This window comes from Cryobacterium sp. TMT1-62, assembly GCF_004403145.1.
Lineage (GTDB): Bacteria > Actinomycetota > Actinomycetes > Actinomycetales > Microbacteriaceae > Cryobacterium > Cryobacterium sandaracinum.
Genome location: NZ_SOGZ01000048.1, coordinates 1 through 56,851, shown reverse-complemented (window position 1 = coordinate 56,851; position 56,851 = coordinate 1). Strand labels below are relative to the sequence as shown.

The following is a 56,851-nucleotide window of genomic DNA, read 5'->3' as shown; positions in this document are numbered from 1 at the left end:
CCGGGAACCCGGCCATGACCCGGGATCGGGCAGCCGCCGGCACTTTGGCGCAGGTGAGTGTGCATCGCGCACGGAGGACGGTGTCCTGGCTGGGAGTGGCCGCGACCAGCCCGAGAATCGTGCAGGCGGTCAAGGCCGCCATCGCCGTCGCCATCGCCTGGTCGATCGCGCCGTTGCTGCCTGGTGTGGCGGATGACTACCCCTACTACGCCCCGCTGGGCGCGCTAGTGAGCATGTACCCGACGCTGATGAGTTCGGTGCGGAACGCCCTGCAGACCCTGGGCGGCCTCACCGTCGGAATCCTGCTCGCGGGGGCGGTCATCGTTTTGAGCGAGCCGAACGTTCTCACAATCTCGCTCGCGGTCGGCGTCGGCGCCGCGATCTCGGCCACCGGCTGGTTCGGCGCCAGCCGGGAGTACATTCCGGTGACGGCGCTGTTCGTGCTGATCGTCGGCGGGCCGAATGCCGACGGTTATTCCATCGGGTATCTGGTGCAGATGACGCTGGGAATCGCGATCGGCCTCGCCGTGAACCTCCTCTTCTTTCCGCCGTTGGCCTTCGAAGCCGTCGGCCAGCAGCTGATCCGCTTTCGCCGCACGCTGGCCGATCAGCTCTCGGAGGTGGCCGACGCCCTGGCCGACAGCTGGCCGCCTGAACGGGACGGTTGGGCCTTCCGCAGTCAGGAACTCGTGGCGGTCGGCCGCGCGGTGCGCGTGGCGGTCAGTCACGCCGATGACAGTCGCAAGGGCAACCCGCGCGCCCGCGTGCATCAGCGGGATCTTCGCTCGGACTACGACGAGCTGTCGGCCCTTGAGGACGTGACCTTCCACGTGCGCGACTTGACGGAGGTGCTGGCCGCGGCGGTCTGGGGGCAGCCGGTCCAGCTCGAGTTGCACCCCGAGTTGCGGCCGGCGCTCGGCCGGACCTTACACGCCGCGGCCGCCGTGCTGCGGGACTGGGACACGGATGATGACGAGCAGGCGGCATTCGCCGAGGCGGGTGCCGCTCTGACGGACCTGATGACCGAGCTGGACGAGCGGCGAAACTCTGCCCCGGTGATGTCGCTGGGGGTCGCGGCGACGGTCGCGATGGACGTCACCCGCATTCTCACCGCCCTTCGGCCGCATATCCTGCCGGAGGCCGACGAGGGCGACCAGGCCGACGAGGCAAACGCCGCCCCGGACCCGACGCCGACGCGCTAATCCAGGCGAGGACGCCCCGCCCCGTTCCCGGACGGGATTCGGTGCGGCGCGAGAAACGAATTAGTCTCGTTGCACTACCCCGCAGCTCGGAGCACACGTGAACACCGGCCCACGCCATCCCCGATTCGGCTCGCATCGCATCCGTTTTCTGACGATTGCCGGCGCGGTGAGCATCGCCGTGGCTGCGACGGCCCTCCTCGGCGGCTTCCGCCCCCAGCTGTATTCCGTGACGCCCGACGAACCCGGCGACCAGCGCAGCGAGCTCGTCACGACCCAGATCGTCGGCATCCGAACATTCGAGCGGCCAGGTGGCATCACGGTCGACGAAAATGTTGAGTACGGCACCCAGGCGGACGGTGCCGTGCTCACTCTCGACGTGTGCTCGCCGGCGATCACCCCCGCTGCGGAAACGACCCTCGAGGCGGCGCCGCCGGTCGTGCTGTCCTCGGAGGACGCGGCGGCCGCGCTGCGTCCGGCCGTCATCTCCATCCACGGCGGCAGTTGGGCTCGAGGCGACAAGGGCAACAGCGACTGGCGCGCAGTCTGCGCCTGGCTCGCCTCCGAGGGATTCGTCGCCTACTCGGTGAACTACCGGATGGTACCGGATGCCGTGTTCCCCGCCGCGCTCGACGACGTCGCCCTGGCCGTGGAGTGGGTCCGCGACCCCGTCAATGCGCAGACCCACGGCATCGACCCGGACCGGATCGGCGTGTTCGGCGGCTCGGCCGGCGGCAACCTCGCCGCACTGCTCGGCACCCGCGGTTCCGGGTCGCTGACCACGGGGGCCCGGGTCGCCGCGGTCGCCGAACTCTCCGCGCCGCTCGACCTCAGCCACAAGGCGCTCGTCACGGGCCGGGCCCCCGCGGGGCTGCAGAACATTGTGCGCGACTACGTCGGCTGCGAAACCCTGCGCGACTGCGCCAATGCCACAGCCGCGTCGCCGGCGAGCACCCTTGACCGCAGCGATCCGCCCGTATTCCTCGGCTCGTCGACCGACGAGTACATTCCGCTGTCGCAGGCCACCGGGTATGCGGCGGCACTCGAACGCTCGGGCGTCGCCCACGAGCTCGTGACGGTGCCGGGAACGCTGCACTCGATCGGCATCCTCGACGCAACCATGCGCGAGAAGGTGGCTGCCTTCCTGCACACGACGCTCGGTGAGTAGCCGCGAGGCCGTCTGGCGGCGGCGGGCCGGCGATGCGGCGCGTCCTCGCGGCGCAGGGTAGGGAAGCGGGCACATGTTCTAACGTGCGCCCGCCTCCACAGGGTGCGCCGCGAGCGTTGTGGAGGCCGCGAGCCACGGCAGGCAGCGCGGAGGCGGGGAGCCGAGGGCAGGCAACACATGTGCCGCAGGACTACGTGCCGCGGATGCGCCGGGAGAGCTGCGCGGCGGTGCCGCCGAGCTGCGCGGCGAGCGCCGGCCAGTCCACCTCGGCGATGCGCTCGCGTGGGAAGGTGACGGCGATGCCCGCGGCGGGCCAGCCCGCGTGGTCGCGCACGGCGACGGCGACGGATGCCATCCCCTCCGTGATCTCCCCGTCCTCCAGGGCATACCCGTCTCGGCGCACCTGTTCAAGCAGGGTGCGCAGCTCCGCCGTGGTGCGTGGTCCCCGGCCGTGGCGCGTGGCGAAGGCGGCGGCGTTGGGGTACAGCGCCCGCAGCTGGGCTGCCGGCAGCGCGGCGAGGAGCGCACGCCCGCTCGCGGTGAGGTGGCTCGGGAGGCGCACGCCGACATCCGTCACCAGCGACGGGCGACGGGGGGCGCGCTCCTCGACGAGGTAGATCACGTCGCGCCCGTGCAGCACGACGAGGTGGGCGCTCTCACCGAGCCGGTCGACCAGCGCAGCGACGAGCGGACGGCCAAGGTGTGAGAGGGGCTGCTGCCGGGAGAAGCCCGAGCTCAGCTCGAAGGCGGCCAGGCCGAGGCCGTATCGCTGTTCCTCGGGCAGGTGCACCACGAAGCCCTGATCGGCGAGCACCGCGAGCAGGTCGTAAACGCTCGAGCGGGGCAGGCCGAGGGCCGTGGCGATCTGGGACGCCGGCACCGGGCCACGCTGCGTGGCCAGATGGGAGAGGATGCGCAGCGTGCTTTGCGCCGCCGGAACCTTCGACGGGGTCATGCGCCTGCCTCCCGTGAACGGTGTGCGTGAACGGCACCGCTGAATGTCCGGTATCCCGGACAGCATCCACTCTAATCCCGTCGTGCAGGCGGTCCGGCTGGTGTCGAATCGGAGTATGAACCTCGCTAGCGCATCCGTCACCGTGGGTACCGGCCCGATCTCGTTCGCCGACGTCACCGCGGTGGCCCGCCACGATGCGCCCGTCCTGCTGCCCGCGGCGGCGCGTGAGGGCGTCGCCTCGACCCGCCGCATCATCGAGGGACTCGCGCAGGACGTGCACCCGCACTACGGGATTTCTACCGGCTTCGGGGCTCTTGCGACGACGTTCATCGAGAGCGACCGCCGCGCCCAGCTGCAGGCGAGCCTGGTGCGCTCGCACGCCGCGGGCAGCGGTCCCGAAGTCGAGCGCGAGGTCGTGCGCGCGCTGATGCTGCTACGCCTGTCGACTCTGATGACCGGGCGCACCGGCGTGCGGCCCGTGGTCGCCGAGACCTACGCGGCCCTGCTCAACGCCGGGATCACCCCCGTCGTACACGAATACGGCTCGCTCGGCTGCTCGGGCGACCTCGCACCGCTCGCGCACTGCGCGCTCGCGGTGATGGGCGAGGGGCTGGTGCGGGATGCGTCCGGCACCCTGATGGACGGCGGTCTGGCCCTGGCCGCGGCCGGCATCACCCCGGTCGTGCTGGCCGAGAAGGAGGGGCTCGCCCTGATCAACGGCACCGACGGCATGCTCGGGATGCTCGTGCTCGCCCTCGCCGACCTGTCCCGCCTGCTCACGACCGCCGACATCGCTGCGGCCATGAGTGTCGAGGCCCTCCTCGGCACGGATGCCGCCTTCGCCGCCGACCTGCAGGCCCTCCGCCCCCAGCTCGGCCAGGCCACGAGCGCGGCCAATCTGCGCGCGCTGCTGGCCGGTTCCCCGCTGCTCGCCAGCCACTCCGGTCCCGACGACCCCACCGTGCAGGACGCCTACTCCATCCGCTGCGCCCCGCAGGTGCACGGCGCCGCCCGGGACACGATGGACCACGCCGCCCTGATCGCCGGCCGCGAGTTGGCCAGCGCGGTTGACAATCCCGTGGTCACCCTTGACGGCCGGGTGCAGTCCAACGGCAACTTCCACGGCGCCCCGGTGGGCTACGTGCTCGACTTCCTCGCGATCGCCGCCGCGGACGTCGCGAGCATGAGTGAGCGGCGCACCGACCGCCACCTCGACGCGAACCGCAACAAGGGACTGCCGCCGTTCCTGGCGCACGAGGTCGGCGTCGACTCGGGGCTGATGATCGCCCAGTACACCGCCGCCGGGATCGTGTCGGTTTTGAAGCGGCTGGCGGTGCCGGCATCCGTCGACTCGATCCCGTCGTCGGCCATGCAGGAGGACCATGTGTCGATGGGCTGGGCGGCCGCCCGCAAGCTGCGGCACTCGATCGACGGCCTCGGCCGGGTGCTCGCGATCGAGGTGATGACGGCGTCGCGGTCGCTCGACCTGCGCGCGCCGCTCACTCCCGGCGCGGCCACCGGCGCGGTGCGGGCCCTCGTACGCACGGTGGCCGACGGCCCCGGCCACGACCGGTTTCTCTCCCCCGAGATCGAGGCGATCGTGGGCCTCGTGGCGTCGGGCGCGGTGCGGGATGCCGCGGCGGGCGTGGTCGGGCCGCTGGCCTGAGGCCCCGCAGGCGTCGCAGGGCAGCACGGCATCCGGGCTGCGTCAATCGCTTGTCGGCCCCTCGGGCCCATGTCATGATGTGACCCGCTAACCCGTTGCAACCGCCCCGGGATTGCCCGTCGATACCCTGAATCGATGCCCTGAAACAGTGAACTGCGGAGACTCATGAACCTCTCCCCCCGATTTCGTCTCCGCCTTTCCCTGCCCCCGGTCCCGCCGCGGTACCTGGCGACGCCGCTCGCCGCCGCCGTCATCGTCGCCCTCGCGATTTTCGGGACACCCACACGGTCCCTCGCCGACGACGCCCCTATTGCTGCAACGGAGGATCCGGCTGCCGCGGTGCCCGCTGTCCCTGAGACATGTCCCACGCTGCTCTCGACGAATGCCCCGCCGGCCGCGGATCCGGTCGACTCGGTCGCCGCGCCCTGCCCCATCAATGCGCCGACTTCTTCCTCGGTGCCGACGCTCACCCCGACACCCGTCCCCGAGCCCGAGCCCGAGCCCGAGCCCGAGCCCAAGCCCAAACCAACAATCACCCCTACCCCCACGCTCGAACCGGCACCGGCTCCAGCCCCCACCACGGAGCCGACGGGTGAGCCGACCCCGACACCAACACCCACCACTCCCCCAGCGTCCGGCGAAGAGCCGTCCGCACCCACGAAGCCTGAACCGTCCGCCGAGCCGACTGCACAGGTACCGGCACCGGCAGAGCTGACCGCGGATGCCGGATCCGCCTCAGCCGATCGAGCTGCAGCAGCAGTAGAAGTAGCGCAGGCCGCCGCCTTCTCAGCCCAGCAAGCGGCCGCGGCCGCCCGCACGGCCGAGGCCCAGGCATCCGCCGCCCGGGCAGCAGCAGCAGACGCCCGAACGGCCGCCGCCGCCACTCAGGCCGCCTACGACGCAGCGAAACTGGCCTACGCCGGGGCAAAGGCCGACTATGACGCCACTGTCGTTCAGGCCGATCTGGTGCGCGACCACGGCGCCGACGCCGCCGCCAGGGCCGAGGCATCCCGGCGGGCGCTGGCGACGCTCGTTCGCGCCACCCTGCAGCGATCGGGGCCCGAGGCCGTGGACGTGCTGCTCGCGGGCAGCAGCGACGGTAATGATTTGCTCACCCGGCTCGCCACGCTCGAAAGCCTGGACCGGCTCACGAACAGCCTCGAAGAGGTGCAGGCCCAGGTCGACGCCGACACGAAACGTGAGAATGCGCTGCAGGACCAGGACGCCGCACTTCGGGCAGCGATCGAGGCCATCCCGCTCGCCGACACCCGCCTCGCTATGGAGGGCGCCCAGCAGGAGCTCGATGCGGCCTCCGCTAGGGTGGCCGATCTCGCGGCGAGCACGCCGGTCGCCCTGGTTCTGACACCGCTGCCCAACCTGGTTCCCGCGGCCGGCACCGACGACTTCGGCGGCCGGCTCCGAGGCCAGCCGAGCAGTGCGGGCTGGGCCGCGCCGGCGGTCGGCTCCCTGACGGATGCCTTCGGTCCCCGGCACGATAAACCGCTGCCTGAGGTGAACGACTTCCACGGCGGCACCGACATCGGCACGGCGTGCGGGGCGGCCGTCTATGCGGCGAGCGCGGGGGTCGTGGCCACGGCAGCACCTCTGGGCACCTACGGCAACTGGATCCTGATCAACCACAGCAACGGTATCGCCACCGGCTACGCGCATCTTGCCGAAGGCCAGACCCTCGTGAGCGTCGGCGAGACGGTCATCGCCGGGCAGGTCATCGCGAGCGTCGGCAGCACCGGGGCCTCCACCGGCTGCCACCTGCACTTCGAGGTGCGAACGGACGGCACCGCCGTCGACCCGCAGCCGTTCCTGGTGCAGCGCGGCGTGCAGTTCGGCTGAGTGCCTCGTGAGCGCGCCAAACTGGGGTCGTTTACGCCCGACGCGGCCGCGCGTGCCGTGCAGATAAACGCCGACCCAAACCACTACATGATCAACTTGGCAGCACATGGCGGAGCACGACGACTGCGACTCGACCGAGCATTGACGAGGCCATGGTCGACGTCCGCCAAATGTTCCTCGACTGGCTCACCAGCCACCTCGCCACTGTCGAGGTCGTCGGAACTAAACCCATACCGTGGTGCGCCCATTGGTGGCTCCACCCGGGAGAAGTCGCCCGGTTCAAGGCCCTCTGGCACGCCATCATTCAAGCCGACGCCAGCGTCATGGACGGCGACCCTGAGCAAGGACACCTCTACCGCCGCAAGGGCACAACCGCCAGGATCGTGCCCGCGTTGATGCCGCCTAAGGCGTGGAATTCTAGCGGGACGCACCGCAGCGACAGTCTCGATACTTAGGTTGTTGCACCCCTGAGATTCCGGGCCAGGTGCCCGATCATTTGTCGACGAGGGTGTTTTCGAAGCTATAGAAGTCGGGCGCGTAGCAGTGCTGCCCGAACTCGCCTGCACGGCCGGAGTTCTCAAACGCTGTCCGCGTCATGGTCAACACCACTGCGCCCTTGGGCAGGAAAAGGAGCAGCGCGCTCTCGGATGCGTTCGCTGCGATGCGCTGCTTCGCGACTGACATAGTCACGCCGCGCGAGCCGGGCGAATGCCTGGCCGACCCGTCCAGGTCCCGCAGGGAACCGCGGTCGTGGCTCGTGCGCCAGCGACCGAAAGGCCTGGGAGCTAATGGCCCCATCGATCCTTCGCGCATGCACCCCGGGCCGTGAAATCAAATTCAGGGGCATCAGTTCCCCAGCACTGGCATCTGCCGTGTAAGTCGCAGCCCTTAGGATTCTTGACACAGAGGTGCACAGCACCCGCACCACCGATCAGAGACGAAATATGAAACTCCTTGCTCCTTCACTTCGCCTGACCATCGTGCTCCTCGGCATAGCGGCGATCGTGTCGACATTCTTCGACACAGCCACCCACGCCACGATCAACCCCTTCAACTTTTTTGGGTTTTTCACGATGCAGAGCAACATCATTGTGGTCATTGTGCTGGCAGTCTCCGCCTTCGTTTCCTTCTCCGGGAGACACCAATCCCTACGTTTGGTATTAGCGCGCGGGTGTGCCACAACCTACATAGTTATCACCGGATTCGTTTACAACTTGCTGCTCGCCGGGCTCGAAGGAGGCGTCTCTCTGGCCTGGGCCAACACCGTGCTGCACGTCGTCCTGCCCCTCTACGCAGCCCTCGATTGGCTGATCTTCAACGACCGCAGCCCACTCCGATGGAACGAACTATGGATTGCCCTCATCTACCCCATCGTGTGGATCATGGTCGTGCTCCTCCGCGGGGCAACCGACGGATGGGTGCCTTACCCCTTCTTGAACCCGGCACAGGGATACGGCATCGTCGCGCTCTATGCCCTTGCTATCGCTGTTGCCACCGTCATTTTCGCCGCCGTCATCTGGACCGTAAGTCGGTTGAACCCCCTTCGCAGCCCCGCGCTGGCAGAGATACGGTAGCCGAACCCCTTACGGTGTTCGGAACCGAGGCGTCCGGTGGCATGACCAATAGCCGTGCATCGTAGGCTCCCCAACCGCTGATTTCGCCGAGGAGGAGGACCACTTCCTCTTGGGTGAGGCTGGGTGAGGCCACTGATCGGCCAGTCGTCGTCGGCCGAGAGGAGTTGGCCAATATGGCCTGCGACTTCTGCGGTAGTCAGCAGAAATGTGGAAAGTCCGTGTTCGCTTCCACCGGCGTTGTAAATTCCGGTGAGGCGTCGGTGTCCGGCACTGATATCTTCTCGAATCACGACTCAACCGTTCAGGAGACAGCCCCAGACCGGCAGCGAGTGCTAGTGTCGCGATGACCTCAACCTGTATCGCACGTAGATCACTTGGTCATAATCAAGTTTCACCACGTGTCACGAGCCTCGGCATTTCAGCAGTGGAGATCCTATGTGCAGCACAATGTCAACGGACGCGAGCTATCGAAGCGGACCAGTGCAGTGACGCCGAAGTCTGAGGCATCTGATCAGCAGACGCTGATGCTCAGCATGGCTTCCGGTAATCAGGCCGCGTTCGGCCTGATCTACGACCACTTGAGCGTCACGACGTTTGCGATCTGCAACCACCATCTAAAGACCCCGGCCGCGGTCGACGAGGCCATGCTCGGCCTGTGGCTGTACGTCTGGCAAAATGCGACGAAGTTGTCGGGACTGGACGGGTCGCCTTGGTCCATCATTATTAGGACAGCGGAACACCACGCCGAGTTTCACGCTCAGACCGAGTGCCTGGCCCGAGAAACGGATACCACTCTGCTCGGATGAGTCCCGGTCCCCGGATGGCTCATCAGCACATCAGTGATGAGGACAACGTCGCATGTAAGTTCGATAATTTCGTCCCCGTCACTGCCATTGACCGAGTCGTAGGCGCCGGGTACACACCGGTCAGATCAGACGGACGTCACCCCGGAAAGATCGTATTCGGGATCTTCGCGGCCTGGCCGAATCAGAGCGACCACTCATTTCGGAGCACACCGTTACCGGGCTCGCAGTGGCGCGAGCGAGAGGCAGGTCCGGTGGGTACCATTTCAAGTTCAAGATGACGCCGGGCCAAGATTCTCCAGGCCATAGCTGCGACGGGGCAGAGAAACGAAGGTGGGCTCACCCGGGGAATACGGGCAGCGTCGAAGCGCACTTCGGAGTGTCGCTCAAGTCAAATACTGGCCGCGTCCTGAGTTAACGAGACATTTGCATCGCCGCCTGGTTTCGCTGGCTCCTATTGGCATCCAAAAAAATTTGCCGCCGCGTGCCGCTACTTAGTCACGGTCACTTGCTTGAGAAATCATTCGGGTGCAGTCCGGCAATACGACGTGCATGGTCCTGGAGAGCTGCCTCGCTCAGGGTGTAACCAGTATTTGCGAATCGTTCACGCAACGCGTCGAGAACTTGGGGCTCGCTGTGGCCAGCGAGGTCTGCCTCCTCCTGTGCGAGAATCCCCGCGACCTTGTAGTCATCCGATTGAGAGTGCTGGGCCTCAATCGGTTCATTCTGGGTGCTGCCATTGCCATTCATGCTGATCCTCTAATCTCCGAGTTTTGTCGGTAGCGGCGAACGATAAGCATGACGGCGCGCCGCGCGATCCTCCGAGGAGTCTCTCGGTCCTGGCGCTGCCGTTCGGACGCGATGATGATCAACCTCGAAAGGCGTCTTTGATGTCTTCGCCGGCCTGCTTCAGGTCGGCTTTTGTTTGATCGGCCCTGCCTTCGGCTTGGAGTTTGCCGTTGTCCGTGGCATCACCCGCCGCTTCTTTAGCCATACCGATGACTTTTTCTCCGTCATTCTTGAATTTGTCAGTGCCGCTCAAGTTTTCATTCCTTTCGTTTCCGCAATGATCATATGCATCAACTCGTATGTACACACCTGCGGGAGTGCACCCGGGGGGCTAGCATGCGAAGCGCATTTTCAGGAAAGCCATCTAGACCGCCAACGCCTGCGTTACCAAGGGCGGAACACGAATGGATACCGCCGATGTGTTGTGGATCGTCGCCGTGATCGTTGTTGTTTTGATGGTCGTCAGCTTGGTTTTCTACGTCGTGCGCCGTTGTGATCAGGAGCTCCGCAAGCGTGACAAGTTGGATCTGCGCCGCGCAAATGCGATAGAAGGCAGACGTGGTCGAACTTGAAGCCCGTGAACACGCAGCACCTGCACCCCGCGCCCGCGCCCGGACAGCCCTCGGCGTGAACGCGGCTCTGAGGTCTATCGGGCGTGGGGGCCGCTGACTCCTAGCCTCAATCCACCGGTGTGCCCCTGAGCGAGTCCTGATTTCGGTTTGGCGGGCTTGGGGAGATTCAAGTGCGGGTGAGGTCTGGGTCTCGCGGCCCGGGGTGATCCCTGGCACTCCAGTTGATGCCGATGCTGGCTGGTTGGTTGGTTGGTTGGTCCGATTAGGCGGGTTGTCGTGGGCGGAAGTTCTGGTCGAACAGGGCCGTCCAGGGTTTCTCACAGTGCCAGTGCTCGGGCAGGTGCAGCGTAGTGCCCCGCGGGGAGGAGGAGATCCAGGCGGGGACGTTGACCAGCTTCCGGGGGATCGGTGCGGTGGTGCTCGTGCGAGACCCTTTTCAGCGATCGTTGCGTCGGCGGGGCAGTCCCAAACGCCACGACGCACAGGACGAACCACGCTGCGTCGGCGCTGAACACGCCTATATACAGGTGCGCCAAAACGCTGCTTGTGAGATTTGTCGGAACCCCGTTTTCATGTTCCACCGAGCCGGATTCACCGAAATCGTCGCACCTCCCGAACCCGCCCCATGATGAAACAGGCGCTCCTGCAGCGGCGCGCTTGGTGAACTCCGCACCTTTCTATTACGTCATACCTTCTTCAGTGGATCATTTCCCCAGTTCATCAGCGAGTATCGCCATCGTGAGTGCTCGATATCAGAATCCGGTCCCTGTGCCCTGTGCCGCTTCACGTAGCTGACCACCTTATGCATGTGTTCGACATCGGACGCAGTCAGATCGGCTTTCTTCGTTCCAAGAATTGTCACGATCCTGCGACCGGACTTGTGCCCGATGGACTCTCCGCTGCCATCGATTTTTTGTCCGACCTCCTTGGATTCGTCCGTGTCGAGCCACGATTTGATCTCACTGGCGGTCATCGTGACCGCGTCTTTCCAGTCATCCCAGATCTCATCGACATCGTTCTGCTTATCTGCCATAAATCCATCATTGCGGTGATGATGCGCGGCAACAAGGGTCGTTCAGGCTTTGCGTGTGATCTCAACTTTCACGAAGTAGGGTCGAGCCACACATGGCCTTGACCCCGGAGAGTGGACACGGGTTGAGCGGCGAGTTGGATCTCTGCGGCCTGTGACGAGTATTGCATTTCGAAGTCCACTGGCGTGACGTGCCCGATCGAGGAGTGCCGGCGGTAGCGGTCCTCGATCCAGTCCGCGTCGCCGCGGATCGCGCGGGCTCGGGTGGGCCAAACCCGGCGGTAGTAGAACTCGGTTTTCAGGGTCGCGAAGAAGCTCTCGGCCATGGCGTTGTCGCAGCAGATCCCGGTGTATCCCATCGACCGGGTGATGCCATTCTTGGCCGCGAAGAGAGTGATCTGTTCCGACGCCCTGGGTGCCACGGTCCGAGTGGACGATCACCGTCGCCGGGCGGTCCCCGCACGGAACCATGGCCACCGTGAGGCATCCTGGATGAGGTCGGTGTGCATGTGGTCCGCGATGGCCCACCCGATGACGCGGCGGCTGTGAGCGTCGATGATGGTGGTCGTCTTCCACTTCTTCGGACAGATGCCCGCCAATCCCAGGCGGCGCATGGTCGCGGCGACGGTTTTGCGGGAGATGATCTCCCCGTCCGCACGTAGATCGGCCAGGATCCCGGGGGCGCCGTAGACCTCGTCGGAATCGCCGTGGAAGCAGGAGACTTTCTGCTCGATGTGCACCCGGCGAATCGACGCCGGCGACGGCGCTCCGCCGATCCAGGCGTAGTAGCCCCAGCGGGAGATCTCGAGGAGGCGGACCATGCGGGTGATGGTGAAGTTGGTCTTCTCCGCCAGCATCAGTTCGAACGCAAGACGCTCGTATCCGATGCTTCCTGGGCGAAGAAGATGGACGCTTTTTTCAAGAACGCCCTGTCCATCTTCAGGTCCGCGTTTTCCTTGCGTAGCCGCAGCAACTCGGCTCGTTCAAACCCCGTCACCTCGGTCTGCCCAGTCTCGTTCCGAGCCTTGAACGCGCTCACCCAGCGGCCCAGAGTGGCCTCGTTGACTCCGAGCTCGCGGGCGACAGTTGGGACAGCCCTGCCGGTGGTTAAAACCAGCTTCACGGCCTCGTCTTTGTACTCAGGGGTGAAGTCCCGACGTGATCTTGCCAAAGTGAACATTCTCTCTTGTGAGGTGTCCACTCGACGGGGTCAGGGCCAGAGCGACTTCCTCGACCATGAAGATGCGCTCTCCCTGGTCGACGCGATGCTGCTGCCAGCCCTGAGCGCCGAAATCGAGGACGGGGCCTGGGACCCATCACAACAACAGTGGGTCCGCCGGAGCTGACCGGTGCGAAACCCGCGACCAAGCCACGAACTTACCGTCACTAGGCGCGGCGGAATGATCAACGGGCGACACGCGGGTGCCGTTATGGCTCGGAGTCCTCCCACTCCAACGATTAGCCCCGGTACTCATGCTCGTCTGTCCTTGGCGATACATGCCGGGGCTTTTTCGTTCGGACTCCCCGGCTCGCGTATTTGCAGCTCGCGAGGTCGGGTTCGGCCTCTATGGACACCCGGCCGTCGACCCCATGCGTCGAATCATAAATGGTGGGGAAGACGTCGCAGGCGTTGGCAACGGCTTCCGTGCTGAGCTCGAAGACGGTGTCCTCGACGCTGGTGCCAGTTGCTGCCTTCTGCGAGATAGCCGCGTCATATTCCGTACCCGATGTGATGGCGGCATGGAAGATGCTGGGGTTGGTGGTGACACCGGTAACGGTTTTCTGCTCAATCAGCTTCCGGAGGCTGCCGGTCCGGAGGCGGCCGCGGGAGAGATCGTCCAGTCAGATGGAAACGCCGGCGTCGCACAGTTGCTGTGCGGGGGTAGTTGTCATGTCATAACTCCTTGGACTCGGGGATTGTCGTCAAGATTGTGCTCCGGACGTGAAACCGGTTAAGGTGGCGCGCAGTGCCGCAGCAGTGTTCAGCGTCGGTCCTTGGGTATCCTCCCTGCCAACCGCCGCTACGCCAGGGCGGCGATGACCCAGCTCGCCCGGTGGGACGCGCCCGGCGACAGCCAGATGAGGTCGGTCCCGGAATTGAAGGCGTCCGGCGCGCAGGTCATCGGCTCGACGGCCAGGCCGAGCCGGTTCATCCCCGGCGTCGGCAAGTCCGCGGTGTGGATCTGTAGCCAGGGGCAGTCCGTTCCCCAACTCATGGCCACGCCGCTGCCGTCGGTATCGCGCAGCTCGACGGTGGCAACGCCGTCGGAGTCGCGCACGAGCCCGGTGAAGGCGTGGTCGATCTGCACAGAGCCGATCGGGCACGGCTGGCGGAAGTCGAACGGGCCGTCGACGACGTCGGCGAGGCCGTCGGGCAACAACCGGTCGGGTGTGACCCGCAAGTATCGCTCGGCTGGCAGGCTGAGCTGCCAGGTGTGCAGCGGCGAGTCGCCTGCGCGCAGGTAGGGGTGCGGGCAGACTCCGTATGGAGCCGTGCCGGTGCCGGCGTTCGTGGCCTCGATTGACGTCGTGAGCCCAACCGGTGAGAGCCAGTAGCGGGCTAGGAGGTCGAGCTGGAACGGGTAGCCGTCGCCGACGGGTAGCCGGAGGCCCAGCACCACCTCGCTGTCACTGTGGTGCACTAGTCGCCAGGCACGGTCGTAGACGAGCCCGTGCAGGGCGCACTCGCGCGAGGGCTCGTTGATCGGCAGCTGTTGGGTCACCCCGTCGAGGTGGTACCGCCCGTCGGCGATCCGGTTGGGCCAGGGCGCGGCGAGCACCCCGCGGAAGTTCACCATCGGCTGATCCTCCGCAAAGCTGACGATCAGGTCCCGTGAGTCATACTGCAGCACTCGCAGGGTGGCTCCGGTCCCCGTCACGACGGCACGGTAGCCGTGGCCGGTGATTTCGTACTGGGCCCCTGAAGGCGCCGCAGCCATCACACCCTCTTCGCTCATGACGACTCGGTCACTCCGCCCGCAGTTCGAGGGCCGTCCAGGAGACCGGCGGAAGAGTGAGCGTGACCACTCCGTTCGCGCACAGCGCCGGCGCGTTGGTGGCCAGGCCGACGCGGTCGCGGGCCTCGAGCGTGTTCGCGGCGTAGACATCCGTGTCGCTTAGGGTCTGCACCTCGACGATGCCCACGGGCCCGAGCGCGGCGACATCGATCGTGATCGTCGCGTCCTCCATCTGCGAACGGTTCACCAGGAACACGGATGTCCCCCCGGTCGCCGCGTCGTGGGTCGCGACCGCGTCGACGAGCGGCACGGTGCCGTATACCTCGGTGTCGTAGTGCTCTGCCTCGAGCTTGACCTCGAGGGCGACCCCTGTGGCGAGCCGCGAGGTGACCGCGAACGGGAAGAAGGTCGTCTGCCGCCAGGCCGGCCCGTTCGGCTCGGTCATGATCGGAGCGATCACGTTGACGAGCTGCGCGAGCGACGCGCTCGTCACGCGGTCGGCATGCTTGAGCAGTGAGATCAGCAGGCTGCCGAACACCACGGCATCCGCCACCGTGTAGGAGTCCTCTAGCAGGCGCGGCGCGACCGGCCAATTGTCGATTCCGGTGATCTTGTCGACGCCCTCGAACCGGTCGATATACCAGACGTTCCACTCGTCGAAGGAGATGTTGATGGTCTTGTCGCTCCCCCGAACGGCCTTCACGTGGTCGGCGGTCGCGACGACCGATTCGATGAAACGGTCCATGTTGACGCCGGAGGCCAGGAAGGAGTCGAGGTCGCCGTTCTTCTCCTCGTAGTAGGCGTGGCAAGAGATGTAATCGACGTCGTCATAGGTGTGGCCGAGCACAACGCGTTCCCACTCGCCGAAGGTCGGCATCTGCGCGCTTGAGGAGCCGCAGACCACCAGTTCGACCGATGGGTCGAGCTGGCGCATCCCCTTCGCGGCGCGGGAGGCGATCTTGCCGTAGTCGTCGGCCGAGCGGTGGCCGAGCTGCCACGGGCCGTCCATCTCGTTACCGAGGCACCACATCTTCACGCCGAAAGCATCCCGCTTCCCGTTGGCGATCCGACGTTCGGCGAGGTCCGTGCCGTTGCCGAGGTTGGCGTATTCGAGCAGGTCAAGCGCTTCCGCCACACCCCGGGTACCGAGGTTGACGGCGAGCATGAGCTCGCTGCCGACCTTCTCCAGCCACGACGAGAACTCATGCAGGCCGATCTGGTTGGTCTCGGTGGAATGCCAGGCCAGGTCGAGCCGGGTCGGCCGCGCAGCCCGCGGGCCCACGCTGTCCTCCCAGCGGAAGCCGGAAACGAAGTTGCCGCCCGGGTAGCGGATCGCCGACACGCCGAGTTCCTTGACGAGGTCGATCACGTCTTCGCGGAATCCTTCCGCGTCGGCCGAGGCGTGCCCGGGTTCATAGATGCCGTCGTAGACGCACCGGCCGAGGTGTTCGACGAACGATCCGAACAGGCGGCGGTTGATGGCTCCGACCGTGAAGTGCGGGTCGAGGGTGAGGCTGGCGGTAGACATGGTGTTTCTTTCTTCGTGCTGGTCAAGACGTGGGAGAGTGCGAATGACGGATGTCCGGGGCCCGGGCCGCCGCCTACTTGAGTGCGCCGAGCGAGAGGCCACCCTGCCAGTACTTCTGTAGGGAGAGGAACGCGATGATGAGCGGGAGCACCGAGACGAAGGCCCCCGTGACGATCAGGTTCCAGACCTGTTCGCCGCCGGCTCCGGCGTTGGACAGCGCCTGCCAGTTGTTGAGTCCGACAGTCACAGGCAACAGGTTTGGATCGCTGAGCACGGCCAGCGGCAGGAAGAAGTTATTCCAGGTACCGACCACCGAGAGCAGCAGTACCGTGACGATGGCGGGCCGCAGCAGCGGCAGCGCCACCTGGAAGAAGGTGCGCAGTTCGCCGGCTCCGTCAACGCGGGCGGCGTCGAGCAGTTCATCCGGAATGGCATCCTGCGTGTAAACCCTCATCAGGTAGACGCCGAAAGGACTCAGCAGCGAGGGCAGGATGACGGCCCAGATCGTGTTGACCAGGCCGAAGTTGCTCAGCAGCACGAAGGTCGGGATCACAAGCGCCGTCATGGGCACCATCACGGCGCCCAGCAGCAGCGAGAAGAAGGCGTTGCGCCCGCGGAACCGGTACTTCGCGAAGCCGTAGCCGGCGAGCACCGCGAGGATGGTGGCGCCGATTCCGCCGGTGAACGCGTAGAAGAATGAGTTGCCCAACCAGCGCCAGTAGATGCCGCCCTGGTGTTCGAACAGCCCCGCGATGTTGTTCCACAGGTTGAAGTTCTGATCGAACCAGAGCGGCCCACCAGTACCACTGAAGAGCCCAGCGGTGTCCTTGGTCGCGGCCACGGCGAGCCACCACAACGGGGTGATGAAGTAGATCACGAGGATGAGCAACAGGACGTGCGACCCAATCCGTCTGCCACCGTCGCGCGTGGTGTTACGGCGGCGTATGAGGGAGCCTGAGTCGACCTGGCTGGGCTGCACGGCGGCATCCCTCCGGGGCGTGAGAATCGCCATTATTTGAGTCCGCTCTGCTTGCGGGTGAGGAAGAGGAAGAGATAGGAACCGATGAAGACCACGATGCCGAGCGCGAACGAGATCGCCGCGGCGTAGTTGAACTGGCTGTAGGAGAAGGCAAGCGAGTACGCGTACATGTTCGGTGTGTAGGAGACAGGAATGGCACCCTGGGCGACGGCGCGCAGCACCTGCGGTTCGGTGAAGAACTGGAGGGTGCCGATCAGGGAGAAGATCAGCACCATCACCATCGAGGAGGAGATCATCGGCACCTTGACTCGGAGGGCGATCTGCCGGCCATTCGCGCCGTCCAGCCGGGCGGCTTCGTAGATCGCCGGGTCGATACCGCGGAGGGCTGCGTAGATGATGATCATGTAGTAGCCGGCCCACTGCCAGGTGACGATGTTGACGAGGCTCGCGAAGATGCTGCCCTGGGACAGGAAGTCGGGCGCGGCGAGGCCGACGAGGCCGAAGATATCGGTGGCCGGTCCGAAACGGGGGCTGTAGAGGAAGCCCCACATCAACGCCCCGATCACGACGGGGATGGCGTAGGGCACGAAGATCATCAGTCGGGAAAACTTCGACAGGGCGGTGGAGAGGTTGTCGAGCACGAGCGCAGCCACGAGGGCGACGATCATCTGGGCGGGGATCATAATCAGCGCGAACTGGCCGACCCGTCCGAGTCCGCCGAGGAAGATCGGGTCGGTGAAGGCTTTCACGTAGTTCGCGAACCAGGTGAAGGTCGTGCCGGTGGCTAGGGTGCTCGTGTGCAGGCTCATCCAGAACGCGTAAGCGAGCGGTGCCACCAGGAAGGTGAGGAAGACGATACCGAACGGGGCTACGAACAGCCAGCCCCAGCGTTGGCGCTTGCGGTCCATCAGATCGATGCTGTTTCTTCGCGGCTTCCGAACCGGCAGCGGCGGGGCCGCCTTGGTGGCCGCAGGCGTGAGTGCCATGAATTCATCCTTTTTCCAAGCGAAGCCCAGATGGGCTGAGGGATGCTGTCGGCCAGCCAGTGCGACCGGCCGACAGCGGGTGCGGTGTGAGCCGCCTTACTTGGCGACCGTGAACCCCTGCTCGGCCGCGTACTTCACGAGGGTGGCCTGCAGGTCGTCGAGCGCCTGCGAACCGTCCTGTTCGCCCTGCACCATGGAGTAAAGCTCCTCGGTGAGCTGGTCGTAGGCGTAATTCTGGAACGGGCTGAACGTCGCGCCGCCGTAGCCGGCAGCTGCAGTCAGGAAGACCTCCTTGTTGATCTGCTGTCCACCGAAGAACGGGTACTCAAGGTTGACGAAGTATTCGGAGTCGAGCATCGGCGTGTAGGAGGGGAACAGTGCGCCCTTTTCGACGCCGATCTTCCACGCCTCGTCTGTGCCGAAGATCTCGATGGCTACCTGGGCGGCGAGCTCCTTGTCCGTGGCCTGGCTGGTCACGGCGAAGGTCGAACCACCCCAGTTGACCTGCACAGGGTTGGCCGTGTCCCACTGCGGCAGCGGGGCGACGCGCCAGACGGCCCCCGTGTCGGCGTCGGAGAGCCCCTGCAGATAGCCGGGTCCCCACGCCGCGGCGAGGTAGACGGCGTAGGTGCCGTCGACCAGGCTGGTGTTGTAGTCGGCGGTGAAGGCGTCGTCGGTTGTGACAAGACCCTTCTGTACGAGGTCGTTCCAGTAGTTCAGCACGTCCTTCGATCCCTGGTCGTCAACGGCGATGCCAATGTCGATCGGGCTAGTCGAGTCGTAGGTGAACGGCACAGATCCGGCCTGGGCGAAGAGAGCCTGGTTGAAGGCCCGGCCGTTGGTGGGGAAGTTGACGAGCACGCCATCGGAGCCGGCGGTCTTGAGGGCCTGCGCCGCGGTCGCGAACTCGGCCCAGGTGGTGGGAACGGGAATACCGTACTGGTCGAAAAGATCCTGTCGGTAGAGCATTCCCATCGGGCCGCCGTCGACCGGGATGGCATAGACGGCGTCGCCGCTCGACGCGTCCTTCCAGGAGCCCTCGGTGTACTTGTCCTTCACGTCGTTGGCGCCGTATTCCGTGAGGTCGACGAGGGCATCGCGGATGGTAAAACTCGAGAGCACCTCGGACTCAAGCATGATGACGTCCGGGGCGCCGGACTTCGACTCGATCGAGGTGGAGAACTTGGTGTATTCATCGTTGCCCTGGCCGGCGTTCGTCCAGCAGACCTGCACGTCGTCGTGGCTGGTGTTGAACACGTCTACGACCTCTTCGAACGCGGGGTACCAGGCCCAGACCGTGACCTGGGGTGCTTCCTTATTCACGATCTTGTTCGTGCAGGAGGCTTCCGGCTTCGACTTCGATGCGGCGCCATCGGCGGAGCATCCGGTGAGTGCGGCGGCGGCGACGGCGATGACGCCGATCGCGGCCATGAACTTGACCTTCATGTTTTTTGGTTTCCTCTCACGGTGGTGGAACACCGTTGTTCGTACTGTGATCAGCGCGCGAGGCGGCTGAGTGGTGCAGGAGTTGGTGCGGTCAATCCGAGACACCAGCGGGGGGCGCGGGCCGTTGCTGGCAAATTTACAACGTTGTAGGTAAACGTTGTAAATTTATCATTGCGAGTCCAGAGGCTTGCTGTCAAGCGAATTGCCGAGATTTCTCCGAGTACAGGCGGTCAAGCGGTGAGGGACACCGTGGACTCACGTTCAACCACGCGGAAATCGGCCAGCACCTCCCGGGGCGGGGCGGCCGGGTTCGTCTCCGCGATGCGTTCGAGCAGGATTCGCACGGCGGTCTCGGCAATCTCCTCCCGGCCGGGATCGACGGTGGAGAGGGTCGGCAGGCTGTACTGGGCCTCGTCGAGGTCGTCGAAGCCAATCGTCGAGACATCCTCCGGGATGCGCAGACCTGCCTCCTGCATCACCCGCATGGCGCCGAGGGTCAGGGTGTCGTTGAGCCCGAAGACGGCATCGAATCGCACCCCCGACGCGAGGAGGTCGCGCATCGCGGACGCGCCGTTCGATCGGTGCCACAGCGTCGTATATCCGACCAGGGCAGGGTCGAACGGGATGCCGGCAGCCTCAAGTGCCTCGCGGTAGCCCCGAAGACGCAGACCGGCCGATCCGATGATTTCCCCCTCGTGCGCGCCAATAATGGCGATGCGCCGGCGCCCCTGACTGATCAGGTGTTCGGTCGCGGCCCTCGCGGCGTCCACGTTGCGCATCGTGACGTGATCCGTCGGGCCACCGAAGATGCGCTCACCCAGCAGCACGAGCGGATAGCCCACCCGCAGGTACTCGGAGTCGTCGCTGTCCATGCCGAGGGCGCTGAAGAGCAGGCCGTCGGTCATCTGTCGGCGCGGGCTGGAGAGCAGCTCGATCTCCCGTCGGCGGTCGCCACCGGTCTGTTCGATCAGCACGGTCATGTGGTGGCGCTCGGCGGAGCGGATCACGGCGTCCGCGAGTTCCGCGAAGTAGCTGAGCGACAGCTCCGGCACGGCGAGCCCGATCACACCCGTGCGCCCGGAGCGCAGACTGCGGGCCGACAGGTTGGGCTGATAGTCGAGTTCCGCAATCGCCTCAACGACGCGCTGCTTGGTCGACGGCCGGATGTGTGGGTAGTCGTTGATGACATTGGAGACCGTCTTGATAGAGACCCCGGCGATCCTCGCAACGTCGTGCAGCGTTGCCGCCATGAGGACTCCTTAAGTGTGCGATTGACGAATGCGTCGACATCCGACCACATTTTACAACGTTGCATCTACCGCCCGCACGGTCAGGTCAGGGGTGCGGGGTCGCAGTGCTCCCCCGAACCATCAGCTCGGGTTGAATGACGGGGATCAGCTCCGCGGGCTCGCCGCCCATCAGGCGAAGCACCCGCTCAACCGCCAGCCGGCCGACCTCGTTGAAGTCGAGGCGGACGGTCGTGAGGCTCGGCTGGAAGTAGCGGGCCTCGCTCATGTCGTCGAAGCCGACAACGCTCACATCGCCGGGTACCTGGACGCCCCGCTCGTAAAGCGCTTTGATCACGCCGAGGGCCATCGAGTCGTTGGCCACCAGAACCGCGGTGATAGAGGAATCATCGGCGATCTCCAAGCCTGCCCGGTAGCCGGAATCGGCCGTCCAGTCGTCGGTACGAAACTCGGGATTGACCGTGCGGTGGTGCGCAGCGAGTTCGGACAGCCACCCAGCACGCCGCGCCTCCGAGGCCATCCAGCCGGGTGGGCCTCCCACGTGCCAAACGGTTTCGTGACCCAGCCCGATCAGGTGCCGGGTTGCCAGTCGCGCGCCGAGCACATCGTCCATCGACACGGCCGTCGAGCTTGCCGGTGAGCCCTGTTCGAACCGCACGATCGCAACGTCGGGGTCCAGTGCCCGCAGCACCTCGACGGCTGCCGTCATGGGGGCGAGCACGATGATCCCATCCACCGCGTCCGCGACGAGCGTGTCCAGCGCGGCACGAATGTCGGCCGAATCGACCTGGGGAATGCTCACCAGGCTCGTGGCGTAGCCGTTGCGCCGCGCCTCCTCGGCAATCCCGAAGAGGACCAGGGCTGAACCGTGCACCGGGAGGGAGTAGGAGACCACGCCCAGGTTCATGGACCGGTTCGTGGCGAGGGCGCGTGCGGCGGAATTGCGGTTGTAGCGCAACTGCGTGATGGCCCGTTCGACCCGTTCGCGCACGTCCGGACTGACATTGTTGTGTTCATTGACGACGCGAGACACAGTCTGTTGCGACACTCCGGCGAGTTTCGCCACGTCGATCATGCGCACGCTGCGGCCGCCCGGTCGAGGTTCCCTGCCCATGCGCACCCCCTCCCGAAAAGAAAATCCCCGATTCAGACATGTTAGCGCACCATGCCTGGTGTCATAAAGGCCTGAAGGGAGCGGATATCAGCCCCGTCAATGGCAGACTTGTCAACCAGACAGGGCGCCCATCATCGATTGACAGCACTTGATAGTGCGCTAACATTCACTAACGCCAACAGTTATCGACGGTGAATCTCAGACGAAGTTGACGTTCTGTATCCGCGTTCCGGCAAGGGAGTCGATTCATGAGTGAGACCGCAGCACAACCAGATGCGCAGACACCAGCCAGCCCCGAGTCCTACGTCATCGGTGTTGACTACGGCACCCTTTCCGGCCGGGCGGTCGTCGTGCGAGTCTCTGACGGCGCCGAACTCGGCTCGGCCGTGCTCGACTATCCCCACGCAGTCATGGACACCACCCTTGCTGCCACGGGCGCGACGCTGCCGCCGGAGTGGGCGTTGCAGGTTCCGCAGGACTACGTCGCCGTGCTGAAGAGCGCCGTGCCGGCCGCCATCGCCAACGCGGGCATCGACCCGGCCCGCGTCATCGGCATCGGCACCGACTTCACCGCCTGCACCATGGTTCCCGTCGTCGCCGACGGCACCCCGCTGAACGAGCTGCCGGAGTACGCCGGGCACCCGCACGCCTACGTCAAGCTATGGAGACACCACGCGGCACAGCCCCAGGCCGACCGGATCAACCAGCTCGCGGCCGAGCGCGGCGAGAGTTGGCTGCCACGCTATGGTGGCCTGATTTCCAGCGAATGGGAGTTCGCGAAGGGCCTCCAGCTGCTGGAGGAAGACCCGGAACTTTACGCCCGGATGGACCATTGGGTCGAGGCGGCAGACTGGATCGTCTGGCAGTTGACCGGCCACTATGTGCGCAACGCCTGCACCGCCGGCTACAAGGGCATCCTGCAGGACGGCGCTTACCCCGGCGAGGATTTCCTTGCCGCTCTCAATCCCGGCTTCGCGCGGTTCGCCGTCGACAAGGTGGCTCATGAGATCGGGCAGTTGGGCGCATCCGCCGGCACTCTTTCCGCGGAGGCCGCCGCCTGGACCGGACTGCCGGAGGGCATCGCCGTGGCGGTCGGCAACGTCGACGCTCACGTCACCGGCCCGGCCGCCCAGGCCGTGCTGCCGGGCCAGATGGTGGCCATCATGGGCACCTCGACCTGCCACGTGATGAACTCGGACCGGCTCGCGGAGGTTCCCGGCATGTGCGGGGTCGTCGACGGCGGCATCGTCTCCGGACTCTACGGCTACGAGGCCGGGCAGTCCGGCGTGGGCGACATCTTCGCCTGGTACGTCAACAACCAGGTCCCCGCCCGCTACTTCGCCGCGGCGGAGGCGGCGGGCCTGAGCGTGCACCAGCACCTCACCGAGCTGATCAAGGACCAGCCCGTCGGCGGGCACGGGCTGATCGCCCTCGACTGGCACAGCGGCAACCGCTCAGTGCTCGTCGACCATGAACTCTCCGGCCTCGTGCTGGGCACGACCCTCACCACCCGGCCCGAGGAGATATACCGGGCCCTGCTCGAGGCCACCGCATTCGGCGCGCGCACGATCGTCGAGACCTTCAACGCGAGCGGCGTGCCGGTGACCGAGTTCATCGTGGCCGGCGGGCTACTCAAGAATGCCTTCCTGATGCAGACCTACAGCAATATTCTGCGGATGCCGATCTCAACGATCGACAGCGAGCAGGGGCCCGCGCTCGGCTCGGCCATCCACGCGGCGGTCGCCGCCGGCGCGTACCCCGATGTGCGCGCGGCCGGCCAGGCCATGGGCAAGCTCAACAAGAACGTGTACACACCCAACGATGAGTCTGCGTCGGCCTACGACCAACTGTTCGCCGAGTACACGCTCCTGCACGACTACTTCGGTCGGGGCGCGAACGACGTCATGCACCGACTGAAGGCGCTGAAGCGCGAGGCGGGTGCATCGCTGCACTCGGCGGCGGTGCCGGCATGAGCCGCTTCGGCCCCACCGTCGACGCCGCTGTCATTCGTGTCCGTGAGGACGTCGCCCGCCTACACGGCGAGCTCACCCGCTACGGGCTCGTGGTCTGGACCGGCGGCAACGTCTCCGGCCGGGTGCCCGGCGCCGACCTCTTCGTGATCAAGCCCAGCGGCGTCGACTACGCCGACCTCACGCCCGAGAACATGATCCTGTGTGACCTCGCGGGCGCCGTCATTCCCGGCTCCCCCGGTTCCGACCGGTCGCCATCGAGCGACACCGCCGCGCACGCCTACGTCTATCGCAACATACCGGAGGTGGGCGGAGTCGTGCACACGCACTCCACTTACGCCACCGCATGGGCCGCCCGCGGGGAAGAGATCCCGTGCGTGATCACGGCGATGGCCGACGAATTCGGCGGCCCCGTGCCCGTCGGCCGGTTCGCTATCATCGGTGACGACACCATCGGCCGCGGCATCGTCGACGCCCTCACCGGCCACCGGTCCCGCGCGGTGCTGATGCAGAACCACGGCCCGTTCACGATCGGCAAGGACGCCCGCGACGCCGTCAAGGCCGCCGTGATGGTCGAGGACGTCGCCCGCACCGTGCACCTCGCCCGCCAGGGCGGAGACCTCATCCCGATCCCGCAAGCCGCGATCGACTCCCTCTTCAACCGCTATCAGAACGTCTACGGACAAGCACCGCAAGGAGCACTGCGCTAATGCCAACACTCACCACCACCCTCGATCACTACGAAGTCTGGTTCCTCACCGGAAGCCAGAACCTCTACGGCCAGGAGACCCTGCGTCAGGTCGCCGAGCAGTCCAGGACCATCGCCGACGCGCTCGGCGCAAGCAGCGACATCCCGGTGAAAATCGTCTGGAAGCCCGTGCTCACCGACTCGGACTCGATTCGCCGCGCGGCGCTCGACGCGAACTCGGATGACCGGGTGATCGGCCTGATCGCGTGGATGCACACCTTCTCACCCGCGAAGATGTGGATCTCCGGGCTCGACGCCCTGACCAAGCCGCTGCTGCACCTGCACACCCAAGCCAACGTCGAACTGCCCTGGAGCGAGATCGACTTCGACTTCATGAACCTCAACCAGGCCGCGCACGGCGACCGTGAGTTCGGCTACATCCAGACCCGTCTCGGCGTGTCCCGCAAGACTGTCGTCGGCCACGTCTCCAACCCGGCCGTGACAAACCAGATCGGCACCTGGACCCGCGCGGCCGCCGGTTGGGCCGCGTCCCGCAGCATGAAGCTCGCCCGCTTCGGCGACAACATGCGCTACGTCGCCGTCACCGAGGGCGACAAGACCGAGGCCGAACTGCGCTTCGGGGTGCAGGTGAACACCTGGCCGGTCAACGAACTCGCCGAGGCCGTGCACGCGGCGACGGATGCCGAGATCACCGCTCTGGTCGCGGAGTACGAAGACCTCTACGACGTGGCCCCCGAATTGCGCGTGGGCGGCGAACGCCACGAGTCGCTCCGATACGGTGCCGCGATCGAGATCGGACTCAAGTCCTTCCTCGAGGCCGGCGGCTTCAGCGCCTTTACCACTAGCTTCGAAGACCTCGGCGCGCTCCGCCAGCTGCCGGGCCTCGCCGTGCAGCGGCTGATGGAACAGGGCTACGGCTTCGCCGGGGAGGGCGACTGGAAGACGGCCATCCTCGTGCGCGTGGCCAACGTGATGGGCGCCGGCCTGCCCGGCGGTGCGAGCCTGATGGAGGACTACACCTATGACCTCACCCCCGGGGACGAACTGATCCTCGGTGCCCACATGCTCGAAGTAAACCCGGCGCTCTCAACCGAGAAGCCCACACTCGAAATCCACCCGCTCGGAATCGGCGACCGCGAAGACCCCGTGCGCCTGGTCTTCAACGCCGCCCCCGGCCCCGCCGTCGTGGTCGCGATGAGTGACATGCGCGAGCGGTTCCGACTCATCGCCAACGTGGTCGAGGTCGTCGAGCCCACCGAGGCACTCCCGAAGCTCCCGGTCGGCCGCGCCGTCTGGCGCCCCGCGCCCGACTTCGCCACCTCCGCCGCCGCCTGGCTCACCGCCGGCGCCGCCCACCACACGGTCATGTCGACTGCCGTCGGCATCGAGGTCTTCCAGGACTACGCCGAGATGGCTCACACCGAACTCCTCCTGATCGACCAGTCCACAACACTGCGTGACTTCGGCCGTGAGGTGCGATGGAACCAGGCATACTACCGGCTGGCGCAAGGACTGTAGCTCCGGGGCGAACACGGGACTCCCGCCTCAGCTTGGCGGAGGTTTCGCCGGTCTTACCGTTCGAGGCCGGCGGCACGGGTACGAGGGTCGTCGGTCGATTTCGACTCGTCGCCGCGGGTAGCCGGGCGGGCCTTTACGGTCAGGCCGGCAGCGCGCATCGCGCACCTCGTCGAGCGCGGTAGCCGGCATCTGCTGGCCGGCCCCGCACTTGCTCGGCGGCGCGCTCTGAGCCTGCTTCTCTTGCAGGTCCGCCACTCGTACCGCGAGCTCCGCGCCAACGCTGCGCTCATGGTACGCCATCAGGGATGGCCTGGGTTTGGGTCGGTTCAACCTTGTACCGGTCACGGAACACGTCGACTTCGGCGGCAAGGCGCACCCACTCCTGTCGGCGGGTGCTCTCGGTCGGGATGTCTCCGAACGGACCGCGGGGCGGTCTGAAAGTCGCGCGATTGCCCGATCGCCCGGGTGCTCAAGGATCAGCAGTTTCAAATTCGCGTCGTTTCGAAAATCGATCAAATGAGGCTCGGGACTTCCTTGCTCGACGGCATTGAGGCGTCGGATTTTCTACCGTTCGCGGCCGTCATCGCGGGTACGCTGGTCATCGGAATATGTCGTCTGGTCTCCGCGCGTGGCCTGCAGCGGCATTACGGTGAGGCCGGCGGCGCGTTGCGCTTTACGCTGCTTACCTGCCGTAATCCGGTTCGCGGCGCGCATCACGTCGAGTGCGGTGTCCGGCCTATGCCGGCCGGTTTCGCGAGCGTTCGGCGGGGTGCTCTGAGCCTGCTTCTTCTGCAGGGTAGCTACGCGCGCCGCGAGTTCGGCACCAACCGCGCGCTCACGGTACGCCGCGGGAATGGCCTCGGTCTGTGCCGGGTCCATATCGTACCGGTCGCGGAACACGTCGACTGCGGCGGACGCCCGGCCACTGCTGGCGCCAGGTTGGCGGGGGCCGTTTCGATACGTCGTTCCATTCGGCGGGAGAAGACGGGGCCGACGTCGTCGGCGGTGCCGCGTTCTCGTTCGTTCCACGAGTCCCGCAGCACACTGGCTGGGTCAAGGCCGTGGGTTTCGGCGTGGGTGTGGCTGCTCGTTCAGGCAACGTCGACTGATCGAACGCTCGGACTCGCGCAGCTGAATTCTTCAGACAGCCAGAGCCGTCCGCACGAGTTCGGAGAGTTGCTTGACTGAGACCTCGCGCCGATAGAGGAAAGCTTTCAACGCTTCGCCGTAGATGACGCTGCGCACGCGGCTGGCGCTCATGGTGTCCCACCTGAGTTCAGACCAATGCGGCTAACTGTTCCCGTACCCATGAAGACAACGTGTCAGCTTCCACCTCGCGCCCGGACAGAACAATGCCTGGCCAGGTCCGCCGTGTCGAACGGGATCGTGAGTGTGCCCGGCTCCAGCGCCAGAGGGGCATCGATCTCGATCGGCGGGGCTCACTCGCCCGGCACTTCATTGAGCCGCTCGTCGTCAGAGACGCTTAGGCTCACGGACAACACGGCCTTGCCGAGTCCGCGGGCTTCAAATGTTGCAGCGGATTCGACGGCAAGGACATTCTTCGAAAAAGCTGTCGTCACCGTCAGCGATGCCGTTTTCGGTCGAGCGGCGGTCGTCAGGGCGACAGCGGGTCACACTACTCAGAGTCCCATGAATTCGCGGAAGTGAGCTGTTCTAAACCTTCAGCCACCTGAGTCCACCGCAGGGCACTAGCTCACTGCTGGCGCAGGAGAGCAAGGAATTCGTCGGCCATTGCGAGCTGATCCCGCAGCCCCTGGCGCCGCTCCTCGGCCTGTGCAATGAAGGACTCCAAGTCTGACCTCACGGCGGCAATGTCGGCGCCCTCGATGGCGCCATCCAGTGTGTCGATGGTCTTGAGGAGCGACATCATTTCTTCAAGCGAGAAGCCCAGCGGCTTCATGCGCCGGATCAGGATCAACCGGGCCAGATCTTCGTCCGTGTAGAGACGGAAGCCGCCATCAGTCCGGCCTGAGGCCCTGAGCAAACCGATTTCGTCGTAGTGGCGGATGGTTCGCAATGACAGTCCGGTGCGTTCGGCCAGTTCGCCGATATGCATAGTTGCCGTTGGCTCAGTCGGTGACATGGCGGGACCTCTCATGCGTGGACTCGAACATAACCCTAACGTTAGGGTAGAGTTGTGATCGTCGGCTGACATTGTGTGACAGCCCACCATCCATCCTCGCCGTATCGGCGGATGATTGTGCGCACCGGGCGCACCCCTTCCCCTTCCCCTTCCCCTTCGCCCTATTCTGGCCCGCCACCGCGAGCCCCGTCCCTGGAGGCCCCATGGCACTCGCTCAAAAATCCCCCACGCCCGACCGTTACAAAGCCGAGCCATCGGTGATGACAGCACTTCGAACTCCGCGGCTCCTCACCCGAGAAGCTCTCGCCGGCCTCGTCGTCGCGATGGCGCTGATCCCGGAAGCGATCTCGTTCTCCATCATCGCTGGCGTCGACCCACGGGTTGGACTGTTTTCGTCCTTCGTGATGGCCGTATCCATTGCGTTCCTCGGCGGCCGCCCCGCGATGATCACCGCCGCAACGGGAGCCATCGCCCTAGTGATCGCCCCGGTAGCACGCGAGTACGGCATGGATTATTTCATCGCCACGGTCATCCTGGCCGGGCTCCTGCAGGTGATCCTGGGCGTGCTGGGCGTGGCCAAGCTCATGCGTTTCATCCCGCGCAGCGTCATGGTCGGATTCGTGAACTCCTTGGCCATCCTCATCTTCATCGCACAGTTGCCGCATTTGCTCGGGGTGCCGTTCATGGTGTACCCGCTGGTGGCGATCGGGATCATCATCATGGTCGTCATGCCCCGGTTCACCAAGATTATCCCCGCCCCGTTGGTCGCCATCGTGGTGCTGACCATCGCAACCGTCACCATCGCAATCAACGTGCCCACCGTCGGCGACCAGGGCGAACTGCCCAAGAGCCTCCCCGAACTCTTCATCCCAAACGTTCCCCTCAACGCAGAGACGCTCACGATCATCGCCCCCTACGCGCTGGCCATGGCCATGGTCGGCATCCTCGAGTCCCTAATGACGGCCAAACTCGTCGACGAGGTCACCGACACCCACTCCCACAAGACCCGCGAAACCTGGGGTCAAGGCGTCTCCAACATGCTCTCCGGCTTCTTCGGCGGCATGGGCGGGTGCGCCATGATCGGCCAGACCATGATCAATGTGAAGGCCTCCGGCGCCCGAACCCGCATCTCCACGTTCCTTGCCGGCGTATTCCTGCTGATCCTGGTCGTCGCTCTCGGCGATGTCGTCGCCATCATCCCCATGGCCGCCCTGGTGGCCGTGATGATCATCGTCTCGGTGCTGACCTTCGACTGGCACAGCATCCGTCTGTCCACACTTCAGAGGATGCCAAAAAGCGAAACTACGGTCATGGTCGCCACAGTCGCCGTGGTCGTAATTACCCACAACCTCGCCATCGGCGTAGTCGTCGGGGTTCTCGTGGCAATGGTCGCCTTCGCCCGCCGGGTGGCGCACCTCGTAGACGTTGAACGCAGCTTGTCCAATGATGAGTCTGTCCCGACTGCGTACTACACCGTGACCGGCGCGCTCTTTTTCGCGTCAAGCAACGACCTCACCACCCAGTTCGAGTACGCAGAAGACCCGGACCGCATCGTCATCGACATGGCCGCCTCCCACATCTGGGACGCCTCCACCGTCGCAGCCCTCGACTCCATCACGAACAAATATGAACGTCTCGGCAAACGCGCCGTGATCGTCGGTATGAACGATGCCAGCACCAATATCCACGCCCGCCTCGCCGGCAACCTCGGCGGAGGTCACTGACCCCACCGGCTGAGCAGCATCCCTCGTCGACTCCCCGCCGCGGCGTAGACAAGTTCGCGAGAGGTGGAGGAGTCGGCGAGGACGTGGGCGGTGTTCGCGGTCATGCCCTGGACCCGGTGAATGGGAACGGGTCCCCCATCCGCCTCTTGCCATAGAGTGGCACTTGAGTTTTACTGGATGACATCAGCATCCGCACGAGAACCGGGAGAGCACCCATGGCCGAGTCGTCCACCCGAACCGTGGAACGAGCCCTCGACCTGCTCGCCGTGATCTGCGACGCCGACGGGCTCACGCTCTCGGAGAGCTCACGCGCCGTCGCCCTCGCACCGAGCACCGCCCTGCGCCTGCTGCGCACGCTCGAGACCCGCGGCTTCGTGCACAAGACCGACGACGGCGCCTACCTGCCGGGCAGCCGCATCATCCAGCTCGGCGCGCAGTCGCTCAGCAGCGAGTCGCTGGTCACCCTCTCCCGCCCGGCCATGGAGCGGCTCGTCGCCGAGACCGGCGAGTCCGTCTACCTCAGCGTCGTGGGCCACAACGCCACCGGGCTCTACATCGCCATCGTCGAGGGCACCCACTCGGTGCGGCACACGAGCTGGGTCGGCCGCACCGTGCCGCTCGAACGCTCCGCGGCCGGGCAAGTGCTCACCGGGCATACCCCGGAGACCGGCTACGTGGTCGTCGAACGCGGCGTCGAAACGGATGTCACGGCCCTGGCCGCGCCGATCCGTTCGGAGGCCAGAACAATCGCCGCCCTGAGCCTGGTCATCCCGAGCTACCGGGTGGAGACCGCGGACATCCGTCGCTACGGCCCGCTGCTGGCCCAGGCTGCCGGGCACGTGTCCGCCGGTCTCAGCCGTGCCGTCCCCAACCTCCCTACGGACTGATCGACCCCGAATCGCCCGAACCCCCGAACCCCCTAGGAGACAGTGATGTCCGAATCCCGCCCCGTGCGCGCCGCCCGCGGCACCAAGTTGACCGCGAAGAGCTGGCAGACCGAGGGCCCGCTGCGGATGCTGATGAACAATCTCGACCCCGAGGTGGCCGAGCACCCGGAGAACCTGGTGGTCTACGGCGGCACGGGCAAGGCCGCCCGCAACTGGGAGGCCTATGACGCCATCGTTCGCACGCTCACCACGCTGGAAAAGGACGAGACGCTGCTGGTGCAGTCCGGCAAGCCGGTCGGCGTGTTCCGCACGCACGAGTGGGCGCCGCGGGTGCTGATCGCCAACTCCAACCTGGTCGGCGATTGGGCGACCTGGCCGGAGTTCCGCCGCCTCGAGGCCCTCGGCCTGACGATGTACGGCCAGATGACGGCGGGTTCGTGGATCTACATCGGCACCCAGGGCATCCTGCAGGGCACATATGAGACCTTCGCCGCCGTGGCCGCGAAGATCGCCGCCCGTGAGGGCGGGCCTCACAAACACAGTGGCGGCACCCTGGCCGGCACGCTCACCCTCACCGGTGGGGCCGGCGGCATGGGCGGCGCGCAACCGCTGGCCGTGACCATGAACGGCGGCGCCGTGCTGATCGTCGACGTGGACGAGTCCCGGCTACTGCGCCGGGTCGAGCATGGCTATCTCGACGAACTGGCACCCACCCTCGACGACGCCATCGCCCGGGTACTCGCGGCGAAGAACGAGAAGCGCGCCCTCTCCGTGGGCGTGGTCGGCAACGCGGCGACCGTGTTCGCCGAGCTGCTGGAGCGGCGGGTGCCGATCGACATCGTCACCGACCAGACCAGCGCGCACGACCCGCTGGCCTACCTGCCGGAGGGTGTCACTGCGGAGGAGTGGCATGACTACGCGGCCGCGAAGCCCGAGGAGTTCACCGAGCGCGCCCGGGCATCCATGGCCAAACAGGTCACCGCGATGGTGGGCTTCCAGGATGCCGGTGCCGAGGTCTTCGACTACGGCAACTCGATCCGGGCGGAGGCGGAGCTCGGCGGCTGCGCGCGGGCGTTCGATTTTCCCGGGTTCGTGCCCGCATATATCCGCCCGCTGTTCGCCGAGGGCAAAGGCCCGTTCCGCTGGGTGGCGCTCTCGGGCGACCCGGCCGACATCGCGGCGACCGACCAGGCCATCGTGGAGCTGTTCCCCGAGGACGAGCACCTGCGCCGCTGGATCACGAAGGCGCAGAACACCGTGCACTTCGAGGGCCTGCCCGCCCGGATCTGCTGGCTCGGCTACCAGGAACGGCACCGGGCCGGCCTGAAGTTCAACGAGATGGTGGCGTCGGGCGAGCTGAGCGCGCCGATCGTGATCGGCCGCGACCACCTCGACTCCGGCTCGGTCGCCTCGCCCTACCGGGAGACCGAGGCCATGCTGGACGGGTCGGATGCGATCGCCGACTGGCCGCTGCTGAACGCGCTGCTGAACACGGCGTCGGGCGCCACCTGGGTGTCGATCCACCACGGCGGCGGCGTCGGGATCGGCCGCAGCATCCACGCCGGCCAGGTGATCGTGGCCGACGGCACCCCCCTGGCCGCCGAGAAGATCGCCCGGGTGCTCACCAACGACCCCGGCACCGGCGTGATGCGGCACGTCGACGCCGGGTATCAGCGGGCCGAGGAGGTGGCCCGGGAGCGCGGCCTGCGCGTGCCGATGTGGGAGTCGGAGTGAGTGGGGTGTGCGCATGAGCGAGCTCGCCCACGGAATGCTCGCCGGACTCGCCGAGATCGCCGACACCGGGCGGGACTCCCGCCGCGGCGGCTACTCCCGGCACCTCTGGCAGGGTGCCGACCTCGAGCTGCGGACCTGGTTCGCCCTGCGCGCCGAGCGCCTCGGGCTCAGCGTCGAGACCGACCGTAACGGCAACCTCTGGGCCTGGTGGGGAGAGCCGGGGCCGGATGCCGTGGTCACGGGCAGCCACCTGGATTCCGTTCCCGGCGGCGGCGCCTATGACGGCCCCCTCGGCGTGGTCAGTGCGCTCGAGGCCGTGGCGCGGCTGCGGGCATCCGGGTTCACGCCGTCCCGCCCCTGCGCTGTGCTCGTCTGCGCCGAGGAGGAGGGCTCCCGATTCGGGATCGCCTGCCTGGGCTCCCGGCTGCTGACCGGCGGCATCGACGCCGACCGGGCCCGCGCACTCATCGACGCCGACGGGATCACCCTGGCCCAGGCTGCCCGCCGCGCCGGGCTCGACCCTGCGCACCTCGGCGCCGACCGGGACGCCCTGGCCCGAATCGGCCTCTTCATCGAGCTGCACGTGGAGCAGGGCCGCGGCCTGGTCGACCTCGGCCGGCCCGTGGCGGTGGCGTCGTCGATCCTCGCGCACGGGCGCTGGCGCCTCACCGTGACCGGCCAGGGCAACCACGCCGGCGCCACCCCGATGGAAGACCGCCGCGACCCGCTCGTGGCCGCTGCCCGCGCGATCGTCGCCGTGCAGGATGCCGCCGGGTTCCACCCCGGCGCGCGCGCCACGGTCGGCCGTTTGGAGGTGGTGCCGGGCGGGACCAACGTGATCGCGTCATCCGTGCACGCCTGGCTCGACGCCCGCGCGCCCACCGACGCCGAGACCCGCGACCTGGTCGCCGCAATCGAGGCGGCCGTCGGCGAGGCCGCCCTGATGAACGGATGCTCCGTGGCCGTCACCGAGGAGTCCTGGACCGGAACGGTGACGTTCGACCCCGAGCTCGTGGGACGATTCCGGTCGGTGCTCGGCGGTGACGCCCTTGTTCCGGCCCTGCCGACGGGCGCCGGGCACGATGCAGGCGTGCTCGCAGCGAGCGTGCCGAGCGCCATGCTCTTCGTGCGAAATCCCACCGGCGTCTCGCACTCCCCCGAGGAATTCGCCGAGGTGGGCGACTGCGTCGCCGGGATCGACGCCCTGGAGACCCTGCTGCGGAGCCTGCTGTGAGCGCGCGCGGGGTCGAGGCTGGGGCTGGACAGTCGGGGACACCGGTGGCCACCTACTGGTGCGAGCTGGCGCTGGTCGACGGGGCTGCCCTGCCCGGCGTGCGGCTGGAGGTGGGCACGGACGGGCGCCTTCAGGCTGTCACACCGCGCTCCGAGCCGCGGCCCGGTGACGTGCGGCTCGGCACCGTGCTGCCGGGGCTGGCCAACGCGCACTCGCACGCCTTCCACCGGGCATTGCGGGGCCGCACCCACGACGCCGGCGGCGACTTCTGGCAGTGGCGGGAGGCCATGTACCAGGTGGCCGCCGGCCTCGACCCGAAGCGGTACTTCCTGCTGGCACGGGCGGTGTTCGCCGAGATGCTGGCCTCCGGTTTCACGGCAGTCGGCGAGTTCCACTATCTGCATCACCGGCCGGGCGGCTCCCGATACCCCGCCGAACACGCCATGGAACTGGCGTTGGCGGCCGCGGCACGGGAGGTGGGCATCCGTCTGGTGCTGCTCGACACGCTCTACCTCGACGGCGGGATCGGGATGCCCCTCACCCCCGCGCAGCGCGCCTTCGGCGACGGATCGGCGGCCGCCTGGCTGGCCCGGTGGCACTCGCTGCGCGCGGCGCTCGGCCGTGCTGCCACGGCCGATGACGGCGACGGCTCCCCTGCTGACAGCCAGGCCGACATCCAGGCCGGCACGGATGCCCGCGTCACCCTGGGCGCCGCGATCCATTCGGTGCGGGCGGTGTCCCCGACCGCGATCCGGGAGGCGCTCGCCGGGCTGCCCGATGCCGTTCCACTGCACATCCACCTGTCGGAGCAGCCTCAGGAGAACGCGGACTGCCGGGCCGCCTACGGCCGGACCCCAACCGAGGTGCTGGCCTGGATCGGGGCGCTCGCTCCGCGGCTGAGCGTCGTGCACGCCACGCACCTCACCGACGAGGATTTGGCGCTGATCGGGACATCCGGGGCCTCGGTTGTGATCTGCCCGACCACGGAAGCCGACCTCGGCGACGGGATCGGGCCGGCCCTGGCGTTGCAGCGGGCCGGCGCGCGGATAGCCCTCGGCTCGGACCAGAACGCCGTCATCGACCCGCTGCTCGAGATGCGCGGCCTGGAGGCCGGCGAGCGCCTGGCATCGGGCCGGCGCGGCCGGTTCACGCCCGCCGAACTGCTCGTGGCCGCTTCGGACCACGGCTATGCCGCGCTCGGACTCGGCCGGCAGCGCCTCATCCCCGGTGACCTGTGCGACCTCGTGGAGGTGGCGAGCGACAGCATCCGCACAGCCGGATCGTTGCCGGAGCAGCTGCCGCTGACCGCGACGGCCGCCGACGTGCGCCGGGTGATCGTGGGCGGACGCGTCGTCGCCGACTCCGGGGTGCTGGTGGGTGGCGCGGGCGGGCCTGGCGGGCGCCCGTCGAGCACGTTGCAACCCGAGCTGCGACCCGAGCTGCGACCCGAGATCCTGCTGCGCGACGCCCTCGCCGCGCTCGACGGCACCGCCGCGCTCGCGTCAGGAGAACGACCATGACCCCCAAACCGACCGAGCTGATCACCGGTATCCGGGAACTGACCACGCAGGCGGACGGCGCCCCGCGCCTCGCCGACGCCGCCCTCGTGATCGAGGGCGGCCGCATCGCGTGGATCGGACCGGCGTCCGCGGCACCGGCGGCCGATGTCCGCACGGATGCCGGCGGCCGGGCCGCTCTGCCCGGCTGGGTCGACAGCCACACCCACCTGGTGTTCGCGGGCGACCGGGCCGCGGAATTCGAGGCCCGGATGGGCGGGCAGCCCTACGCGGCGGGGGGAATCCTGACCACCGTGGCTGCCACTCGCGCCGCAACCGAGGCGCAGCTCACGGCCACGGCGGCCCGGCTGCGGCGAGAGGCGGAGGCGCAGGGCACCACGTTCCTCGAGAGCAAGACCGGCTACGGCCTCGACCTGGCGAGCGAGGCGCGGTCGGCTCGGGTGGCGGCATCCGTCGCCGATGTCGTCACATTCCTCGGCGCGCATATCGTGCCGCCGGGCATCGACCGGCGCGACTACCTGGACCTGGTCACCGGGCCGATGCTCGCCCTGGTGGCTCCGCACGCACAGTTCGTCGACGTGTTCTGCGAGGTCGGGGCGTTCGATGTGGCGGAGAGCCGGGAGGTGCTGCTGGCCGGCCGCGCCGCCGGCCTCGGCCTGCGCCTGCACGGCAACCAGCTGGGATTCAGCGGCGGGGTGCGCCTCGCGGTGGAGCTCGGCGCGGCGAGCGTCGACCACTGCAACCACCTCGAGCCGGCGGACCTCGACGCCCTCGCCGCCTCAGCCACCGTGGCCACCCTCCTGCCCGCCTGCGACCTCTCCACGCGGCAGCCGTTCCCGCCGGCCCGGCGGCTGCTCGACGCCGGCGCGAGCATCGCCCTGGCCACCAACTGCAATCCGGGCAGCTCCTACACGACGTCGATGGCGTTCTGCGTGGCCACCGCGGTGCTGCAAATGGGTCTGACGATCGAGGAGGCGGTGTGGGCGGCGACCCGCGGCGGAGCCCGGGCTCTCGGCCGCGACACGGGAACGGACGCGGTCGGAGCCCTGCGCGTGGGCGGGCGGGCCGACCTGCAGGTGCTTGACGCGCCATCCGTCGCTCATCTCGCCTACCGCCCAGGCGTGCCGCTGACCTGGGCGGTCTGGCGGCAGGGTGTGCGGGCCGGCCGCCGCGGCCCATCACCGCTCCCGGCCTGACCGAGGGATTCCCGCCTCGCGCCCTCACTGTCCCCTCTCCCTCGCCGTCATCCTCCAACCCACCCCGTCGCGCATGACTCCTGCACATTGCTCAATCACTCATCGGGTACCCCCGGAATTCCAAGGATGTCCGGCGCCGGTCCCGAGAAATCGCAGGAGTTATGCACGCGAGGCATCGAAGACCACCTCCCGGGCCAGGACACTCCGTCGCCGGACAGCCAGCCAGCCGACGTCCAGGCACCTCGCCGGCCGGCCAGGAGCCCACCCGCCCGTGGCCAACTCAGGAGAATGGCTGGCTTCGTCACCACGCCCCCTGCAATTCCGCGGCACCGCCACGCGATCAGCAGCCGACTCGCCGGATCTCCTGAGTTAGCCACACGCAGGAGGAGCCGACGCAGCGGCGCGGCCCGGGTGGAGTCCTCGAACGGCTTTAGAATGACCGGCATGGACGTTTATACCTGGCTCAACCTGGCGCTCGTGCTGCTGTTCGTGCTCATAGGCGGCGTGTTCGCAGCGACCGAGTTGGCGTTGGTGTCCCTGCGCGAGAGCCAGCTGCGCGCGCTGGAACGCGAAAGCACCCGTGGCAAAACGGTCGCCCACCTGGCCCGGGACCCGAACCGGTTTCTGGCGGCCGTGCAGATCGGCGTCACCGTCGCCGGGTTCCTGTCCGCCGCCTACGGTGCCTCCACGCTGGCGCCCGACCTCGCCCCACTGCTGGTGGTACTCGGGCTGTCGAAAGGCGCCGCGGACACGCTTGCCCTGGTCGGTCTGACGCTCCTCGTCGCCTACCTCTCCCTGGTGTTGGGGGAACTCGTGCCGAAGCGATTCGCGCTGCAGAAGGCCAGCAGCTTCGCGCTCGCGCTCGCGCCACCGCTCCAGGTCTTCGCGACCCTGATGCGCCCCGTGATCTGGCTGCTGTCCGTCTCGACGAACGCCGTTGTGCGGCTCCTGGGCGGAGACCCGCACGCCCGGAGCGAGCTCGTGTCTGATGAGGAGTTGCGCGACCTCGTCGACGCACACGAGGGCCTCGAGGTCGAGGAACGGCACATCCTGAGTGAAGTGCTCGACGCCACCAACCGGCTGGTCAAGGAGGTGATGCGCCATCGCGGAGACGTCGACTTCCTGGTCGGCACGCAGACGATTCCCGCCGCCCTGGAGGAGATCCGGTCGCTGCCGCACTCGCGCTACCCGGTGATCGGCCGCTCAATCGACGAGGTGCTGGGCTTCGTACACGTGCGCGATCTCCTGGACCCCGACGCCCACCCCGGCGCGACGACCGTAGCCGAGGTGGTGCGGGCCATCGTCTTCCTTCCCGGCACCAATCGCATCCTGCCGGCCATGACCCAGCTGCGCCGTGCCGGCGTGCACATCGCGATCGTCGTCGACGAATACGGCGGCACCGACGGTATCGTGACTCTCGAGGATCTCGTTGAGGAGCTCGTGGGTGAGATCCACGACGAATACGACCTGCCTGTGCCCGAGGGACACTCCGACGAGAACGGCCAGGCCCGGCTGGCGGATGGCGGCCTGAATATCGAAGACTTCACGGATGCCACAGGAGTCGAACTCGAGGACGGCCCCTATGAGACCGCGGCCGGCTTCGTGACCTACCGGCTCGGACGCATGCCCCAGGTGGGCGACACCGTCTCGGCCGGGGACTACCAGTTGCGGGTCGCCGCTCTCGACGGGCTGCGCGTCAGCGTCATCGAGGTCGGTGCCGGCTGAGCGAGGACTCCGCGTGACCACTGCGCCTGGCCACACCGCCTGACCGCTCATGGGGCCGCTTTCCTTCAGGAAAGAGCGGCGCGCCGGCTTTCCAGCCGCAGTTCGAGTTCGCTCATCACCAGAGCGGCAAGGTCGGTGAGGGTGCGGAGCTCGGGCGCGGTGATGGCGCGCGGTCGGAAGTCGATAACGCACAGGGTGCCGAGGTTGTAACCGTTCCGGGTCGTCAGGGGTACTCCGGCATAAAACTGCAGGCCGAATTCCTCGGCCACGAGTGGGTTTGCGAGCGCGCGCGGGTCGGTGCGGGCATCCTCTACCACCCAGGGTCCCTCGGACATGATGGCCGAGGCACAGAGGCCCGGATCGCGGGGGATCTCCTCGAGGTCGAGGCCGTGATGCGATTTGAACCAGATACGGTCGGTGTCGACGATACTGACGATCGCGATCGGCACATCGCACAACCGGGCGGCGAGCGCGGCAATCCGGTCGAAGGCGCCGTCGGCGGGAGTGTCGAGAATGTCGAGGCGCGCGACCTCGTGCAGCCGTGCGGGTTCGTCGCTGACGAGGTGATCCACGGCACTACGATGGCGGCCGGTTTCCGCGATAACAGCCTGGTGCAGAGCGAGCACCACCTCCGCGGTCGGCGGGCGCTGCTCCGGCTTGCGGGCCAGCATGGTCGACAGAAGGTGCCGCCACTCCGGGGCGATTTCCTGCGGGATGGCAGGGTCGCGCTGGAGTCTGGCCAGGGCCGACGGGATCGGCTCCCCGGGGAACGCCGTCTCACCGGTGAAGCATTCCAGGAGCACGAGCCCCAACGCATAGATGTCGCTCGCCGGGCCGAGGTTCTCTCCCCGGGCCTGCTCCGGACTGAGATAGGCGGCCGTGCCCGTCGTCATCCCCTGGGTGGTCACCCGCGCGCTGTCCGGGAACAGGGCGATGCCGAAATCGGTCAGCCGCGCGCGCGCTCGGGAATCCGAGCTGTATTCCGCGAGGAGGATGTTCGCCGGTTTGATATCACGGTGGATGACGCCGCGCCCGTGGATGTAGTCGAGCCCCTCCGCCAGGTCGTAACCGATCTGGGCGATGTGCCGCGTCGACATCGGATCCCGGTCGAGTCGCTGACGCAGGTTGACGCCGTCCACGAGCTCCATCACAAGGAAGATCTGCGGGTGGTCCGCCTCGGTCCGGTCCACACCGACGTCGAACAGGGTGACAATGCTGTGGTGGTTCAGGCTTGCCAGCACGTTGATCTCGGCTTGCTGGCGCTGAATATTGGGCACGTCGGTGGCGCGAAGTTCGAAGATCTTGATCGCCACGTCCCGACCCAGACGCTCGTCGGTGGCCCGGTAGACCGAGGCCATTCCGCCGCGGCCGATCAGGTCCTTAACCCGGTAGCGTGCCTCCAGGAACTTCGGAAATTGCGTGGTCATCAGACCCCCCTTTGGAAATGAGTCTAGGTCAGCTTCGCGGGGGATGTTACACATCTTTGGCCCGCGCCCGTGTCCCTGGGCGACAACGCCCAGGCAGTGTGAAACTGGGGCTATGACGGTGATGCGGGGTCGAGGGCGGTCAATGGCAGTCGGACTGGGGTGCGCGGCGGCGTTGGTGCTGGCCGGATGCGCGGGGCCGGGTTCACCCCCGACCGGCGATGTTTCGCCGCCCGGTTCGACCCCGACGGCAGCTTCGACCCCGACGGCAACTTCGACCCCGACCTCCCCAGCCACGCAGTCCTCGACACCCGCTCCCGCCGATTCGGCCTCCGCCGGCACCTGCGGTTCGAACCAACTGGCGCTGTCGCTGCAGTCGAGGCCTCAGGACAGCGGCATGGGCAACTTCTACTGGGACCTGCGCCTCACGAACACCGGCCCGGCGGCGTGCACGGTCGAGGGCTACCCGGTGACGACTCTGGTCGGCGCGGCCCCGAATGTGCCGGTCGGGTCCGCTTCCGACACCGAGCCGGGACGCTGGTACCCGGTGGCGGTCCTCGCGTTGGCGCCCGGGACATCCGCGTACAGCCTGCTGCACCTCGGCCAAGCCGGCGCGTACGGCTGTCCCCTCGTGCCGGTCGGCGCCCTCGACGTGACGCTGCCCGGCTGGGACACCGCGAGCCGGGTGGCCACTCCGAACCCGATCGAGGGCTGTGACGACGACAGCACCGTGCTCGTGCGCACCGGCCCGCTGGCCCCGGCCCCGGTCAGCTTCTAGAGCCGGGCCGGCTTCGGCCGCACGGTGGCCAACTCAGGAGATCCGGGGCAGGCCGCGGCATCCGTTGCCTGATTCCGGGGGCAGGGGCTGCAGCCGACGCAGGTTTTCCTGAGTTAGCCGCAGCGTTGCGTGCATAACCCCGGCGAATGCGCGCCGCTCGGCCCGGCGGATGCGCGGAAACATACGGCCGTTCGCCGCGCGGCTCACACTGTGCAGAAGTCAGGCACGGGACACGTCGGAGATGGCGCCGGCGGATGCGCGCAGCTCGCGCCGCTCGGCCCGGCGCTCCCGGCCGCCCTCGACCAGGAAGTACAGCACGGGCAGCACCACCAGGGTCAGCACGGTCGAGGAGACCAGCCCGCCGATGACAACGAGGGCCAGCGGCTGCGAGATGAAACCACCCGTTCCGGTGAGGCCGACCGCCATCGGCAGCAGCGCGAATATCGTGGCGAGCGCGGTCATCAGGATCGGGCGCAGACGACGGGACGCACCGTTGACCAGCGCCTCCCGCACCGACTGCCCGCGACGCCGGTACTGGTTGACCAGGTCGATCAGCACGATGGCGTTGGTCACGACGATGCCGATCAGCATCAGCACGCCGATCAGCGAGGGCACACCCAGCGGGATGCCGGTGATCACCTGCAGGGCGATCGCGCCGGTCGCCGCGAACGGCACCGACACCAGCAGCAGCAGTGGCTGCAGCAGCGACCGGAAGGTCGCCACCATCACGATGTAGACGATCAGGATGGCGATCAGCAGCGCGAGCCCGAGCTGCGCGAACGCCTCGGTCTGGTCGGCGGTGACCCCGCCGAGGGTCGCCGTCGCGCCCTCCGGCAAAGCGGTGTCGGCCAGGGCTGCCGTCATCTGCGCGTTGGCCGCACCCAGGTCGTCGATGCTGGGGGTGGCGGACACGGTCGCCGTGCGCAGCCCCTTCGTCGTGGTGAGGGTGGACGGACCCTCGACCTGCTCGACCGTGGCCAGGGTGTCCAGGGCAACCGGTCCGGCCAGGGTCGGGATACTCAGGGCCGCGAGCTCGGCCGTCGTCGTCGGCGGCGCCTCGGACTGCAGGTAGACCGATAGGGTCGTCTCGTCGATCACGATGGATCCGATCACGCTCGGCTGCATGGCCTGCGACACCAGTGCGCCCAGGGCGAGCTCGCTCAGGCCCACGGCACCCGCGGCATCCCGGTCGACGGTCACCGCGATGTAGGGGCGTGAGGCCGCCAGATTGCTTGAGCTCTCCTTGATCGCGTCGAGGTCCTCCACGGAGGCGAGCACCGCGTCGGTGGCCCTCTGCAGGTCGGCGTTCGTGGCCGCGGTCACATCCACGGTGATATCGGATGTCCCGCCGAACCCTCCGCCGGACGAGATCGAGAATTCTCCGCTTCCGTTCAGGGCCGTGAGCTGGTCTCGCACGACATCCTGAACCTCGTCGGGGTTGGCCTCCCCGTCGGTGGTGATCGAGTAGGTCACGGTGTTTGACGACACGCCGCCGCCGAATGCGGCCAGGGCGTTGCCGCCACCGATGGAGACCTGCACGATTTCGACGCCGTCGGTGCCGCGAAGGGACTTCTCGGCGGCCGTGGAGGCGTCGTCCTGAGCTGCGAGGCTGGTGCCCACCGGCAGTGTCTGGGTGACTTGGAAGGTGGTCTGCCCGGTCGAGCCGAGGAAGTTGATCTTCATATAGGGAACCAGGGCCACCGTGCCGCCCAGAACGAGCACCGCGACCAGGAGTGTCGCGACGGCGTGGTTCAGGGTCCAGCGGATGACCGGGAGGTAGCCGGTCTGAAGGCGGCTCGGGCGCTCCTCGGGTGGGGCGTCCGCGCTGCCGTTGTGGCGGGTGCGGCGCGAGGTGGTGGGCTCGACGCTGACGGTGGGCGAGCCTGTCGAGACCTCCGCAGTAAGGGCCAGGGGGGTTTCGACGAGCTCAACCACCGGGGCGGGCGCGACCGCCCTGGCCGGCCGCAGGAACCAGTATGCGAGCACGGGCACGATGGTCAGAGACACCAGCAGCGACGCGAGCAGGGCGATCGAGACGGTTAGCGCGAACGGCCGGAACAGTTCCCCGGTCGAGCCGCCGACGAACGCGATCGGCAGGAACACGGTGACGGTGGTGATGGTGGATGCCGTGATCGCCCCGGCCACCTCGCGCACCGCGCGCACGATGGTCGCGGCGCGGTCGGCGCCCTCGACCAGGTTGCGGGTGATGTTCTCGATCACCACGATGGAGTCGTCTACGACGCGCCCGATCGCGATGGTGAGGGCGCCGAGGGTGAGGATGTTCAGCGAATAGCCCACGCCCTGCAGGCCGATGAAGGTGATCAGCACCGAGGTCGGGATCGAGATCGCCGTGACCAGGGTCGCCCGCACCGAGAGCAGGAACACGAGGATCACGAGAACGGCGAAGATCAGTCCGAGCAGGCCCTCTTCGGTGAGCGCGTCGATCGATTCCTGGATGAACGGAGCCTGGTCGAAGACGACCGTGAAGGTCGCGCCGGGGACCGCCGCCTCCAGCTGGGGCAGGATCGCGCGCACGGCCCCGGACACGTCGACCGTGTTCGCTGCGGGCACCTTGGTGACCGCGATGGTCAGGGCCGGCTGCCCGTCGACACGGGAGATGCTCGCGACCGGGTTCTCGCCGAGGGCGACGTTGGCGACGTCGCCGATGGTGGTCAGACCCGCGCCGGGCACCGGGGCGAGGATCGGAAGCGCCGCGATGTCCTCGGCCTCGCCGAGCTTCGAGCCGGTCTGCACCGAGAGGGTGGTGTCGTCTTCGGTCAGCGAACCGGCCGGGATCAGCGACCCGTTCTGTTCCAGCGCACTGCGGATGCCCTGGCTGGTCAGGCCGCGTTCGGCCAGCTTCGCGGCATCCGGCGTGATGGTCACGCGGCGGCCGACGTCGCCGACCAGGGCTGCCTCGCGCACGCCCTGCACATCACGGATGTCGCCCAGTACGCTGCGCTTGAGGTCGTCGGCGAGGGTGTCGCGGTCGCCGCCGGACACGGCGAGGGAGAGCACCGGGAAGTCGTCGATGCTGCCGGAGAGCACCTGCGGGTCGAGGTTCTCAGGCATGGTCGACTTGATGCGGTTGATGGCCTGGCTGATGCGCGATTCGGCCTTGACCAGGTCGGTGCCGTAGGTGAACGTGGCGCTGACCAGCGACGCGTTGGTGCTGCTGGTCGTCGAGGTGGATTCGAGCCCGGGGATGCCCTGGATCGCCGTCTCGATCGGCGTCGACACGTCGTCGTTGACGACCTCGGGCGAGGCGCCCGGGTAGCTCGTCGAGACCACCAGTTGCGGCAGCTGCAAGGAAGGGATCAGCTCCTGCTTGAGGCTGGTCAGGGCGAGGCTGCCGAAAACGGCGACGACGATGGTGATCAGCGCGATCAGCGCCCGGTTCTTCATGCTCAAGACAGCGAGAAAATGCACCCGTTCAGTATCTCATTGCAGGGTGTGCAGACTTCCCTGCCCGGGGCATCCGTCGGGCCGAGGCAGGCGGAGGGGCGTACCCTCGGCCGCAAGACGCACCATCAACCCGAACGACAAGGAGCAATTATGTCTGTGGCACGCGTAACAACACTCAGCATCCGGTCCGACAGATCCTTCGAGGATGCCGTCGCCGTCGGCATCGCCCGGGCGAGCAAGACCCTGCGCGGGGTCTCCGGCGCCTGGGTCAAGGAACAGAAGGTGGAGGTGACAGACGGTGAGATTACCTCGTACGACGTCGTGATCGAAGTCACCTTCGTTCTCGACGACTAGGCACGGTCTGCGCACGAGCGGCCGGCCCGACAGGTCGCCGGCGGCGCGGAAGGCGGCATCCGCGACGCCGGGCCGGGTCGGCCTGGCAACTTGATAACGGGCCGATAGTGCAATTGGATGGACTTCCATGACCCGTCGCCTCGTCCAGCTCCTCATCGGCCTCTTCCTCTACGGCTTGGGGATCGCGCTGATTGTGCGCGGCGAGATCGGCGTGGCCCCGTGGGACGTCCTCACCCAGGGCATATCCGGCCGCACCGGCCTCGGTTTTGGGTTGGTCACCATCCTGATCAGCGGCGTCGTGCTGCTGCTCTGGATCCCGCTGCGCCAGAAGCCGGGCGTGGGCACCGTGCTGAACGCCCTGCTCGTCGGGCCGGCGGCGGATGTCGGCCTCTGGCTGATCCCGACGGGGCAGGATTTGTGGGTGCGCATCCTGCTGTTCGCGGCCGGGCTTCTGGTGCTGGCGATCGCTACCGGCCTCTATATCGGCGCGCATTTCGGCCCCGGCCCGCGCGACGGGCTGATGACGGGCCTGCACCAGCGCACCGGCTGGCGCATCTGGATCGTGCGCACGGGCATCGAGGTGACCGTGCTCAGCATCGGCTGGGCACTCGGCGGCAACGTGGGCATCGGCACGGTGCTCTTCGCCGTGCTCGTCGGCCCGCTCTGCCACTGGACGATCCCGTTCTTCGCGATCACCCTGCCCCAGAACGACGACGCCCGGCTCGAGGAGACCCTCGAGGGTTCCGTGCCGCCCTCCGAGCCCTCGATCGACAGCCCCGCGAACTGACTCCGGCGCCGAATCGGGCTTCCACCCGCCAATACATTGTTGAACAATCTGCGGAAGTGGTGCATCCTTAACCAAACTTCCACGGACGGAGACCCGGATGTCCAGCATCGATTCAGACAGCATCGATCTAAACAGTGATGTCGGGGAATCCTTCGGCAACTGGTCCTTCGGCGACGACGCAGCGATCATCTCCTCCGTCTCCAGCGTGAACGTGGCCTGCGCCTTCCACGCCGGGGATCCGAGCACGATCCGCGCCACCTGCACCGCCGCCGCCGCCGCCGGCGTGACGGTCGGCGCGCACCCGGGCTACCGGGACCTGGCCGGCTTCGGCCGCCGGTTCATCGACATGGAGCCCGGTCACCTCACCGACGAGGTGATCTACCAGATCGGCGCGCTGCAGGCCCTGGCCGCGGTCGCCGGAACCCGGGTCAGCTACGTCAAACCGCACGGCGCCCTCTACAACACCATCGCGCACGACGAGGTGCAGGCGCAGGCCGTCGTCGACGCGATCCGCGCCGTCGACCCGAGCCTGCCCGTGATGGTGCTGCCCGATTCCGAGATCCAGCGCCTCGCCGACGCGGCGGGGCTCCGCACGGTCGTGGAGGCTTTCGCCGACCGCGCCTACAACTCCGACGGCTCTTTGGTCTCGCGGTCCCGGCCCGGCGCCGTGCTGCTGCACCCCGACGCTGTCACCGAGCAGGCGCTCCGCCTGGCCGGTGACCGCCAGGTGCGCACGGTCGACGGCAGCCTCCTCACGGTGACGGCCGAAAGCATCTGCCTGCACGGCGACACCCCCGGCGCGGTCGCGCTGGTCGGTGCGGTGCGCTCCGCGCTGCAGGATGCCGGAATCCGCATTCGAAGCTTCGTCTAGCCCCGTGTCCGATCCCGTTCGCATCATCCGAGCCGTCGGCGACCGCGCCGTGCTGGTCGGACTGCCTAGCCTGGCCGACGTGCTCGACCTGCAGGCACACCTGCAGCGGCATCCGTTGGCCGGGCAGCTCGACGTGCTCGCCGCCGCGGAAACCGTGCTGATCACCGGCGTCTCCGCCTCCGCCGCACGGGGATTCGCCGACGCCCTGCGGCAGCTGCAGGTGCTGCCGGCCGCCCCCGCAAACGCCGCGCTCGTGCGGATCGACACCGTCTACGACGGGGAAGACCTCGCCGACGTCGCCGCGCACACCGGCCTCAGCAGCGAGGGCGTCATCGCCGCGCACACCGGCCAGGACTGGACCGCCGCGTTCGGCGGCTTCGCCCCCGGCTTCCTCTACCTCACCGGCGCGAGCGCCGTGCTGACCGTGCCCCGGCGCAGCTCGCCGCGCAGCTCGGTGCCCACCGGCTCCGTGGCCGTGGCCGGCGACTACTCCGCCGTCTACCCCCGCGCCTCCCCCGGCGGCTGGCAGCTGCTCGGCCGCACGGACGCCCTGCTCTGGGACCTGAAGCGTTCGCAGCCGGCCCTGATCCGCCCGGGTGACCGGGTGCGGTTCCGCGCGGTGCGCGAGCAGGTCGCCGCCGCGGGGGTCCTCGTCCCGGAGACCGCAGTCGCGGTTGGGACTCCGGCAGCGGCGGCCACTCCCGATGTCGCGGCAACCGCGGCCCCCACCCCCGCCACCGGCATCCGCGTGCTCTCCCCCGGCGCGCAGACGACCGTGCAGGACCTCGGCCGCCCCGGCTACGCCGACCAGGGCGTGACCGCGTCCGGCGCACTCGACCGTGGCGCCCTGCGGCGCGCCAACCGGGTCGTTGGAAATCCCGCCACGGCCGCCGTGCTCGAGAACGCCCTCGGCGGCCTGTCCCTGACCGCGCTGGCAGACCAGGTGCTCGCCGTCACCGGTGCCGTTCTGCCGCTCACGGTGACGGATGCCGTCGGCCGCCACCGCGAGCTGCCGATGGATTCCGCCGTCTCCCTTTTCGCCGGGCAGACCCTGTCGCTCGGAGCCCCCCGCTCGGGCGTGCGCAGCTACCTGGCCTTTCGCGGCGGCATCGACGTGGACCCGGTGCTCGGCAGCCGGTCCACCGACACCCTCAGCGGCATCGGTCCGGCCCCGCTGACCTCGGGCACCGTGCTCCGGATGCTGCCGCCCGCCCCCGGCAGCGCCGTGCACCACCCCGAGACCCCGCCGCCGGCCCCGGCCGAGGTCACCGTGCTGCGCTTCGTGCCGGGACCCCGCGCGGACTGGTTCGAGCCGGCATCCGTCGACCGGTTCGGCGACGCGGAGTGGACCGTCACCCATCAGTCGAACCGGATCGGCCTGCGGCTGGCCGGTGAGCCGCTCGCCCGGTCGCGGCCGGGCGAGCTGGCCAGCGAGGGTACGGCCCGCGGGGCCATCCAGGTGCCGCCGTCGGGCTTGCCGGTTTTGTTCCTCGCGGACCACCCGGTCACCGGCGGCTACCCCGTGATCGGCGTCGTGCTCACCGAGGACCTCGACCTCGCGGCACAGTTGCCGACGGGTGCGCGCATCCGTTTCACGCCCGTGCCTGCCGAGCCCCTTCCAGCCGAGCCCGTCCCCGCCTCCCCCTGATACCCGCCCTCACGCGCTACGCGGTTGCTGCGCCGCTGCGCTGCCGGCACGCCACGCGCGGAGCGGCGCAGCCCCCGCGCGTGCCCCAAACACCCCCCGAACACACGCCCCGAATGAGAGCTGAACCATGCAGAAAGTTCTGATCGCCAACCGCGGCGAGATCGCCGTGCGCATCGCTCGCGCCTGCGACGACGCGGGCCTTGACTCCGTGGCCGTCTACGCGGACGTCGACGCCGACGGCCTGCACGTCTCGGCCGCCACGGAGGCCTGGGCACTTGGCGGCGACAGCCCGACCGACAGCTACCTCAACGTGGCCAAGCTGCTGCGCATCGCCCAGAATTCCGGCGCCGACGCCGTGCACCCGGGCTACGGCTTCCTCTCGGAGAACGCCGATTTTGCTCAGGCCGTGATTGACGCGGGACTCCTCTGGATCGGTCCGACGCCCGCCGCGATCCGGGTGCTGGGCAACAAAGTCTCCGCCCGTGAGATCGCCATCCGGGTGGGAGCTCCCCTGGTCGCCGGGTCCGAGGGCACCGTGGAGACCGCCGCCGAGGTGCGCGCCTTCGCCATGGAGCACGGCCTGCCGGTGGCCATCAAGGCGGCGTTCGGCGGCGGCGGCCGCGGCCTCAAGGTCGTCTGGGACATGGATGCGATCGAGGAGTCCTTTGATTCGGCCGTGCGCGAGTCGACGGCCGCCTTCGGCCGCGGCGAGTGCTTCGTCGAGAGGTTCCTGCACAAACCCCGCCACGTGGAGGCGCAGATCCTCGCCGACACCCACGGCAACGTGATCGTCGTGGGCACCCGCGACTGCTCGCTGCAGCGCCGCAACCAGAAGCTCGTCGAAGAGGCGCCCGCGCCGTTCCTCACCCCTGCGCAGAAAAACCAGATCTATTCCTCGGCCAAGGCCATCTGCCGGGCCGCCGGCTACACCGGCGCGGGCACCGTGGAGTACCTGCTCGCGCAGGACGGCACCATCTCGTTCCTCGAGGTGAACACCCGGCTGCAGGTCGAGCATCCGATCACCGAGGAGACCAGCGGCATCGACCTGGTACTGGCGCAGCTGCAGATCGCAGCCGGCGGGCCCGTTCCCATCTTCACCGACCCCGAACCGCGGGGGCACTCGTTCGAGTTCCGAATCAACGCCGAAGACGTGGGGCGCGGGTTCCTGCCGTGCCCCGGGACCGTGGCGACCTTTACCGTGCCGACCGGGCCGGGCATCCGGGTCGATTCCGGGGTCAGGGCAGGCGGCATCGTACCGGACCGGTTCGACTCCCTGCTCGCCAAGCTGATCGTCACCGGCGCCGACCGGCAGCAGGCCCTGCGCCGCGCCCGCCGAGCCCTTGCCGAGTTCGAGATCACCGGCCTGCCCACCGTGCTGCCGTTCCACCGTGCCGTGGTCACTTCGACGGCATTCACCGCGCCCGACCACCTCGACGTGCACACCGGCTGGATCCAGGCCGACTTCTCCGAAGAACTGCCCAGCGACCCCCAGTTCAATCCCGTGCCGCCGGAGGCCGCCCGCCACACCATCACCATCGAGGTCGACGGGCGACGGATGGCGCTCGGCCTGCCTGCCACCCTCCTCGACAGTCTCCTTCGCGGGCTGGGCGGCGCGGCCCGTGCGGCCGCTGTCACCGCTGCCGACGGCCTTCCCACCGGGGGCCACTCGGCCCCCGCCGCAGACCCGGCCACCCTCCGGGCCAGCATGGGCGGCTCGGTCGTGAAGTGGATGGCCCCATCCGGTGCGCTCGTGGCCGCAGGCGACCCGGTGCTCGTACTCGAGGCCATGAAGATGGAGTCGATCGTGGTGGCGCACCGCAGCGGAATCCTGCGGGAGCAGCTGGTTCATCCCGGCGACACGGTGGCGGTGGACAGCGCGGTCGCCTCGATCGGGGACTGAGCGTATCCATCGCCCGGTTCCGGCTGCCCGCCGGAACCGCCGGAACACCCCGCCCGTCCTCGGGCCGCCGCTCCGACCGGGCGGTATCGTGGGCACCATGACCCTCGCCGAGACCCTCGCCGACCTGCGTCACCGCACCGCGTCGGCGCGTCACGCCGAGACCGGCCAGTGGGTGTCGGGGGTGCTTCGCGAGCGGATCGCGGCCGGCCACCTGCCGCCCGGCACGAAGCTCCCCGAGGAGCCGCTTTGCGACGCGCTCGGCGTCTCGCGCAACACCCTCCGCGAGGCCTTCGCGACGCTCAGCGCCGAACGGGTGGTCACCCGCATCCCGAACAAGGGCGTCTTCGTCGCCCGGCCCACCGCAGACGACATTCGGGAGATCTACCGGGTGCGGCGCTACCTCGAGCCAGGTGCCCTGGCATTCACACCGGCCGAGGAGCTCACCCCGGCGAGGCTGGATGGACTGCGCCAGGCCGTCGCGAGCGCGCGGACGGCCCGCGAGGCCGGATCGGTCCCGGGCATGGCCGGTGCCAACCAGGAGTTCCACGCCGGCGTCGTGGCCCTGGCCGGCAGCGACCGCCTCGATTTGCTGATGGCGCAGGTGCTCGCCGAGATGCGCCTGGTCTTCCATTCGATGGGCGAGGAGGCCACCTTCCACGCGCCCTACGTCGACGACAACGCCCGCATCGTCGAGCTGCTGACGGCCGGCCGGTCGACGGATGCCGCGGCCCTGCTCACCGGCTACCTGCAGCGCGCCGAGGCCCAGCTGCTGTCGATCGTGGCCGAGTCCGTCCGCTAGCCGGCGGTATCCGGCACGACTGCCCGGCCCCGCTCCCCTCAGCTGCCTGCATGCGGCTGTGCTGCGCGTCCGCGCTGTTCCTCCGCTGCACCTCCGCTGTTCCTCCGCTGCGCCTCCGCGCTGTTCCTCCGCGCTGCGCTGGTTTGTGGCTAACTCAGGAGATCCCGCCGGGCCGCGCACCGCAGCCGCGGACCAGTGCGGCGGCCAGCACCAGCCGGTGACCACGCAAACAAAACTCCTGAGTTAGCCACAGAGGCGGGCGATCAAGCAGGCAGCGGGGTGGATGTCGACGACGGAGAAAGGGGGCACCGGGTCGGCGGACAGCAGCGAGAAATGGAGGCCTTCGGGGGCCGTCGGGAGTCTCAAGGGGTCTTCGGGAGTCTCAAGGGGCCTTCGGGAGGCCTTCGGGGGTCTTCGGGGGCCGTCGGAGCGGCGGCGCGCGGCGGGCCGTGCAGGGTGGGGGTCGGGCACATCCGTCAGCCCCAAAGCGTCGCGAGTCCGCCGAGGGACTGATAGCCGAGGAACAGCGTCAGCAGCCAGGCCAGCACGCCGATGCCCAGCAGCCACTTCGGGTAGACGTAGCCGCCGAGCAGGTCGCGGCGGCGCCAGGCCACCCAGAGGATGACAGCGAAGCCGAACGGGAGGATCAGCCCGTTGACCGCGCCGGCCATGATCAGAAGCGTGGCCGGGGCCTGGCCGAGCAGCGTGTAGACCAACGTTGACACGGCGATGAAGACGACGGTGGCGATGCTGCGGGTGCGGGGCGAGGTCTGTGAAGTGGTCACGAACGAGATCGAGGTGTACGCCGCCCCGATCACCGAGGTGATGGCCGCGGCCCAGAGCACGATGCCGAAAAGTTTGAACCCGATCTCGCCGGCCGCGGCCTGGAAGGCCTCCGCGGGTTGATTGTCGCTGGTCAGGTCCACGCCCCCGGCGACCACGCCGAGGATGGCGAGGAACAGGAGCACCCGGATCACGCCGGTGATGATGATGCCCAGCACCGAACTGCGGGTGATCTCGGTGATCTGGGCCCGTCCGGTCACGCCGGCGTCAATCATCCGGTGCGCGCCGGCGTACGTGATGTAGCCGCCGATCGTGCCGCCGATCAGGGTGGTGATAATGAGGACATCGATGTCGTCGGGCAGCACCGCGTTCTTGACCGCGAGGCCGAGGGGCGGATTCGACACGATAGCCACGTAGGCGATCAGCACGATCATCACGGCCCCGAGTACGACGACGACCTTGTCCAGCGCGAGCCCGGCCCGTTTGCTGAGGAAGATCGCGATCGCGACGGCCGCCGAGAGGATGCCGCCGAGCTTGGCGTCCAGGCCGAAGAGCACGTTGACACCCAGGCCGGAACCGGCGATGTTGCCGATGTTGAACACGAGCCCGCCGAGGCAGATCAGCGCGGCCAGGAACCAGCCGGCGCCGGGCAGCACGGTGTTGGCCAGTTCCTGCGCTCGCTTACCGCTGACGCCGATTACCCGCCAGACGTTCAGCTGCACCGCGATGTCGACCAGGATCGAGACCAGGATGGCGAAGGCGAAGGCTGCGCCGAGCTGCACCGTGAAGCTTGTGGTCTGCACGATGAAGCCGGGTCCGACGGCGCTGGTCGCCATCAGGAACATGGCGCCGAGGAGCGCGCTACGCTGCGCCCGGCGCGGGCCGCGCAGCTTCTTCTTCACGCCTGCGGTTTTCGCTCGAATCCTGGCGCGGACGACGTTGAAAACCATGGGGCGCTCACTTCTCGGAAGGTCAGCACCGGCGGTCACTGATGTCGAGCCAGCCTACATATTGTTCAACAATCAGCACAACCATGAGGCCCACATGGACTCCCCCGGCCGGCGGGGTGCAGCGGGGCAGGGGCGGCGATGGGGCCGAGGCAGGGTTCGGGCGGGATCGCCGGGCGCGCGGACTACCCGCAGAAATCGGCGATCGTGCGGGTCAGAATCTCGGTGAGCGCGTCGACGGATGCCGCGTCCGCCCACTCCGCGTCGGCGTGCGCTCCGCCACCGTCCACGCCCACGACGAGGCAGGGGATGCCGGCCTCGTGCAGCAGCCCGGCGTCGGTCCAGAACGGCTCGCCGCGGACATCCGGCCGGCGTCCGAGCACCTCCGTCGCCCGTTCGGTCACCAGACGCACGATCGGCCACTCCGGATCGGCCTCGAACGCCGCACGCGCCACGAGCCGCGTCAGCCGGAAGCGGAACCCGGCGACGACGTCGGCGAGCCGCTCCAGCAGCGCCCGGAGCTCGGCCTCGACCCGGTCGGGGCTCTGGCCGGGCAACATGCGCCGCTCGATCGTGAGCGTGCAGGCGGCGGCGACGGTGGCGGCATCCGAACCCCCGGCGATGGTCGACACGCGCACGGTACCGTGGCCGAGCAGCGGATGCGCCGGCGCCGCCTCGATGTCGGCCCGGAGCTCATCGAGGGCGCGCAGCACCAGCCCGGCGTGCACGATGGCGTCGATGCCGCGCTCCGGCTGGGATCCGTGGGCGGCGAGCCCGGTGAGCTCCACCTCGAACCAGGCGAAACCGCGATGGGCGAGCGTGAGGCACAGCTCGCTCGGCTCGGCGACGATCGCCGCGTCGGCGCGGAAGCTGCGCAGCACCTCCATGGTGCCGAGGCTGCCGAACTCCTCGTCCGCCACGAGGGTGACGATGACGTCTCCGGCGAGAACGGATGCCCCGGCCGGCCCGGCCGCATGGGCCCCGGTTCCCCCGACTCCCGTCGCCCGCGCCGCCGCGACCAGGATCGCCGCGACGCCGCCCTTCATATCGAAGGCTCCCCGGCCGATGACGCGACCGTCCCGGAGCTCGCCCGCGAACGGATCCCCGGCGTAACCGCCGACGCCGACGGTGTCGAGGTGCCCGTTGAGCATCAGGGAGCGCCCTCCCCCGGTGCCGCGCCGGATGCCGACGATCGTAGGCCGCCCGGGATGCTCCTCGAGGCGGTGCACCTCGAACCCCCGCGCGGTGAGCCAGTCTGCGCACCAAGCTGCGATCATCCGTTCGCCTGCAGCCTCCGGCACCAGGTCGGAGTTAACGGAATCGATGCCGATGAGCCTCTGCACCACGCCCACCGGTTCGCTCTCTGAATGCACACCCTCAACCTAGCGGCGCCGCAGACCGCGAAAGCGGGTGAAACGTCGGTTTCAGGGCTGCACGGCGACGATTCACCCGATCTCGCGACCGGGTAGGCGGCGAGGTAGCCGGCGAGGTAGCCGGCGAGGTAGCCGGCCGGGCAGCCGGCCGGGCAGCCGGCGACACGTTCCGCCCGCACCCCCCGAACGAATTCGACGGAGATTTCGTCCGAATCGGTCCTTAAACCCTGGAAAACCTTCCTTGCTCCCAAAATCTCCGTCGAATTGGTTCATCGCCGGGCCTCGATGCCCGGTCGCGAGGCGAGACGCACCGGCCGTTCCCCGCCCGGGTTGGGTACCATATCTCATGGGCGATGGCGCGGCAGGGTCAGCGAAACGGGCAGCGGGCACGAGTGGGAGCACGGGCAGCCCACTCACGAGCGGCACGAGCGCCGGCAGCGGCGCCGGACCGGCAACGTCGAGTGAACGGATGCGCCCGCGCGCCTCCTGGGGACTCGTCCCCGCCGCGCTGCTCTCCGCCTCCGCCGTGCTGCTGTTCGGGGCGCGCGAGCCGCTGCCCGGCTACGCGCTACTCGCCGCGGCCATCGGGCTCGCCTTCGCCATCGACCGGGCCCTGTTCAAGGATCTGCTCCTGATCGCGATCGGGCTGCTGATCATCAGCACCATCTCGGTCGAGGCCGATATCAGCTACCCGAATATGGCGCTGATGGGGACCGTGCTGACCGTCGCCGTGCTCGTGCCCTACCTGCTCTCCCGCTACGCGTTCGGCGACCACGCGATCCGGTTCCCGATCCGCACCGGCCAGCGCTGGACCTCCCTGGAACGCTGGTACCTGCCGCTTGTGCTGCTGCTGGGCTATCTGATTCTGCCGACCTATTTCATCCGTTCGGGCGCCTACCAGAACTGGCCGGCCGTGACCGCCCCCGACGAGATCGCCCGCCTGTTCGTGGGCGTCGGCTTCGTCGGCATCTGGGACGAACTCTTCTTTATCTGCACGGCGTTCGCCCTGCTCAGGCGTCATTTCCCCGACTGGCAGGCCAATCTCCTGCAGGCCGTGATCTTCACCTCGTTCCTGTGGGAACTGGGCTACCAGAGCTGGGGGCCGCTGATGACGTTCCCCTTCGCGCTGTTGCAGGGCTACACCTTCGCGCTCACCAAATCACTGACCTACGTGGTGATCGTGCACCTGCTCTTCGACGCGGTCGTCTTCCTCGTGATCGTGCACGCCCACACCCGCGACTGGCTGCCGATCTTCCTGTACTGAAGCTCAGGCGGCGCTCAGGCGGCGAGCCGGTCGACGGATGCCCCGGCCGCCGGACCTCGCCCCCTTGCAAGTTCGGCGCGGGCCGCCAATGCTGAGGGCATGTGGGCAGAAGGCGTCTGGGTGACACCGCTTCTGGTGGCGGTCGGCTGGGTCCTGGTGGGACTTGCGTCGGCGTTCGTGATGATCCGCCGCGGCCACGACGCCCCGATCTGGGTGGTTCTCGGTCTGGCTGCCGGCCCCTTCGCCATCGCGCTGGCCGGCCTGGCCGTCTACCTCGAGCGGGAGGAATTGGCCGAGGCGGCCGTGATTCCCGGGGAATCCCTCGAGGGAGACGTGCGGGTGCTCGTCTGCATCGACGGCTCCGAGGCCGCGGACCACGCCGCCGTCACGGTGGTGCTGCTCCTTGGGGCGAGGCTGCAGACCGTGACGCTGCTGACGGTGCTCGACTACGACGTCGCGCGCGACGTTTCCCCCGACAGGCTCGACCGCATCGCCGCCGGCATCCAGTCCGCCGCCGTCGGTCAGCTGGCCGACCTTGCGGTGCACCCGTTCAGCACCCGGGCCACAGGGGGCGCCGCCGAGCAGATCCTGCGCCGGGCGGGCTCCGGCGCCTACGACCTCTTCGCGCTCGGCTCCCACCGGCAGCGCCGCTCGCGTTTCCTTGGCAGCGTGGCGCGGGAGATCGCCAACAAAGCCCCGATCCCGCTGCTGACCGTGCGAGCCGCCCCGGTCGAATCGATCGAGTCGGCCGAGCGCGCCGCCCGCCTCGGCCTGACCATCGAGCCGGAGAGTTGACCGCCGTACGGAAGCCTGAATCGAAGCCTGAACCGAAAGCTGAACCGAGAGCTGAACCGAGAGCTGAACCCCGGCTGAGAGTTCCCGCCGGCGCTTGTCCGCTCGCCACTCGCGATATATCGTGAATCTCAACAAGACGCGATATATCGTGAACAGGTGGTGAGCATCCGTTGCGCGGACGCCGCCCCGAAAAGGAGAATTCCATGGCTTTGGAAAAATGGCTGGTCAGCCCCGGGCAGACCACGGTGATCGACACCGAGGTCGTTCGGGCGCTCAAGGTGGGCATGATCGGCGGAAAGATCGACGTGATCGGCCACGACGAGCCGGGCATCCGCATCGAGGTGCACAGCGTGACCGGAAAGGACCTCAAGATCTCGGTCGACGGCGACACGCTCGAGATCGACCACCCGCAGCTGCGCTGGGACAACTTCATCGAGGTCTTCGCATCGTTCCGCGGCACCGCGAAGGCAGACGTCAGCATCCTGGTCCCCCGCGGCGTGGCCCTGAAGCTCGGCGTGATCTCGGCCGAGGCCCTGATCTCGGGCCTCACGAACGGCGCCCGGCTGAGCACTGTGTCGGGCGACATCGTGGTTGACGGCGTCACCGGGGACCTGGAGCTCAACGCCGTGAACGGCGAGCTGTCGGTGCGCGGCCTCGAGGGCAGCATCATCGCCCACACGGTCTCCGGCGATTGCACGGCGAGCGGGGCCATCCGTCGCTTCAGTCTCGACGGGGTTAACAGCGAGGTTTTCCTCGACATCGAGGGCACGCCCGATTCCATCAACACGAACACGATCAGCGGCAGCCTCACCGTGCGCCTCGGCGCCGATGTGGCGACGCGCTACCGGCTGAACACCGTCTCGGGCACGCTGCAGCTGGACGACCAGACGATTCGCGGCACCTTTGGAAAGGGCTTCGAGTCCAGCACCGGCACACTCGAGGGCAGCTGGCTCGAGCTGCAGGCCAACTCGGTGTCGGGCGACATCACGGTGGTGCGTCGCAGCACCGAGCCTGCGTCCGCGGGCCCGGCCAGCGAACGAACAAACACCGAACCGGGCGACGCCCGCGCCAACGGGGAGGTCTGAGAATGACCCCCGTCTTCGCCCACGGCAGCCTTCGCCTCTACCTGCTCAGCCTGCTCGCCGAGCAGCCGCGGCACGGCTACGAACTGATCCAGGCGCTCAGCGACCGCTTCGGCGGAACGTACATCCCGAGCGCCGGCACGATCTACCCGCGCCTGGCCAAGCTTGAAGAGGAAGGACTCGTGACCAAATCGACGGATGGCCGCAAGACCGTCTACGAGATCACCGACGCCGGCCGCGCCGAACTCCAGGCCCGCCAGGGTGACCTGCACGACCTCGAGACCGAGGTCGCCGACTCCGTGAGGCGACTGGCCGACGACGTGCGGTCGGGAGTCAGCGAGGCGATGCGCAGTCTGCGCCTCGACCTGGCCTCCGCCAAGCGCCAGGCGGGGGATGCCCGCAGCGCACGCAAGGCCGGCACCGCCGCCGGCAATGCCGCGCGCACCGCGGCCGGGGCCG

52 protein-coding genes and 1 pseudogene (1 of these 53 cut by a window edge) are annotated in these 56,851 nt (G+C 67.9%); 32 read left to right on the top strand and 21 right to left on the bottom strand.

Going from position 1 to position 56,851, the window contains the following annotated elements; all coding sequences use genetic code 11:
• The 3 genes from E3T34_RS14840 to E3T34_RS14830 form a co-directional block, all read left to right on the top strand.
• On the top strand, positions 1 to 18 hold the 3' portion of the coding sequence (locus E3T34_RS14840) for a GNAT family N-acetyltransferase (RefSeq protein ID WP_104102733.1). It extends 462 nt beyond the left edge of the window; only the last 18 of its 480 coding nucleotides appear in the window; the start codon falls outside the window, past its left edge; it ends in the stop codon at positions 16 to 18.
• A 62-nt stretch (positions 19 to 80) separates the two neighbouring features.
• On the top strand, positions 81 to 1,202 hold the full coding sequence (locus E3T34_RS14835; RefSeq protein ID WP_134343423.1) for an aromatic acid exporter family protein: 1,122 nt from the start codon (positions 81 to 83) through the stop codon (positions 1,200 to 1,202).
• A 97-nt stretch (positions 1,203 to 1,299) separates the two neighbouring features.
• The gene (locus tag E3T34_RS14830; protein ID WP_104102583.1) at positions 1,300 to 2,367 is read left to right on the top strand and encodes an alpha/beta hydrolase; all 1,068 of its coding nucleotides are present in this window, start codon (positions 1,300 to 1,302) and stop codon (positions 2,365 to 2,367) included.
• A 190-nt stretch (positions 2,368 to 2,557) separates the two neighbouring features.
• Here the strand turns inward: E3T34_RS14830 and E3T34_RS14825 are convergent, their stop codons facing one another.
• Positions 2,558 to 3,322, bottom strand: a complete 765-nt coding sequence (locus E3T34_RS14825) for an IclR family transcriptional regulator (RefSeq protein WP_104102587.1) — start codon at positions 3,320 to 3,322, stop codon at positions 2,558 to 2,560.
• Between the two features lie 115 nt (positions 3,323 to 3,437).
• Here E3T34_RS14825 and hutH point away from each other — a divergent pair, with 115 nt between their 5' ends.
• The 3 genes from hutH (at position 3,438) to E3T34_RS14810 (ending at position 7,294) form a co-directional block, all read left to right on the top strand.
• Positions 3,438 to 4,988 carry a histidine ammonia-lyase gene (gene hutH / locus E3T34_RS14820; protein ID WP_104102589.1) on the top strand — a complete coding sequence of 517 codons (1,551 nt, stop codon included), beginning with the start codon at positions 3,438 to 3,440 and terminating at the stop codon, positions 4,986 to 4,988.
• A gap of 165 nt (positions 4,989 to 5,153) precedes the next feature.
• Complete coding sequence (locus tag E3T34_RS14815) at positions 5,154 to 6,839, top strand: M23 family metallopeptidase (protein ID WP_134343422.1); 1,686 nt, start codon at positions 5,154 to 5,156, stop codon at positions 6,837 to 6,839.
• Between the two features lie 152 nt (positions 6,840 to 6,991).
• A complete protein-coding gene (locus E3T34_RS14810; protein ID WP_104102593.1) occupies positions 6,992 to 7,294 on the top strand; it encodes a DUF4913 domain-containing protein in 303 nt (100 codons plus the stop codon).
• A 37-nt stretch (positions 7,295 to 7,331) separates the two neighbouring features.
• Here the strand turns inward: E3T34_RS14810 and E3T34_RS14805 are convergent, their stop codons facing one another.
• A complete protein-coding gene (locus E3T34_RS14805) occupies positions 7,332 to 7,523 on the bottom strand; it encodes a hypothetical protein (RefSeq protein ID WP_104102596.1) in 192 nt (63 codons plus the stop codon).
• 260 nt (positions 7,524 to 7,783) lie between these two features.
• On the opposite strand from E3T34_RS14805, the gene E3T34_RS14800 reads away from it, so the two are divergent.
• Together E3T34_RS14800 and E3T34_RS14795 are read left to right on the top strand one after the other, a co-directional pair.
• The gene (locus tag E3T34_RS14800; protein ID WP_104102598.1) at positions 7,784 to 8,413 is read left to right on the top strand and encodes a Pr6Pr family membrane protein; all 630 of its coding nucleotides are present in this window, start codon (positions 7,784 to 7,786) and stop codon (positions 8,411 to 8,413) included.
• Positions 8,414 to 8,946: 533 nt separating this feature from the next.
• Positions 8,947 to 9,219 carry a hypothetical protein gene (locus E3T34_RS14795; protein ID WP_134419716.1) on the top strand — a complete coding sequence of 91 codons (273 nt, stop codon included), beginning with the start codon at positions 8,947 to 8,949 and terminating at the stop codon, positions 9,217 to 9,219.
• Positions 9,220 to 9,720: 501 nt separating this feature from the next.
• On the opposite strand, the gene E3T34_RS14785 is transcribed toward E3T34_RS14795, so the two are convergent.
• Positions 9,721 to 9,966: a hypothetical protein gene (locus E3T34_RS14785; protein ID WP_134343420.1), complete on the bottom strand. Its 246-nt coding sequence runs from the start codon at positions 9,964 to 9,966 to the stop codon at positions 9,721 to 9,723.
• 118 nt (positions 9,967 to 10,084) lie between these two features.
• Positions 10,085 to 10,258, bottom strand: coding sequence for a CsbD family protein (locus E3T34_RS14780; protein WP_104102607.1), 174 nt, complete (start codon positions 10,256 to 10,258; stop codon positions 10,085 to 10,087).
• A 151-nt stretch (positions 10,259 to 10,409) separates the two neighbouring features.
• Here E3T34_RS14780 and E3T34_RS15930 point away from each other — a divergent pair, with 151 nt between their 5' ends.
• Positions 10,410 to 10,577, top strand: a complete 168-nt coding sequence (locus E3T34_RS15930) for a hypothetical protein (RefSeq protein WP_158250303.1) — start codon at positions 10,410 to 10,412, stop codon at positions 10,575 to 10,577.
• A 685-nt stretch (positions 10,578 to 11,262) separates the two neighbouring features.
• On the opposite strand, the gene E3T34_RS14775 is transcribed toward E3T34_RS15930, so the two are convergent.
• The 4 genes from E3T34_RS14775 to E3T34_RS14760 form a co-directional block, all read right to left on the bottom strand.
• Positions 11,263 to 11,610, bottom strand: a complete 348-nt coding sequence (locus E3T34_RS14775; RefSeq protein WP_104102610.1) for a DUF3140 domain-containing protein — start codon at positions 11,608 to 11,610, stop codon at positions 11,263 to 11,265.
• A 68-nt stretch (positions 11,611 to 11,678) separates the two neighbouring features.
• Complete coding sequence (locus E3T34_RS14770) at positions 11,679 to 12,029, bottom strand: integrase core domain-containing protein (RefSeq protein ID WP_134343419.1); 351 nt, start codon at positions 12,027 to 12,029, stop codon at positions 11,679 to 11,681.
• A gap of 15 nt (positions 12,030 to 12,044) precedes the next feature.
• The gene (locus E3T34_RS14765) at positions 12,045 to 12,464 is read right to left on the bottom strand and encodes an IS3 family transposase (protein ID WP_104102619.1); all 420 of its coding nucleotides are present in this window, start codon (positions 12,462 to 12,464) and stop codon (positions 12,045 to 12,047) included.
• On the bottom strand, positions 12,464 to 12,787 hold the full coding sequence (locus tag E3T34_RS14760) for a transposase (RefSeq protein WP_104102622.1): 324 nt from the start codon (positions 12,785 to 12,787) through the stop codon (positions 12,464 to 12,466). The genes E3T34_RS14765 and E3T34_RS14760 overlap by 1 nt, the downstream gene beginning before the upstream one ends.
• A 13-nt stretch (positions 12,788 to 12,800) precedes the next feature.
• On the opposite strand from E3T34_RS14760, the gene E3T34_RS15925 reads away from it, so the two are divergent.
• Positions 12,801 to 12,953 (top strand): hypothetical protein, encoded by a 153-nt coding sequence (locus E3T34_RS15925; protein WP_158250304.1) that lies wholly within the window; start codon positions 12,801 to 12,803, stop codon positions 12,951 to 12,953.
• Between the two features lie 199 nt (positions 12,954 to 13,152).
• Here E3T34_RS15925 and E3T34_RS14755 read toward each other — a convergent pair.
• From E3T34_RS14755 to E3T34_RS14720, 8 genes and pseudogenes are all read right to left on the bottom strand, one after another.
• Positions 13,153 to 13,449, bottom strand: a pseudogene (locus tag E3T34_RS14755) (transaldolase family protein); the annotation flags it as partial.
• Between the two features lie 179 nt (positions 13,450 to 13,628).
• Complete coding sequence (locus E3T34_RS14750; RefSeq protein ID WP_233191502.1) at positions 13,629 to 14,564, bottom strand: aldose 1-epimerase family protein; 936 nt, start codon at positions 14,562 to 14,564, stop codon at positions 13,629 to 13,631.
• 10 nt (positions 14,565 to 14,574) lie between these two features.
• Entirely contained in the window at positions 14,575 to 16,092 is a 1,518-nt protein-coding gene (locus E3T34_RS14745) for an alpha-N-arabinofuranosidase (protein ID WP_134343418.1), read from the bottom strand.
• 73 nt (positions 16,093 to 16,165) lie between these two features.
• The gene (locus tag E3T34_RS14740) at positions 16,166 to 17,104 is read right to left on the bottom strand and encodes a carbohydrate ABC transporter permease (RefSeq protein WP_104102628.1); all 939 of its coding nucleotides are present in this window, start codon (positions 17,102 to 17,104) and stop codon (positions 16,166 to 16,168) included.
• Positions 17,104 to 18,057, bottom strand: a complete 954-nt coding sequence (locus E3T34_RS14735) for a carbohydrate ABC transporter permease (protein ID WP_233191503.1) — start codon at positions 18,055 to 18,057, stop codon at positions 17,104 to 17,106. The genes E3T34_RS14740 and E3T34_RS14735 overlap by 1 nt, the downstream gene beginning before the upstream one ends.
• A gap of 96 nt (positions 18,058 to 18,153) precedes the next feature.
• A complete protein-coding gene (locus tag E3T34_RS14730; protein ID WP_104102630.1) occupies positions 18,154 to 19,503 on the bottom strand; it encodes an ABC transporter substrate-binding protein in 1,350 nt (449 codons plus the stop codon).
• 230 nt (positions 19,504 to 19,733) lie between these two features.
• Entirely contained in the window at positions 19,734 to 20,753 is a 1,020-nt protein-coding gene (locus tag E3T34_RS14725; protein WP_104102633.1) for a LacI family DNA-binding transcriptional regulator, read from the bottom strand.
• An 85-nt stretch (positions 20,754 to 20,838) separates the two neighbouring features.
• On the bottom strand, positions 20,839 to 21,864 hold the full coding sequence (locus tag E3T34_RS14720) for a LacI family DNA-binding transcriptional regulator (protein WP_233191504.1): 1,026 nt from the start codon (positions 21,862 to 21,864) through the stop codon (positions 20,839 to 20,841).
• A gap of 248 nt (positions 21,865 to 22,112) precedes the next feature.
• Here E3T34_RS14720 and araB point away from each other — a divergent pair, with 248 nt between their 5' ends.
• The 4 genes from araB to E3T34_RS14700 all read left to right on the top strand — a co-directional run bounded on the left by araB (position 22,113) and on the right by E3T34_RS14700 (position 27,249).
• Positions 22,113 to 23,837 carry a ribulokinase gene (gene araB, locus E3T34_RS14715; RefSeq protein WP_134343417.1) on the top strand — a complete coding sequence of 575 codons (1,725 nt, stop codon included), beginning with the start codon at positions 22,113 to 22,115 and terminating at the stop codon, positions 23,835 to 23,837.
• Entirely contained in the window at positions 23,834 to 24,544 is a 711-nt protein-coding gene (locus tag E3T34_RS14710; protein ID WP_134343416.1) for an L-ribulose-5-phosphate 4-epimerase, read from the top strand. Before araB ends, E3T34_RS14710 begins: the two co-directional genes overlap by 4 nt.
• Positions 24,544 to 26,061 carry an L-arabinose isomerase gene (gene araA, locus E3T34_RS14705; protein ID WP_104102641.1) on the top strand — a complete coding sequence of 506 codons (1,518 nt, stop codon included), beginning with the start codon at positions 24,544 to 24,546 and terminating at the stop codon, positions 26,059 to 26,061. The genes E3T34_RS14710 and araA overlap by 1 nt, the downstream gene beginning before the upstream one ends.
• Before the next feature lie 465 nt (positions 26,062 to 26,526).
• Positions 26,527 to 27,249 (top strand): hypothetical protein, encoded by a 723-nt coding sequence (locus E3T34_RS14700; protein WP_134343415.1) that lies wholly within the window; start codon positions 26,527 to 26,529, stop codon positions 27,247 to 27,249.
• Between the two features lie 526 nt (positions 27,250 to 27,775).
• Here the strand turns inward: E3T34_RS14700 and E3T34_RS14695 are convergent.
• A complete protein-coding gene (locus E3T34_RS14695; protein WP_233191505.1) occupies positions 27,776 to 28,138 on the bottom strand; it encodes a MerR family transcriptional regulator in 363 nt (120 codons plus the stop codon).
• A 230-nt stretch (positions 28,139 to 28,368) separates the two neighbouring features.
• Between E3T34_RS14695 and E3T34_RS14690 the strand changes: the two genes are divergently transcribed.
• The 7 genes from E3T34_RS14690 (at position 28,369) to E3T34_RS14660 (ending at position 38,182) form a co-directional block, all read left to right on the top strand.
• Positions 28,369 to 29,889 carry a SulP family inorganic anion transporter gene (locus tag E3T34_RS14690; RefSeq protein ID WP_104102650.1) on the top strand — a complete coding sequence of 507 codons (1,521 nt, stop codon included), beginning with the start codon at positions 28,369 to 28,371 and terminating at the stop codon, positions 29,887 to 29,889.
• Between the two features lie 215 nt (positions 29,890 to 30,104).
• On the top strand, positions 30,105 to 30,776 hold the full coding sequence (locus tag E3T34_RS14685) for an IclR family transcriptional regulator (protein WP_104102653.1): 672 nt from the start codon (positions 30,105 to 30,107) through the stop codon (positions 30,774 to 30,776).
• Between the two features lie 45 nt (positions 30,777 to 30,821).
• Positions 30,822 to 32,510: a urocanate hydratase gene (gene hutU / locus E3T34_RS14680; protein WP_104102656.1), complete on the top strand. Its 1,689-nt coding sequence runs from the start codon at positions 30,822 to 30,824 to the stop codon at positions 32,508 to 32,510.
• 13 nt (positions 32,511 to 32,523) lie between these two features.
• Entirely contained in the window at positions 32,524 to 33,744 is a 1,221-nt protein-coding gene (locus tag E3T34_RS14675; RefSeq protein ID WP_198412296.1) for an allantoate amidohydrolase, read from the top strand.
• Positions 33,741 to 35,264, top strand: a complete 1,524-nt coding sequence (locus tag E3T34_RS14670) for a formimidoylglutamate deiminase (protein WP_233191507.1) — start codon at positions 33,741 to 33,743, stop codon at positions 35,262 to 35,264. The genes E3T34_RS14675 and E3T34_RS14670 overlap by 4 nt, the downstream gene beginning before the upstream one ends.
• A complete protein-coding gene (hutI, locus tag E3T34_RS14665) occupies positions 35,261 to 36,457 on the top strand; it encodes an imidazolonepropionase (protein ID WP_104102661.1) in 1,197 nt (398 codons plus the stop codon). Before E3T34_RS14670 ends, hutI begins: the two co-directional genes overlap by 4 nt.
• Positions 36,458 to 36,901: 444 nt before the next feature.
• A complete protein-coding gene (locus E3T34_RS14660) occupies positions 36,902 to 38,182 on the top strand; it encodes a hemolysin family protein (protein ID WP_104102664.1) in 1,281 nt (426 codons plus the stop codon).
• Positions 38,183 to 38,247: 65 nt separating this feature from the next.
• Here E3T34_RS14660 and E3T34_RS14655 read toward each other — a convergent pair whose 3' ends face one another.
• Positions 38,248 to 39,609 (bottom strand): protein kinase, encoded by a 1,362-nt coding sequence (locus tag E3T34_RS14655; protein WP_134343414.1) that lies wholly within the window; start codon positions 39,607 to 39,609, stop codon positions 38,248 to 38,250.
• A 43-nt stretch (positions 39,610 to 39,652) separates the two neighbouring features.
• Between E3T34_RS14655 and E3T34_RS16785 the strand changes: the two genes are divergently transcribed.
• Entirely contained in the window at positions 39,653 to 40,384 is a 732-nt protein-coding gene (locus E3T34_RS16785) for a DUF4232 domain-containing protein (protein WP_370327703.1), read from the top strand.
• Between the two features lie 219 nt (positions 40,385 to 40,603).
• Here E3T34_RS16785 and E3T34_RS14645 read toward each other — a convergent pair whose 3' ends face one another.
• Positions 40,604 to 43,813, bottom strand: coding sequence for an efflux RND transporter permease subunit (locus tag E3T34_RS14645; RefSeq protein WP_134343412.1), 3,210 nt, complete (start codon positions 43,811 to 43,813; stop codon positions 40,604 to 40,606).
• A gap of 126 nt (positions 43,814 to 43,939) precedes the next feature.
• Between E3T34_RS14645 and E3T34_RS14640 the strand changes: the two genes are divergently transcribed.
• From E3T34_RS14640 to E3T34_RS14615, 6 genes are all read left to right on the top strand, one after another.
• A complete protein-coding gene (locus E3T34_RS14640; protein ID WP_104102676.1) occupies positions 43,940 to 44,143 on the top strand; it encodes a dodecin family protein in 204 nt (67 codons plus the stop codon).
• Positions 44,144 to 44,270: 127 nt separating this feature from the next.
• The gene (locus tag E3T34_RS14635; protein WP_166784770.1) at positions 44,271 to 44,930 is read left to right on the top strand and encodes a YitT family protein; all 660 of its coding nucleotides are present in this window, start codon (positions 44,271 to 44,273) and stop codon (positions 44,928 to 44,930) included.
• Between the two features lie 97 nt (positions 44,931 to 45,027).
• Entirely contained in the window at positions 45,028 to 45,801 is a 774-nt protein-coding gene (locus E3T34_RS14630; RefSeq protein WP_134343411.1) for a LamB/YcsF family protein, read from the top strand.
• A gap of 4 nt (positions 45,802 to 45,805) precedes the next feature.
• The gene (locus E3T34_RS14625; protein WP_347232372.1) at positions 45,806 to 47,449 is read left to right on the top strand and encodes a 5-oxoprolinase/urea amidolyase family protein; all 1,644 of its coding nucleotides are present in this window, start codon (positions 45,806 to 45,808) and stop codon (positions 47,447 to 47,449) included.
• 127 nt (positions 47,450 to 47,576) lie between these two features.
• Positions 47,577 to 49,349, top strand: coding sequence for a biotin carboxylase N-terminal domain-containing protein (locus E3T34_RS14620; protein ID WP_134343409.1), 1,773 nt, complete (start codon positions 47,577 to 47,579; stop codon positions 49,347 to 49,349).
• 97 nt (positions 49,350 to 49,446) lie between these two features.
• Positions 49,447 to 50,148 (top strand): GntR family transcriptional regulator, encoded by a 702-nt coding sequence (locus E3T34_RS14615; RefSeq protein WP_134343408.1) that lies wholly within the window; start codon positions 49,447 to 49,449, stop codon positions 50,146 to 50,148.
• A gap of 476 nt (positions 50,149 to 50,624) precedes the next feature.
• Here E3T34_RS14615 and E3T34_RS14610 read toward each other — a convergent pair whose 3' ends face one another.
• Both E3T34_RS14610 and E3T34_RS14605 read right to left on the bottom strand, forming a co-directional pair.
• The gene (locus tag E3T34_RS14610; RefSeq protein WP_134343425.1) at positions 50,625 to 51,776 is read right to left on the bottom strand and encodes an NRAMP family divalent metal transporter; all 1,152 of its coding nucleotides are present in this window, start codon (positions 51,774 to 51,776) and stop codon (positions 50,625 to 50,627) included.
• A 287-nt stretch (positions 51,777 to 52,063) separates the two neighbouring features.
• Positions 52,064 to 53,251 carry a M20/M25/M40 family metallo-hydrolase gene (locus E3T34_RS14605; RefSeq protein WP_241977425.1) on the bottom strand — a complete coding sequence of 396 codons (1,188 nt, stop codon included), beginning with the start codon at positions 53,249 to 53,251 and terminating at the stop codon, positions 52,064 to 52,066.
• Between the two features lie 469 nt (positions 53,252 to 53,720).
• Between E3T34_RS14605 and E3T34_RS14600 the strand changes: the two genes are divergently transcribed.
• The 4 genes from E3T34_RS14600 to E3T34_RS14585 all read left to right on the top strand — a co-directional run.
• The gene (locus E3T34_RS14600; protein WP_104169461.1) at positions 53,721 to 54,515 is read left to right on the top strand and encodes a CPBP family intramembrane glutamic endopeptidase; all 795 of its coding nucleotides are present in this window, start codon (positions 53,721 to 53,723) and stop codon (positions 54,513 to 54,515) included.
• Positions 54,516 to 54,635: 120 nt separating this feature from the next.
• On the top strand, positions 54,636 to 55,310 hold the full coding sequence (locus E3T34_RS14595) for a universal stress protein (RefSeq protein ID WP_158250183.1): 675 nt from the start codon (positions 54,636 to 54,638) through the stop codon (positions 55,308 to 55,310).
• Between the two features lie 203 nt (positions 55,311 to 55,513).
• Positions 55,514 to 56,395, top strand: a complete 882-nt coding sequence (locus E3T34_RS14590) for a DUF4097 family beta strand repeat-containing protein (protein WP_166785911.1) — start codon at positions 55,514 to 55,516, stop codon at positions 56,393 to 56,395.
• 2 nt (positions 56,396 to 56,397) lie between these two features.
• Positions 56,398 to 56,851 (top strand): PadR family transcriptional regulator (locus E3T34_RS14585; protein WP_134343407.1); only part of this gene is annotated, 454 nt, incomplete at its 3' end.

Bases quoted from the DNA above. Each gene is read 5' to 3' on its own strand.
- E3T34_RS14795 (WP_134419716.1), top strand. From the start codon at position 8,947: ATGGCTTCCGGTAATCAGGCCGCGTTCGGCCTGATCTACGACCACTTG.
- E3T34_RS15930 (WP_158250303.1), top strand. From the start codon at position 10,410: ATGGATACCGCCGATGTGTTGTGGATCGTCGCCGTGATCGTTGTTGTT.
- E3T34_RS14745 (WP_134343418.1), bottom strand. From the start codon at position 16,092: ATGTCTACCGCCAGCCTCACCCTCGACCCGCACTTCACGGTCGGAGCC.
- hutU (WP_104102656.1), top strand. From the start codon at position 30,822: ATGTCCGAATCCCGCCCCGTGCGCGCCGCCCGCGGCACCAAGTTGACC.
- E3T34_RS14785 (WP_134343420.1), bottom strand. From the start codon at position 9,966: ATGAATGGCAATGGCAGCACCCAGAATGAACCGATTGAGGCCCAGCAC.
- araB (WP_134343417.1), top strand. From the start codon at position 22,113: ATGAGTGAGACCGCAGCACAACCAGATGCGCAGACACCAGCCAGCCCC.
- E3T34_RS14615 (WP_134343408.1), top strand. From the start codon at position 49,447: ATGACCCTCGCCGAGACCCTCGCCGACCTGCGTCACCGCACCGCGTCG.
- E3T34_RS14720 (WP_233191504.1), bottom strand. From the start codon at position 21,864: ATGGGCAGGGAACCTCGACCGGGCGGCCGCAGCGTGCGCATGATCGAC.
- E3T34_RS14695 (WP_233191505.1), bottom strand. From the start codon at position 28,138: ATGCATATCGGCGAACTGGCCGAACGCACCGGACTGTCATTGCGAACC.
- E3T34_RS14760 (WP_104102622.1), bottom strand. From the start codon at position 12,787: ATGTTCACTTTGGCAAGATCACGTCGGGACTTCACCCCTGAGTACAAA.
- E3T34_RS14815 (WP_134343422.1), top strand. From the start codon at position 5,154: ATGAACCTCTCCCCCCGATTTCGTCTCCGCCTTTCCCTGCCCCCGGTC.
- E3T34_RS14675 (WP_198412296.1), top strand. From the start codon at position 32,524: ATGAGCGAGCTCGCCCACGGAATGCTCGCCGGACTCGCCGAGATCGCC.
- E3T34_RS14630 (WP_134343411.1), top strand. From the start codon at position 45,028: ATGTCCAGCATCGATTCAGACAGCATCGATCTAAACAGTGATGTCGGG.
- E3T34_RS14590 (WP_166785911.1), top strand. From the start codon at position 55,514: ATGGCTTTGGAAAAATGGCTGGTCAGCCCCGGGCAGACCACGGTGATC.
- E3T34_RS14685 (WP_104102653.1), top strand. From the start codon at position 30,105: ATGGCCGAGTCGTCCACCCGAACCGTGGAACGAGCCCTCGACCTGCTC.
- araA (WP_104102641.1), top strand. From the start codon at position 24,544: ATGCCAACACTCACCACCACCCTCGATCACTACGAAGTCTGGTTCCTC.
- E3T34_RS14810 (WP_104102593.1), top strand. From the start codon at position 6,992: ATGGTCGACGTCCGCCAAATGTTCCTCGACTGGCTCACCAGCCACCTC.
- E3T34_RS14735 (WP_233191503.1), bottom strand. From the start codon at position 18,057: ATGGCACTCACGCCTGCGGCCACCAAGGCGGCCCCGCCGCTGCCGGTT.
- E3T34_RS14825 (WP_104102587.1), bottom strand. From the start codon at position 3,322: ATGACCCCGTCGAAGGTTCCGGCGGCGCAAAGCACGCTGCGCATCCTC.
- E3T34_RS14805 (WP_104102596.1), bottom strand. From the start codon at position 7,523: ATGTCAGTCGCGAAGCAGCGCATCGCAGCGAACGCATCCGAGAGCGCG.
- E3T34_RS14750 (WP_233191502.1), bottom strand. From the start codon at position 14,564: ATGAGCGAAGAGGGTGTGATGGCTGCGGCGCCTTCAGGGGCCCAGTAC.
- E3T34_RS14765 (WP_104102619.1), bottom strand. From the start codon at position 12,464: ATGCTGGCGGAGAAGACCAACTTCACCATCACCCGCATGGTCCGCCTC.
- E3T34_RS14800 (WP_104102598.1), top strand. From the start codon at position 7,784: ATGAAACTCCTTGCTCCTTCACTTCGCCTGACCATCGTGCTCCTCGGC.
- E3T34_RS14655 (WP_134343414.1), bottom strand. From the start codon at position 39,609: ATGACCACGCAATTTCCGAAGTTCCTGGAGGCACGCTACCGGGTTAAG.
- hutH (WP_104102589.1), top strand. From the start codon at position 3,438: ATGAACCTCGCTAGCGCATCCGTCACCGTGGGTACCGGCCCGATCTCG.
- hutI (WP_104102661.1), top strand. From the start codon at position 35,261: ATGACCCCCAAACCGACCGAGCTGATCACCGGTATCCGGGAACTGACC.
- E3T34_RS14725 (WP_104102633.1), bottom strand. From the start codon at position 20,753: ATGGCGGCAACGCTGCACGACGTTGCGAGGATCGCCGGGGTCTCTATC.
- E3T34_RS14730 (WP_104102630.1), bottom strand. From the start codon at position 19,503: ATGAAGGTCAAGTTCATGGCCGCGATCGGCGTCATCGCCGTCGCCGCC.
- E3T34_RS14775 (WP_104102610.1), bottom strand. From the start codon at position 11,610: ATGGCAGATAAGCAGAACGATGTCGATGAGATCTGGGATGACTGGAAA.
- E3T34_RS14635 (WP_166784770.1), top strand. From the start codon at position 44,271: ATGACCCGTCGCCTCGTCCAGCTCCTCATCGGCCTCTTCCTCTACGGC.
- E3T34_RS14610 (WP_134343425.1), bottom strand. From the start codon at position 51,776: ATGTTCCTGATGGCGACCAGCGCCGTCGGACCCGGCTTCATCGTGCAG.
- E3T34_RS14710 (WP_134343416.1), top strand. From the start codon at position 23,834: ATGAGCCGCTTCGGCCCCACCGTCGACGCCGCTGTCATTCGTGTCCGT.
- E3T34_RS14600 (WP_104169461.1), top strand. From the start codon at position 53,721: ATGCGCCCGCGCGCCTCCTGGGGACTCGTCCCCGCCGCGCTGCTCTCC.
- E3T34_RS14740 (WP_104102628.1), bottom strand. From the start codon at position 17,104: ATGGCGATTCTCACGCCCCGGAGGGATGCCGCCGTGCAGCCCAGCCAG.
- E3T34_RS14660 (WP_104102664.1), top strand. From the start codon at position 36,902: ATGGACGTTTATACCTGGCTCAACCTGGCGCTCGTGCTGCTGTTCGTG.
- E3T34_RS14690 (WP_104102650.1), top strand. From the start codon at position 28,369: ATGGCACTCGCTCAAAAATCCCCCACGCCCGACCGTTACAAAGCCGAG.
- E3T34_RS14620 (WP_134343409.1), top strand. From the start codon at position 47,577: ATGCAGAAAGTTCTGATCGCCAACCGCGGCGAGATCGCCGTGCGCATC.
- E3T34_RS14640 (WP_104102676.1), top strand. From the start codon at position 43,940: ATGTCTGTGGCACGCGTAACAACACTCAGCATCCGGTCCGACAGATCC.
- E3T34_RS16785 (WP_370327703.1), top strand. From the start codon at position 39,653: ATGTTACACATCTTTGGCCCGCGCCCGTGTCCCTGGGCGACAACGCCC.